Here is a 57,204-nt window from a genome sequence, read left to right as displayed (position 1 = left end):
GTCGCCGCGGCGCTGGGGCCGCAGACCACCGGGGTCGAGCCCGTGATGGGGGGCGGCGCCAGCAATGAGAAGCTTTCGGATGCGGTGGCGCGGCATTTGCAGCGCTATTTCGACCTGCACGGGGACATGCTGCCGCCGCCCGGGCTCTATGCCCGCTTGTTGAAGGAAGTCGAAACGCCTCTGATCGAGATTTCGCTGGCCGCAACCGGCGGAAATCAGGCCAAATGCGCCGATTTGCTGGGGATCAACCGCAATACGCTGCGCAAGAAAATCACGGATCTCGATATTGAGGTGACACGCCGTCGCAAACTGATGTAATCTCGCCACAGAAGCGTGTCCGTGGCGCCAGAAGGCGCATGGCGGACCGCGAAATCATGTGGTGGGCGAGAAACGCCCAACATCAGCTGGGGGCAGGCGGTGGCGCAGATGTCACATATCCGCTCGGTGTATCTTTGGTTTGCAGCCTTGGATCGCTGGCGAAAATCGCGCAGGGCGCGCAACTTCACCACGCTTGGGCTGGTGTTCCTTGGCCCGGCGATGGCGATGGTTACCTTTCTGGTGATCGGTCCGTTTGGGCAAGGGGCGAGCTCCCCAGCGCTGCGACTGATTCTGCTCGCTGATCTGGTCTATGTGCTGGCGATCGCCGCCATGGTGCTGAGTCAGATCGGGCGCCTGATCGCGGCGCGGCGCGAAAAATCGGCTGGCTCACGGCTGCACCTGCGGCTGATCGGTGCCTTTGCATTCTTGGCCCTTGTGCCAACCGTAACGGTCGCGGTCTTTGCAGTTTTGACGGTGAACGTGGGGCTGGAGGGTTGGTTTTCGGATCGCGTGCGCGACGCGATCGGCAATTCGGTCAAGGCCGCAGAGGCCTACGAGCGCCAGCAACGCCAGGATCTGGAGCAGGACGCGCTGGCGCTGGCGCGCTTTCTGGACCACAGCCGGTCCAAGAATTTCTTTATGAGTGACGGCGAGCTGCGTCAGTTTCTGTCGCAGGGGCAGTTGCAGATCCAGCGTGGCTTGCAAGAGGCCTATGTGATCAACGGAACCGGGGTGATTCAGACCCGGGGCGAACGCTCCTACGAATTTGATTTCGAGATGCCGACGTTGGAGCATATCGGCGCAGCAGAAGAAACCGGCCTGCATGTGATCCAGGACTGGGAGAACAGCGAATTTCGTGCGCTCGTGCGTCTGAATGCCTTTGTTGACCGCTATCTCTACGTCAGTCGCGATGTCGACGGGGAATTGCTCAAGCTGCTCGACGACACGCAGGAAACGGCGCATCTCTATCAGCAGCTGGAGAGCGAACGGGGCCGGGTGTTGTTCGAATTCGGCCTCTTGTATCTTGGATTTGCGGTGATCCTGATCCTCGCGGCGATGTGGCTTGGCATGTGGTTTGCCGAGCGCCTGTCGCGCCCGGTCGGGCGTTTGACCGTCGCTGCGCAGCGGGTCGGGGCCGGTAACCTCAGCGTGCAGGTCACCGAAGAGCAAGGCGATGACGAAATTGCGCAATTGAGCCGGTATTTCAACCAGATGACGCAGCAACTTCAGGCGCAGCGGGAAACGCTTTTGGAAAATACCCGGCAGATCGAACAGCGTCGCCGCCTGTTTGATTCCGTGTTGTCCTCCGTCACCTCGGGGGTGGTTGGGCTGGATGCAAAGGGGCGTGTGACCTTTGTCAACAAATCAGCCAAACGTCTGCTGGACTGGCAGGAAGACCAGCAATCCGTGGCGCTTGCGGTTGCGGTGCCGGAATTCGGGCCCCTGTTTGACGACCTGATCGAAAGCGGGTCCGGCGTGGCGCAGAGCGAGATCAAGGTGACGCGCCAGGGCCGCCTCGAGAACCTTTTGGTGCGCATGGCGCGCCGGCGTTCGGGCGAGCATGATCTAGAGGGCTATGTTGTGGCCTTTGACGATGTGACGGACCTGGTCAGCGCGCAGCGGATGGCGGCCTGGGGAGACGTGGCGCGCAGGATTGCCCATGAAATCAAGAACCCCCTGACGCCAATTCAACTCAGTGCAGAGCGTATCAAGCGCAAATTCGCCCCCAAACTGGGAGAGGATCACAGCGATCAGCTGCAATCCATGACGGATGTGATCGTGCGTCAGACCAATGACCTGCGTCGTATCGTGGATGAGTTTTCAAAGTTCGCGCGCATGCCCGAACCGGACCGTCGCGAAGAAGATCTGGGCAAATTGGTGCAGGAGGCGGTGTTGTTGCAGCAGGCCGGCCAACCCGATTTGCGCATCCATTCCGATCTGCCGGAGCAAGAGCTCAAGGTCGATGTTGATGCGACAATGATCGGGCAGGCGCTGACCAACCTCATCAAGAACGCCGGCGAAGCCACGGAAACGCTGAAACAAAAAGGCGCGCCAGAAGATTATGCACCGGAGATTCGGGTGCAGGTGCGCTCTGATGCGCTGGGTCATGTGATCACGATTGCCGACAACGGGGTCGGCCTGCCGGCAGATCGGGCACGGCTGTTCGAACCCTATGTGACCACCCGCGACGAAGGCACCGGGCTCGGCTTGCCGATCGTCAAGAAGATCATCGAAGAGCATGGCGGCACCTTGGCGCTGGAAGACGCGCCGCTCTTTGACGGAAATCGCCACACAGGTGCCATGGCGGTGATCCGCCTCCCGGCGTTCGCGCCGGACAGTACCGTCCACAAACAAACCGTAGTAGCAGGGCTGACATGAGTGACATTCTGATTGTTGACGATGAACGTGACATCCGGGAATTGGTTTCGGACATTCTGGAGGATGAGGGCTACGCCACGCGAAAGGCCGCGAATTCAGAAGAATGCATGGCGGCCTTTGAGGACGCGCGCCCCTCGCTGCTGATCCTCGACATCTGGCTGAAGGACAGTCAGATGGATGGCATCGATATTCTGAAGGTCGTCAAACGGGACTATCCCGAGGTGCCGGTGGTGATCATTTCCGGTCATGGCAATATCGAGATCGCGGTCGCCGCGATCAAACAGGGCGCTTATGACTTTATCGAAAAACCCTTTAACATCGACCAGTTGATGGTCGTTATTCGCCGCGCGATGGAAACCTCGCGGCTGCGGCGCGAAAACACTGACCTGCGGCGCAAGGATGTGGGCGCAGCGGATATGGTGGGCACATCGCCCGCGTTCCGCACGCTTGTCGGGCAGCTCGACAAGGTGACCAAATCCAATGGCCGCGTCATGCTGACGGGCCCTGCGGGCAGCGGCAAGGAGGTCGCGGCGCGTTACATCCATTCCAATTCGAACCGGGCCGGTGCGCCTTTTGTGACGGTGAACTGCGCCAGTATCGAGCCAGAGCGGATGGAGGACGTTCTGTTCGGCCGTGAAAGCGGCGAGCGCGGCATCGAACCGGGGCTGCTGGAACAGGCGGATGGCGGCGTTGTCTTCTTTGACGAGGTCGCCGATATGCCGTCGGGCACCCAGTCCAAGATCCTGCGGGTGCTGGTCGATCAGCAGTTTGTGCGGGTTGGCGGAACCGAGAAGATCAAGGTCGACCTGCGGGTGGTATCCGCGACCAGCCGTGATCTGGAACAGGAAATCACTGACGGGAACTTCCGTCAGGAACTCTACCACCGCCTCAACGTGGTGCCGATCTGCGTACCGGCCCTGTCCGAGCGGCGCGAGGATATTCCGTTGTTGGCCCAGTATTTCATCGAAGGTTTCAACAAATCCCAGGGTCTGCCTCTGCGGGCGCTCAGTGATGATGCGGTGGCGCTTTTGCAGACCATGACCTGGCCGGGCAATGTGCGCCAGCTCAAGAACCTGGTGGAACGTGTTCTGATCCTTGGAGAATCCTCCGAGCCGATCCAGGCCAAGGATCTGCCCAGCGAAGAGGAAAAGGTCGAAACAGAAGGCCGTGTCGTGCTGTCCGGGGCCCTGGCGACATTGCCGCTGCGCGAGGCGCGCGAAGCCTTTGAACGTGAATACCTCCTGACCCAGATCAACCGGTTTGGCGGCAATATCAGCCGCACGGCCTCTTTTGTCGGCATGGAACGTTCGGCGCTGCATCGCAAGTTGAAGTCGCTTGGCGTGGTGACCTCCAACAAGGCCGGCACACGGATCGCCCGAGTCGAGAATGAGGAAACAGCGGTCTGAGGACGGCCTCTGCGGCAAGGACAATTGAATTGACCCTGCCCAAGCCATCTGTCATGCAAATCAGGCATTTCAGCGCCCGGAGAGCGGATCGATGAAGGTAATAATCTGTGGCGCCGGGCAGGTCGGCTGGCAGATCGCGCGGCATTTGTCGGGTGAGCACAATGATGTCACCGTTGTGGACAACAATCCGGATCTGGTGCGTCGCGCGACGGATACGCTTGATGTTCAGGGGATTGCGGGCTTTGCCTCCTATCCGGATGTGCTGGATCGGGCCGGGGCGCGGGATGCGGATATGATCATCGCCGCCACCCACTCGGACGAGGTGAACATGGTCACCTGCCAGGTCGCGCATTCGGTGTTCTCCATCCAGCGCAAGATCGCGCGCCTGCGGTCCAAAAGCTATCTCAACGCCATTTATTCCGACCTCTATCGTCGCGATCACCTGCCGATCGACGTGGTCATCAGCCCGGAGCGCGAGGTGGCAGCTGCCGCCATGCAGCGGCTGCGCGCGCCGGCGGCCTTTGATACCGAAGTCTTTATGGAGGGACGGGCGCAATTGCTGGGCATCCACATCGATGAGGAATGCCCGGTGGTGAACACGCCGCTGCGCCAGCTGACCGAGCTGTTCTCGACCCTGCGGGCGATCGTGGTGGGCATCCGCCGCGATGGCAGCCTGTTTGCGCCGGAACCGGGGGACCAGCTGTTTGTCGGCGATGCCGCCTATGTCTTCTGTCACGCGGATGACGTGAACAGAACCATGGAAGTCTTTGGCAAGAAAGAGAAACGGCAAGAGCGCGTCGTTATCGTCGGCGGCGGCAATGTCGGGCTGGAAGTGGCCAAGGCGCTCGAAGGGCGCGCCGGTCGCACCCGTGCCAAGATGATCGAGATGAACCGGAAACACGCCGAGAAGGCCGCCGAAGAACTGGAGCGTACCATTGTTCTGAACGGGGACGGGCTGGATCGCGGGCTGATGATCGAGGCCGGGATCGACAAGGCCGATGCGATGCTGGCGGTGACCGATGATGACAAGACCAACATGCTGGCGGCGGTGCGGGCCAAGGCCGAGGGCTGTCCCTTTGCCATCGCCCTGATCAACGACCCGACGTTGCTGCCTTTGCTGCCGCATCTTGGCATCGACGCCCACATCAACCCGCGCGCCACCACCGTCAGCTCGATCCTGCGCCATATCCGTTATGGACGCATCCGGCAGGTCTATTCCATCGGCGATGCCGAGGCCGAGGTGATCGAGACCGAGGTGCTCTCGACGTCGCCCATGGCCGGTCAGGCCTTGCGGGACATTGATTTCCCCGAAGGCGTGCTGGTCGGTGCGGTGAGCAAGAACGGTGAGGTCATGCGCCCCACGGGTGGCCTGCGGATCGAGGCAGGGGACACGATCGCCCTCTTCGCCATGGCGGCGGACGTGCGGGAGGTCGAGCGCCTGATGCAGGTCTCGATCGACTATTTCTAGAATGCCCCGTCGCCCCCGCTCTCAGGTTCGTGGCATCCTGCGGCTGCCGTTGCTGCTGCTGATCTGGGGCGTGTTCTCGGTCGCCATGTGGATTCCCGCGATCCATGCCGTGCTGGTGGACGATCACAATACCTCGCAGAGCTTTTTCTATTCCGGGCTTGTCGGGGTGACCCTGGTGACCTTTATCGGGCTTTCGGTGTCCAACCGGGTGCCGCGATACGGGATGCCGGGGCAGCTGATGACCCTTCTGGCGACCTTTGTGTTCCTGCCGCTGTTTCTGGCGGTGCCGTTGCAGGATGCGCTGCGCAACACCAGCTATCTGAATGCCTATTTCGACATGGTCAGCGCGTTGACCACCACCGGAGCCGATATCTTTGATCAGCCCGGTCGCCTGCCGGCGTCGGTGCATCTGTGGCGGGTGCTGGTGGCCTGGCTCGGCGGTTTGTTCATGTGGATTGCGGCCTCCGCAGTGCTGGCGCCGCTGTCGCTTGGGGGGTTCGAGGTGACAACCCGGGCGGAGCCTGGGCGCAGCGATGCGATCCTGCGCGAAAGCCACCGGCCGGACCCAAGACGCAAACTCATCATGGTCACCGTGGCCCTTGCCCCGGTCTACGTCGGGCTGACCCTGGCGCTTGCGGTGCTGCTGCTGCTCTGTGGTGACAGTGGTCTGGTTGCGGTGTCCCATGCGATGTCGGTGATGGCGACCTCCGGCCTGTCTCCGATCGGGGGAATTGGCGCGGCCCAGTCCGGGCTGGCCGGCGAAATGGTCATGTTCCTGTTCCTGCTCTTTGCGCTGTCGCGCCTGACGTTCTCCAGCGATACCGTCGCCGTGGGCCATGGGCGGCTGGACAAGGATCCGGAGTTCCGCACCGGCATGCTGATCATCTTCGGGGTGCCGATCCTGCTGTTCCTGCGCCACTGGATTGCGGCGCTTGAGGTCAATACCTCGGACGATCTGTCGATGGCGCTGGCCTCCTTCTGGGGCGCGCTGTTCACCATCACCTCCTTTCTGACCACCAACGGGTTTGAAAGCGGCTATTGGTTCAGCGCCCAGGAATGGTCCGGGCTGGAGACGCCGGGCATGATCCTGCTGGGTCTTGCGGTCATGGGGGGCGGGGTGGCCACCACCGCCGGTGGTGTGAAACTGCTGCGGGTCTATGCGCTTTATCTCAACGGCCTGCGCGAGATGGAGCGGCTGGTCCTGCCATCGTCGGTCAGCGGCGAGGGGCGGGGCAACAGGCGGCTGCAAAGCAATGGCGCCTTCGTTGCCTGGATCTTTTTCATGCTGTTCGCCTTGTCGCTGGCCCTGATCTGCGTCGCGCTTTCGGCGTTTGGAATCCCGTTTGAGCAGGCAATGATTCTGGCCGTGGCCGGTCTGTCCACCACCGGGCCGCTGATCGAAGCGGCGGGGCAGGTGCCGATCGAACTTGCGCTGCTGGCAGCCCCGGCAAAGCTGATCCTGTGTTTTGCCATGGTGCTGGGCCGGCTGGAAACGCTGGCCATTATCGCACTTCTGTCGCCCAATCTCTGGCGGAGCTGACAGAATCTGGTTAACCCATGTAGAAAAATGACGTATTTCGGGTGGAAACCCGCTAAAACTGCGTCCATACTCCGCGTAAGGGACGCGTTGGGCCGCAGCGCGTGACAAGAACAAAGGCGAGATAATAAACAAATGGCTTCGGACAGACAGAATCTTCAGGACGCATTCCTGAACCACGTTCGCAAAACTAAGGTTCCAGTCACAATCTTTCTGATCAACGGTGTCAAACTTCAGGGCGTGATCACCTGGTTTGACAACTTCTGCGTGTTGCTGCGCCGCGATGGCCAGTCGCAACTTGTGTACAAGCATGCGATCTCGACCATCATGCCGGCTCAGCCGATCAGTCTCTATGAGGGTGAAGACTCCAATTGATGGAGCATGACAGGAAGCGGACTCGCGCCTGGGTCCTGCATCCGGATATCAAGTCAGACAGAGAGCGCCGCGACGCTGTTCCGGCGCTGGAAGAAGGTGTGGCGCTCGCCGCCGCCTTGCCCGACCTGGATGTGGTCGGCTCCAATGTCGTGGGGCTGCCCAAGGCGCATCCCGGCATGCTGTTTGGCTCCGGCAAGATCGAGGAACTGAAAGCGGTCTTCAAGTCGGAAGAGGTGGAGCTGGTCCTGATCGACGGTCCGGTCAGCCCGGTGCAGCAGCGCAATCTGGAAAAAGCCTGGAAGGTGAAGATCCTTGACCGGACGGGGCTGATCCTGGAGATCTTTTCCGACCGTGCGCGCACCCGCGAAGGCGTGTTGCAGGTGGAAATGGCGGCGCTGAGCTATCAGCGCACGCGTCTGGTGCGTGCCTGGACCCACCTGGAGCGACAGCGTGGTGGACTCGGGTTTGTCGGCGGCCCCGGCGAAACCCAGATCGAGGCCGACCGCCGCGCCATTGACGAACAACTGGTGCGCCTGCGCCGTCAGCTGGACAAGGTGGTGAAAACCCGCACCCTGCATCGCGCGGCGCGGGCCAAGGTTCCCTATCCGATCGTTGCGCTTGTTGGTTATACCAACGCGGGAAAATCTACTGTTTTCAACCGCCTGACCGGTGCGGAGGTGATGGCGAAGGACATGCTCTTTGCCACGCTGGACCCGACCATGCGGCGGGTGGAGCTGCCGGATGGCCCCGAGGTGATCCTGTCGGACACGGTGGGATTCATCTCTGATCTGCCGACGGAACTGGTCGCGGCATTCCGCGCCACGCTCGAAGAGGTGCTGGCCGCGGATGTCATCCTGCATGTCCGCGATATCAGCCATAGCGAAAGCGATCACCAGGCCGAAGATGTGGCGCAGATCCTGAATTCTCTTGGCGTTGACGAGGATCGCGCCCTGATCGAGGTCTGGAACAAGATCGATCAGCTGTCCCCCGAGGAGGCCGAGGCCTGTCGCCAGCGGGCAGAGCGGAGCGACGATCTGTTTGCGATTTCGGCGCTCACAGGCGAGGGGCTGCCGGAGCTTCTTGCTCAGATCGCGCTAAAACTGCAAGGCGTGCGCCACACGGACGTGCTTCACCTTGAATTTTCGCAAGGCAAACAGCGCGCCTGGCTGTTCAAGGAAGAGGTGGTGCAGTCGGAGGAACAGACCGATGAAGGGTTTGAACTGACCGTGCGCTGGACCGATCTGCAAAAGGCCAGATTCGAGAAACTCTGATTATACGGCGACGCATCCGGCCCCCGGTTGGGGGCCGGATGGGCGCGCTGTGGTAATGTCGGGTCGTCGCCCAGCCCATGGCGCAGATGGCCCATAGAGGGGCGTCTGGGCGGGCGGCGTCTGTCGCCCCTCCGCCTCCGCCTCAGCGTGGCAGGATCCGGGTCACACCAACGGCTGCCGCCCGCGCCAGGTCCTCATCCAGCGACATCGGGATATATTCCCCCCGGCGCCAGAACTGCGCCATGTCATCGTAATAGCGCGACAGGAAGTGGCCTGATTGCCCGGTTGCGATGATAAAGACGGAACTGTCCGGATCGGCAAAATCATAAACCCCGCGATAGCCGGCCGCATGCACATTGCGAAACGGCGCAGGCTCCTCTCCCGAGGTGAGGCCGCGCTGCAACGTGTTGTCGCCGCCGCTGGTGGATTGACGGATGTTCACGAAATAGCGCAGCAGGGGCACTGCGCCGAGGACCTCATGGTCATGCGTCGCCTGATGGGCGTCGCCCCAGCGCAGGGCCTCCAGCGCATTGCCATAATGCTCGCTGATGTAGACCAATGCATCGTCCAGCGCCAATCGCGCCATATCGGTGCAGGTTTCCGTTGGGGCGCTTTGCTGCACGTCACACCAGACGCCAGCCCCGTCGATGTCGCGGAACACCCGTTCCAGGAACACCGGGTCAACACGGGTAAACGCATCAGCAAGCGGGCCGAGTTCATCCTCGATCAGGCGTTTTTGCAAAGCGCGCACCCAGCTGGCGTAGATCAACGGCTCTGGCAGGTGTTCGTTCATCTCGCCGTTCCACTCTGCCAGCAGCGACAAGGCGATCTGGCGCTGTCGCGCCGGGGTGCCGTCGGGGGCGGCCTCGCCAGTGAACCAGAGATCAGCCCCGATCAGGGGCAGCAGGCTGCGGGCACTGTAGGAAACGGTGTCGAGTTGCGCTTCGATAAAGCTGTCACGGGTGTGCACCTCGCGCGTTTGCATCAGCCGCCGCCAGCGATTGATCCGCTGCGTATCGCCCCATTCAAACGACACGTGATTGGGAAAGGGCCGGTCCAGCAGCTTGTTGTTGGTGTTGCCAAGGATGCCGCCGCGCGGGCTGACAAACTCCGGGTTCGCCGCATAGGGCAGGCGACCCTGCCACTGGTTTTCCCGACGCCAGCCCTGATTGGGCAAGCGGCCCTGGCTTTGATTGCGCGGATCGCGGTCCGGCATGGCGCCCACGGTTTTCAGCGCAATGGTTTCCGCGTCGGCCAGGGTCAGGTTTTGCGACGGCGCTATGAAGTTCTCGCCAGCGATGATCGCCTGTTCCACCGTCTGTGCGCGCATCAGTTCCAAGGCCGCGGTCATCGAGGTGTCGCGGGGCGACAGCGCTGTCCAGCCGAGGCTGATGACATGGCCGGGCGGCGTCACGGAGGCCAGGTCGAACAGCGAGCCAGGCAGTACCGGCCCATTGTCGGTCCAGCGCAGCGTCAGGGTCAGCGGTTCGTTGCCCTTGATCTGGACGATGGAAGGGCGGCTCTCGAACTCCTTGTAGCCGGTCGGGCTGAGGTACTGCTGTGGGTTGTCGGGATTGATCTTTTCGACGAACAGATCCTGATCGTCGAGATAGGACGAGGTGACCCCCCATCCCATCTGCTGCGACCGCCCGGTCAGGACGGCGGGAATGCCCGGGATGGTGCCACCGATCACGCCGCCGGTGCCCAGTTCCAGCCGCGCCAGATACCAGATACCGGGAGCGCTCAGTCCAAGGTGGGGATCATTGGCCAGCAGGGTGCCCCCCGCGGCAGAGCGGTTGGGGGCAGCGGCCCAGGCGTTGGAGGCGCCCCCGAGGCCGCGCGGGGCGACAGGCATCAGCGCGGCATATTCCGAACCCTCTGAGGGGGCCGCGCCCGGTGTGGGGAACGGGCCGGGAAACAGCTCGGTGTATTCGGGAAGCGTCGCGGTTCCAGTGCCCGGCGCGTCGGGGAGAATATCCAGCAGCCGCGCGGGGTTATCAAGCGCAATGGAGGTTTGCGCCCGGAGGATTTCCTCTTGCAGATGCGAGGAGAGCTGCAGCGCCATCAGCTTCATGATCGCGATGCTGTCGGCAGGCTGCCAGGGGGCGATCGGCATGTTGAACAGGAACATTTCAGGCGCGCCACGCCCCAATGCGCGCTCGTTGACCTCCTGCAGGCGCGCATTGACGCCGCTGGCATAGGCTTCGAGCGCGCGCAGGCTTTCCGGGCTTTGCGCCGCGACGGAGCTGCGCGCGGTGCGATAGAGGTCAAGGCGGCGCAGGAAGCTGTCGGTTTTGACCGTGCGCGGGCCGAAGATTTCCGACAGACGCCCCTGGGCGGTGCGGCGCATCACTGCCATCTGCCAGAGACGATCCTGCGCATGGGCATAGCCGAGGCCAAAGAATACATCCTCGTCAGAGGCGCCGAAGCTGCCAAAGATATGTGGCACATTGGCGTGATCCCGCACGATTTCCACCGGCGCGGTCGGTCCGGGCAGTGCGATCTCCTTGTCATAATCGGGCAGCGATTGTGCGGCGAGAAAATAGACAAGTCCGGCGCCCGCAAGGCCAAGCAGAATCGAACCGGCCGTGAGGCGGAGAAGCCAGCGGAAAAGGCGTGCCATTCTTTGTCTATTCCCTTGGAAATTCGAGATTTGTTGCCAAGACACATTGCGCTTGATCGGCGCGGTGCTAGGGTTGGCGCCAACATATGCGAAGACAGATCAGGGGGAAAGGACATGACCAAAGTTGCGTTCCTTGGGCTTGGCGTGATGGGGTATCCCATGGCGGCACATCTGCAAAAGGCAGGCCATGAAGTAACAGTTTACAACCGTACAACCGCAAAGGCGGAGGCCTGGGCGGCAGAAACGGGCGGGCGCGCTGCGGCCACCCCGCGCGAGGCTGCGGCGGAGGCGCAGTTCGTGATGGCCTGCGTCGGCAATGATGACGATTTGCGCTCGGTCTGCCTGGGAGCCGATGGGGCTTTTGCGGGGATGGCGTCCGGCAGCACCTTTGTGGATCACACCACCGTTTCGGCTCAGGTCACCCGGGAGCTTTATACGGCTGCGCAAGAGGCAGGGCTGGGCTTTGTCGATGCGCCGATTTCCGGTGGCCAGGCGGGGGCCGAGAACGGCGCCTTGTCGATCATGTGCGGTGGTGATGCGGATCAATACACCAAGGCGGAGCCGATCATGGCCGCCTATGCGCGTATCTGTCGTCGCATCGGTGACAGCGGCGCTGGTCAGATGACAAAGATGTGCAATCAGATCGCCATTGCCGGGCTGGTGCAGGGCCTCAGCGAAGCGCTGCATTTTGCCGAAAAGGCCGGACTGGACGGGCGCGCCGTGGTTGAGGTTATCAGCCAGGGCGCTGCGGGCAGCTGGCAGATGGCCAATCGCTACGAAACCATGCTGGACGATCAGTTCGATCACGGGTTTGCGGTGGACTGGATGCGCAAGGATCTCGGGATCTGTCTCGACACTGCGGATGACATCAACGCCAGCCTGCCGGTGACTGCATTGGTGGATCAGTTCTACAAGGATGTGCAGAAGCTTGGTGGTGGCCGCTGGGACACTTCGGCGCTGATCAAGCGCTTGCGCGCACTCGATTGATCCGGGCGACACGCCCGTGGACGGGCCGCAAACAGCAAAGCCTCCCGGATTAAGGGAGGCTTTGAACGCATTGAAACTAGGCAGTAATTACCAGTGTCTTAGGGGATGATGCGGGTGTATTTGGACCCTTCGAGGGTTGCACCCAGACGCAAACCCGCCTGACCAAAGACCGCGGCAATCACCGGTGCGGTGAGGGTGTTGGTGTCGGCGCTCAGCGCATTGCCTTCGTCCTTGACCACATATTCGAGATCCGCACCGGCGGTCCAACCCGAAGAACGGCGGAACCGTGCAAGCGCCGCATCGGTCATGAAGAACAACACATGCGCATATTGCTGGGCACCGATTTGCAGACCAGCGTTGCCTTTGACATTGGCATAGTAGTCCACGGTGACACCATTGATGCGCAGCGCGCCGCGCCCATAGGCGCCACCAAAGATGAACCCTGCCTCGGTCACCAGCGGGATCACCAGCATGCCCGCGGATTTCTCCGCCAGGTCCCGGGTGCCGGGATAACGGCTGTACATCTGGTTCAACGTCGCGTCCACGCGGGCGTCGATCTTCACGTCATTGGTATTGCCGATGCCATTTCCGCAAGCGGCGGTCACGCCCAGCGTGGCGAGCCCGGCGGTGGTGAAGGCGCGGCGGGACAGAGAGGAATTTGTTCTGCTCATGGTGTTACCTGCATAGTGGGTCGGCGCTTTTGCGCCTTGTTTGGGCCGACTATAGGCAAGCTTCGCGCCTCTGTCATCTCGAACCCACGCCGGATGCGCGGGTTCCCGCTGTCACGTTCACGTGTTCCGGCCTATCCGTTCAGCAGCCGCGCGACCTGTGGCGCGAAATAGGTCAGCACACCGTCGCAGCCCGCACGGCGGAAGGCCATCAGGCTTTCCAGCATCACCCGTTCGCCATCGATCCAGCCATTCTGCGCCGCAGCCTGGATCATGGCGTATTCCCCGGAGACCTGATAGGCAAAGGTCGGCACGGCAAACTCGCGTTTGACGCGCTGGCAGATGTCCAGATAGGGCAGACCGGGTTTCACCATGACCATATCTGCGCCTTCGGTCAGGTCGCGGGCGATCATGCGCATCGCCTCGTCCGAGTTGCCCGCATCCATCTGATAGGTCTTCTTGTCGCCCTTCAAAGCGCCGGATGCCCCGACCGCATCGCGGAAGGGCCCGTAAAACCCCGAGGCATATTTTGCGGAGTAAGACAGGATCGTAACATTCTGAAATCCGGACTTTTCGAGGGCTGAACGCATGGCGCCCACACGACCATCCATCATATCCGAGGGGCCGATAATATCCGCGCCGGCCTCGGCTTGCGCCAGGGTCATGCGGACCAGCGCCTCGACGGTTTCATCATTGCGGATTTCGCCGTCCACGACATAGCCGTCATGACCGTTGATATTATAGGGGTCGAGCGCCACATCCGTCATCACTGCCAGATCCGGTGCCGCGGCCTTGATGGCGCGAATGGCGCGATTGCACAGGTTGTCCGGGTTCCAGGCTTCGGCACAGTCTGCCGTTTTCAAGGCGGGATCCGTGTAGGGGAAGAGGCAGATCGCCGGGATGCCGAGCGCATGCGCCTCGATTGCGGCCTCTGCCACTTTATCGACGGATCGGCGGACCACCCCCGGCATTGATGCAACCGGTTCCTCCACTCCCTCGCCATCGCGTACAAACACCGGCCAGATCAGGTCGTGCACCGAAAGTTCGTGTTCCCGCGTCAGGTTGCGAACGGCAGCTGAAGCGCGCAGGCGGCGCGGGCGGGCGGCTGGAAAGGGTGCAATGATAGGGGGCATCTTGATCTCGTGACAAATTCCGATGCCTATGGGTGCCACGGATCAGGCGTGGTTCACAAGTGCCGCGCCCGTGCATTTCTGACGCAGCAGCCCTTGTATCAGCGCGCGTGGCGATGGATACAGGGCGTCAAGTTGGCTCCGCGTTGCCTGTGCGACGGTGAAATCAGGGATTTGCACGACCTTGGACCTATTTGCAATTATCGTCGAGTTGATCGACCTGAGATCCTTTTCGAACCTGTGGTACTGGATTGCCCTTGCGGTGCTGTGGTCTTCTGCCAGCCATTGGGTGTTGGGCGTACCCTACGACATGGTTGGACGTGCGGCCCGGGTCGGGGGGCAATCGGCGCAGGATCTACGGGACCTGGTTCGCATACAGGTGAACAGGCTGCTGTATGTTGCTGATGTGTCAGGATTTATCCTGACTGGATTCATGTTCTTCGTGCTGACGTCGCTGCTGATGCTGGGCTTTGTCTATGACATCGAATTTGCACAGGCGCTGGTGCTGATGCTGCTGCCGATGAATGTCGTGGGACTGATCAACCTGAGAGCAGCGCGCGCCATTCGGGCTAGGGAGCACGATGATCACGCCCTGCGCCGCCGGCTCGTGCGCACGCGTCTCTATGTGCAGCTGGTTGGTGTCGTGTCGATTTTTGTCACCGGGATCTGGGGCATGATTCAGAACCTGACCAACGGAGTGCTCGGCTGAGCCTCGGATAACCGTGAAGAAGGGGAGCACATGTCCCAGAAATCCATCGTCATGGGCGGCGCACCCGAGGGGTTTGACGCGCAGTTGGTGCTGCGTGAACTGGACCGCGCTGGCGCGCCGGTGCTGCATATTGCCCGCGATGACAAGCGAATGGACGCGATGCGCTCGGCGTTGCGTTTCTTTGCCCCGGAGCTTCCGGTCATCGTGTTTCCGGGGTGGGATTGTCTGCCCTATGATCGCGTGTCGCCGAATGCGGATATTTCGGCCGCGCGAATGGCGACGCTGGCTGGATTGGTGCAGGGCATGCCCGGGCGCTTTGTGCTGCTGACGACCCTCAACGCCGCGATGCAGCGCGTGCCGGCGCGTGAGGTTCTGAAAGAAGCGGCCTTTACCGCGCAGGTCGACACGCGGATCGATGAAGAAGCGCTGCGCAAGTTCCTGGTACGTATGGGGTTTTCCCAAAGCCCCACGGTGATGGAGCCGGGCGATTACGCGGTGCGCGGCGGTATCATCGACATCTTTCCGCCTGGTGATAGCGGGCCGGTGCGGCTTGATCTCTTTGGTGATGTACTGGATGGCGCGCGGCGGTTTGATCCGGCGACGCAGCGGACGACCGAAAAGCTGGACCGGGTGGAACTGGCGCCGGTTTCGGAGGTGATCCTCGACGAGGCGGCGATCACCCGCTTTCGGCAGAATTACCGGATCGAGTTTGGCGCCGCAGGCAGCGACGATCCGCTGTATGAAGCGGTCTCCGCCGGGCGAAAGCATCAGGGGATGGAGCATTGGCTGCCGTTTTTTCACGAGCGGCTGGAAACCCTGTTTGACTACCTGCCGGACGCCACGGTCACCCTGGATGACCAGCTGACACCGGCCCGGATTGCCCGCTGGGAGAGTATCGCGGATCAGTATGAGACCCGCAAGCATGCGATGGATGCCAAGGGGCGGATGGATTCGGTGTACAAGCCGACCCCGCCGCAGCTCTTGTATCTGGATGAGGCCGCCTGGGATCAGCAGGTGGCGGCGTGCCGGTCTGTTCAGTTCCACCCGCTGCCGCAGGCCAGCGGTCCCGGCGTGGTGGATGCCGGCGGGCGGATCGGGCGTAACTTTGCACCGGAACGTCAGCAGGAAAACATCAGCCTGTTTGGGGCCCTGGCGGATCATATTAAAGCGCGGATGACGCAGGGACCGGTGGTTGTGGCCTCCTATTCGGAAGGCGCGCGCGAGCGCCTCAGTGGGCTGATCGAGGATGAAGGGCTGGCGGAAACGATCCCCGTTTCTGATGGCACCAGAATAGGAAAATCAGGGCTGCATCTGGCGGTCTGGGCGCTGGAGCATGGCTTTGAAGCGCCGGATATGACGGTCATTTCGGAACAGGATGTCCTCGGCGATCGACTGATCCGGAAACCCAAAAAACGTCGGAAAGCCGAGAACTTCCTGACCGAAGCTCAATCCCTTACCCCCGGGGATCTGGTGGTTCACGTCGACCACGGGATCGGGCGCTACATGGGCTTGGAAGTGGTCACGGCGGCGGGTGCTGCGCATGAATGCCTGCTGCTGGAATATGCCGAGCAGAGCAAACTGTATCTGCCGGTCGAGAACATCGAGCTGCTGTCCAAATACGGTCATGACGAGGGGCTGCTCGACAAGCTGGGCGGCGGCGCCTGGCAGGCCAAGAAGGCGCGGCTCAAGGAACGTATTCGCGAGATGGCCGACCGGTTGATCCGGATCGCCGCAGAGCGTGCCCTGCGCAAGGCGCCGGTGATGGATCCGCCACCGCATGCCTGGGAGGAGTTCTCGGCGCGCTTCCCCTATCAGGAAACCGACGATCAGCTTCGGGCGATCGAGGAGGTGATGGAGGACCTGCATTCCGGGCAGCCGATGGATCGCCTCATCTGTGGCGATGTCGGCTTTGGCAAGACCGAGGTGGCGATGCGGGCGGCCTTTGTTGCGGCGATGTCGGGTCTGCAAGTGGCCATTGTCGCGCCCACGACGCTGCTGGCGCGTCAGCACGCCGCCGGCTTCAAGGAGCGGTTTCGGGGATTCCCGTTGGAAGTCAGGCAGTTGTCGCGCTTTGTCAGTTCAAAGGAAGCGAGCCAGACCCGCGAAGGCCTGGCCAAGGGGACCGTCGATATTGTGGTCGGCACCCATGCGCTGTTGGCCAAGAACATTCGGTTTCAGAACCTTGGGCTGCTCATCATTGATGAAGAACAGCATTTTGGCGTGGCGCATAAGGAGCGCCTGAAACAGCTGCGGACGGATATTCACGTCCTGACCCTGACCGCGACGCCGATCCCGAGAACGCTTCAACTCAGCCTTACAGGTGTCCGGGATCTTTCGATAATTGGTACGCCGCCGGTGGACCGTCTGTCGATCCGCACCTATGTGGCCGAGTTTGATGCCATTACCATCCGCGAGGCTCTGCTGCGCGAGCATTATCGCGGTGGGCAGAGTTTCTATGTGGTGCCGCGCATTTCCGATCTTCCGGAGATCGAGGAATTCCTCAAGGAGCAGCTGCCGGAGCTGAGCTATGTGGTTGCGCATGGGCAGATGGCGGCCGGGGAGCTCGATGACCGTATGAATGCCTTCTATGACGGCAAGTATGACATCCTGCTGGCCACCACGATCGTTGAGTCCGGTCTCGATATTCCAACCGCAAACACCATGGTGGTGCATCGTGCGGATATGTTCGGCCTGGCGCAGCTCTATCAGATCCGCGGCCGTGTCGGGCGCTCGAAGACACGCGCCTATGCCTATCTGACCACACGCCCGCGTCAGCGCCTGACCGATACGGCGGAAAAGCGGCTGCGGGTGCTTGGCTCTCTCGACACGCTTGGCGCCGGCTTCACGCTTGCCTCGCAGGATCTTGATATTCGGGGCGCCGGCAATCTGCTGGGCGAAGAGCAATCGGGACAGATGCGCGATGTGGGCTATGAGCTGTACCAATCGATGCTGGAAGAGGCGATCGCCAAGATCAAATCCGGTGAGGTCGAGGGGCTGACCGAAGGCGACGAGCAATGGGCGCCGCAGATCAACCTCGGGGTGCCGGTGCTGATACCGGAGGATTATGTTCCCGACCTCGATGTGCGGCTGGGCCTCTACCGGCGTCTGTCGTCCCTGTCGACGAAGGTCGAACTGGAGGGGTTTGCCGCAGAGCTGATCGACAGATTTGGGAAATTGCCCAAGGAGGTCAACACGTTGATGCTCGTTGTTCGGATCAAGGCGATGTGCAAGAAAGCGGGTATCGCCAAGTTGGACGGCGGGCCCAAGGGTGCAACGCTACAGTTTCACAACGACAAGTTTGCCTCGCCACAGGGATTGGTGGAGTTCATTCAGTCGCAAGACGGCCTGGCCAAGGTCAAGGACAACAAGATCGTGGTGCGCCGGGACTGGAAGAAGGACAGCGACAAGATCAAGGGGGCCTTTGCGATCGCCCGGGATCTGGCCGAAAAGGTCGTGGCCGAGAAGAAGAAGGCGCGCAAACCTCAGTGAGGCGAACATACACCCTCTGTTTTGTTTAGGTGGTCCTTAACGGAGTGCGGCGCTGCTCGATACCTGAGCAGCGCCGCATAATCATTTGATAACCTAGTATTTTCAGGTCAGGGCGTTGTCAGGCCGGTGCGGTCATCGCTTCGACGCGACCCATCCACAGCATGGTCAGGAAGGCAAGAAACGCAGTCCCAAGCACGCCCATCACCAGTGGGACGATGGTGCCGTCAAACAACAAGCCGATCGGGGCGGCGATGATGGCGGCCACCACCGTGGAGATCGCCCCCATGACCGAGGCGGCAAGACCGGCGATATGGCCCATCGGCTCCATCGCGATCGCGTTCAGATTGCCGAGCGTCAATCCGACCATGAAGAACACGCTGGTTTGCCAGGCCACAAACATGTAGAAATTCATCGGTTCGGCGATGGTGAAGCCGGTGGCCAGGAACATCACGCTGCTGGCGCAGATCTGTGCCCCCAGGGCCCATGTCACCATGCGACGCATCCCCACACGTCCCACCAGAGAGGCGTTGAGGAAACTGGCGCTGCCCGCCATCAGGGCGACGATCATGAACCAGATCGGAAAGCTCTCGGCGCGCTCAAACACGATTTCATATACCGGCTGCACCATGACGATCATGGTGAACAGCATCGACATGCAGAAGGTCTGGGCCAGGATCGACAGCCTCACGGTGGGATGGTTGACCATTTCCCGCAGCGCGCTGAGCAATTGCGGCAGGCGGAAGGGGCGACGGTCTTCCTTGCGCAGCGGTTCCTGAAGACGGAACCCCATCCAGAGCACGATAATGACGGAAAACAGCGCAAAGGCCGCAAAAATCCCGCGCCAGTCTGTCAGCGCGATAATGCCGCTGCCCAGAAGTGGTGCAAATGCGGGCACCAGCGTGAAGATCATCATTGCAAGCGACATGATCCGCGCCATGTCCCGCCCCACATAGAGGTCGCGCACGATGGCGATGGCCACCACACGCGGCGCTGCGGCCCCGAGGCCCATCAGCACCCGCGAGATCAGGATGGTTTCGAGGGATTGGCTGAAATACGCGGCCAGCGCGCCCATGCAATAGAGCGCCGACCCCACGTAAATGACCGGCTTGCGGCCAAAGGCATCGGACAGCGGGCCGGTAAAGAAAGTGCCAAGCCCCATGCCCATGACAAAGGAGGTCACGATCAACTGGGCGCGGTTGGTGTCATCCGGGCTCAGAGTTGCGCCAATATCCGGAAGCGCTGGCAGCATGGCATCGATCGAAAAGGCGATGGTTGCAAACATCATTGCGATCAGGGCGATGAATTCGCCCTGCGACAAGGTGGATTTAGGGTGTTCTGTCATCTGTAAACCTCTGCCGGCGACATGAACGGGGGCGGACATCGCCCCGGGTTCGGAGGCCGGTGCCCCGGCGCTAACATGGATTGTGCATGCCGAAAAGCGCTTCAATTGTTAAATGTACGCACAGACATATGTGCATTGCGCGTAATCCGCGCAACCACCCTGATCCGTTGGGTTTTAAAAAGTATTTGGCATCAATGTTGTGTAGGGGTTTCCTCATCTTCAGCAGACGACGCGCTGGCAAGCTGCGATTTGATGTCGGCGATCACCTGGGCCCAAAGCTCCGGTTGCTGCGCACCGGGCACCACATGCTGGTTTGCAATAATGAAGGTCGGGACGGAGTTCACGCCCATCTCGCGCGAATGCGCGTCCCGGTCGCGAATGGCCTGGATGTCATTGTCACTGGCCAGGAGTTTTTCGATCACCGCGCGCTCCAGCCCGGCGTCGGCGGCCACATCGGCCAGAACCGCCGCATCGCCGATGTCTTTGCCGGCCACGAAATAGGCGTCAAACAGCGCGTCGACCACCTCGGACTGTTTGGCCTCCAGACCGGCCCAATGGATCAGACGGTGGGCGTCGATGGTGTTCGGGGTGCGCTGCATGGCTTCGAAGTTGATCTTCACGCCAGCGGCCTCGGCATGTTTTGCGATCTCGGCATAGACGTTGACGGCATTGTCCTTACCGCCGAATTTGGCTTCCAGATAGGCGCGACGATCCATGCCGTCGGCCGGCATCTCCGGGTTCAGCTGAAAGGGATGCCACTCCACCACGAAGGGGTGATCCGGTTCGGCGGCGAGCGCCCGGTCCAACAGGGTCTTGCCGATATAGCACCAGGGGCAGATCGGATCCGACAGGATGTCGAGTTTCACATGGGGCGGCAGGTTTGGCTCGGTCATTTTCTAATCCTTGAACAGATCGGGCAGGGCCCGGCGCAGGAGTTTGCCATTGGGGTTGCTCGGCAACTCGGTCAGGCGTTTATAGGCTTTGGGGCGCTTGTACGCTGCCAGCTGCGTGCTTGCAAAAGCCTGAAGCTCGGCATCGGTCACGTCTTCGCGACCGGAATAAAACCCCGCAATGATGCGCACCCCTGGTTTCACTTCCACTTCGGCAGCTGCGAATTGTGTTATCCTGTCGTGGGTTGCAAAGACTTTCTCAATCTCCAGAGGAGACACGCGATAGCCACCCGCATTCAGCATGTCATCATCGCGGCCGCAGTATTCGATTTCACCGGTCTCGTGCATGATGCCTCTGTCCCCGGTCAGGAACCACTCGCCGCGAAACCGTGCTTGCGTTGCCTCGGGCGCATGGAGGTAGCGCAGCATCAGCCCCGGATCGTCGCGATGGATGGCAATGATCCCTTCGGTTCCGATCGGGACGGGGCCCTCGTCCGACAGGATGGCCACCCGGCGTCCGGTCTGCGGCGTGCCCAGCATGGCACCATCCGAGGGGCGATGCGGAGCCGAGGACACGAAGGTGGAGCATTCCGACATGCCGAAGGCTTCGTAGATCGGGGTGCCGGTGCCTTGCTGCCAGTGTTCGCGCAGATCGGCGGGCAGTTTCTCCCCGGCGGCCAGCCCATGTCGCAGATGGGTCAGTTCGGGCAGAGGCTCCTGCTTCAATATCTTTCTGTATACGCCCGGTACAGCAGCAAAAACACTTGCCTGAGATCTGTCAAGGAGCGCAGGCAGAGCGGTCAGATCCACATCTGGTGCGGGAATGATTGCGGTGGCCCCAAGCGACAGCGGATCCATGATCCCGGTGCCAAGCGTAAAGGTCCAGTTGAACGCGCCTGCATGCAGCAGACGATCAGAGGCGGACAGTGCGGCCCAGTCCCGGATCATCATCTGCCGCGCCCACACCGCGCGGTGGGCATGCGCCACGGCCCGGGGCGTGCCGCCGGTGCCCGATGTATAGACCACATAGGCAAGGCGGTCCGGCGCGCCGAGGTCATATGGCGCGGCGGCCAGGCTCTGCATCCGTCGGATTTCTGCCAGCGGGATTTCTCTGGCGTGCGGAGCGCTGACCACATCCGGGGCACGCACCACGGCAGCGGGTGACAGATCGGCGATGATCTGCGCGACTTCGGGCGCGGTCAGCTGCGCCGAGGTGGGCACCGGGATCAGGCCGACAGAGATCGCGGCGAGGAACACTTGCGGGAATTCCACCGTGTTTCCCAACCGCATCAGCAGTAGGTCACCGGGTTTGAGCCCGGCCTCGATCAGGCCGGTGGCGATGCCGCGCACTGCGGTTTCAAAACGGGCATAGGTCCAGACCTCGTCGCCGTTTGCGCCTGCAATCACGACGGCCGGATGCGCTGCACGGTCACCGGCATGTTGCAGGACATGCGCTGCCAGGTTGAAAGGGGCCGGACAAGGCGGGTGCTGACCCTGATCGAAGATAGAAAGCATGAATCTGACTACCCCGGGGCGCGCATCGGAGCAAGTCGGCGTTGCAAGGCCGCGAAGGCGCCACTATAGGACTTTCATGGTAGACCGCGACCCGAAGACACTGATTTCCATCGCCCATGCCAATGGCGAGGAACGTGAACCGGAACCCCTTGATCTGGGGGCTCGGGTCAGGGAGTTGCGCAAACAGCGTGACTGGACGTTGGAGCACGCCGCCAATCAGGCGGGGCTGGCGCGTTCGACGCTCTCCAAGATCGAAAACGGTCAGATGTCACCGACCTATGAGGCGTTGAAGAAGCTGGCGGTCGGCCTGCAGATCTCGGTGCCGCAGTTGTTCACGCCGCCCCAGCGCGATCAGGTCAACGGGCGCATGACAGTGACAAAATTCGGCGAGGGTTCAGCCCATGCCACTGCCACCTACGAGCACGAACTGTTGGCGGACGGGCTGACCCGCAAACATATGTTGCCTTACCGCGCACGGGTGCGGGCGCGCAGGCTCGATGAGTTCGACGGCTGGGTGCGCCATGACGGCGAAGAGTTTCTATACGTGCTGACCGGGGTCGTGACGCTTTATACCGAGTTTTACGAGCCGGTGGAAATGCGCCGTGGCGACAGCGCCTATTACGATGGGGCGATGGGGCACAACGTGGTGTCCGTCAGCCCCGAGGATGCGACGATCCTCTGGGTCACATCATTGGCCTGACGGACGCATGACGCTAACCCCGATCCGAGTGGCGTCTCACCGTCGGGTCGGAACCAGCCGCAGGCGGCTTCAGGCGGTCAGCTCTTCGCGCAGACTCTCCAGATATAAAAAATCCCGCATCTCTTCGCGGGCTTCGGTGAGGGATATTCCCTGGGCAGAGGCAACGGCCTGGATCAGCTCGTCGGTCTGGGTCATCGCACTGACAACACTATCGACAACGAGATCGGGAAATCGTTGCTGCAAGCGTGGCAGGCTGCGCGCAAGGTTCACTTCGTTCAATTCAATCATCGCAACCCTCACACCCTGGGACACAATCCGAATTCGTGATGCTGAATGTAGCAAGAAACAGTCGCTCTGTCAGCGTTTCTTGAAGGTTTTGCAATATTTGGCAAAGCTTCGCCTGAATGAAATTTGATTTTAGTTATACTGACCCTCTGGAAAATCAGTAGGGCACTGGCAGTTGGCGCAAGGGTGCGTTGCTAAGGTCAGGGGATTGCTGGCAAAAACGGCCCACTCATTGCGAGGCGGGCCGTCTAGGGGCTGGATCTCAATCCTGCGCGTGCCACCAGACCTCGGGCATGTAGTGGTGTCCGTCGCCGTAGATCGGGATGCGCATCGGGTATCTCATGGTGGCGTCATGGGCGATACGGCTCTTTGCGTATTGCCAGATCGGAATCACATAGCGCCCCGCGGTCAGGATGCGGTCCAAGGCGCGGGTGGCGGCAATGAACTCCTCAGCGGAGCTGGTGGTCAGCATGTGCTGGATCATCGCCTCTGCCGCCGGGCTGTCCATGCCCATGAGATTGCGGGAACCGGGCGCGTCTATGCCGTTGCTGCCCCAATAAAGTATCTGCTCATTGCCGGGGCTGAGAGACAGGGCGCGACGGAAGAATGTCAGGTCAAAGTCGTATTCGTTCTGACGCTCGACGTATTGCGCGCTGTCGACCAGATCGGTCGTGAGCGAAATGCCCAGCCGTTCCAGGGCGCTGGCGTAGATCTCGACGGCCTTTTGCATCTCCTCTTCACCGAGGTTGCCGTGTTGCAGCAGGACCTTGAGCTGCATCTGTTCGCCATCGGCGTTGGTCAATGCGCCGTCGGTGATCGTCCAGCCGGCCTCTTCCAGCAGCGTGCGCGCACGGCGCAGGTTGGCACGATTGCGTGCGCTGCCGTCACTGACGGGCAGGCTGTAACCATCGAGCGTGCCGGGCAGGAGATCGTCGGCAAAGGGGGTGAGGAGCTCTGCGACGCGCCCGGTTGCGGGGCCATCCTGCATCGACAGGTAGGAGTTTGAAAAATAGGACGTAATCCGTGGCAGGCGGCCTCCGGTCAGCGTGTCGTTGATGAATTCATAGTTGAAAGCCTCGATCAGGGCCTGCCGCACGCGCCAGTCTGACAGCGCCTCGCGTCGTGTATTCATCACCAGCCCGGTCATGCCGGAGGGTTTCTGATTGGGAATTTCAGTCTTGATAACCGCGCCATCTTGCACGCGTGCAAAGTCGTAATCCCGATCCCACTTTGCGGCATTGAATTCCCGCACAGCCGAAAGGGTTCCGGCCTTGAAGGCCTCAAACAGAACCGTCTGATCACCAAAAAACTCCAACCGCATTTCGTCAAAGTTGTTGGTGCCTCGGCGAAACGGCACGTCCTTGCCCCAATAGTCGGGGTTGCGTTCAAACGTGACGGAGCGGCCAAGTTCGAAACTGCTGACCCGGTAAGGGGCGGAGCCGATGGGAACCTCGCTGGGATCGGCATCGGCAAAGGAGGTCCCCTCCCATTGCGCCTTTTTCAGCACCGGCCGGAGCCCGGCGATCAACGCCAGTTCGCGATCCTCGACATTAAAGCTGATCCGCAGGCTGCGCGGCCCGGTTTGTTCGATTGTCTCGATCTTGTCCCAGAAGCTGCGATAGCGCAGGTTGCCTTCGGTGCCGAGGGTTTCATAGGACCAGATCACATCCTCGACGGTGACCGGGCTGCCATCGGAAAACCGGGCTTCCTCGCGCAGGGTGAATTCCACCCAGGATCGGTCTTCCGGGGTCTCAATCGATTCGGCCAGAACCCCATAGAGGGAAAAGGGCTCATCATAGGAGCGACCCATCAGGCTCTCGTAGCCCCAGAACCGCATTTGCCAGGGGGGATTGCCCTTGTTGGTGAACGGATTGAGCGAGTCAAAACTGCCGAGATTGCCAAACACGACGGTGCCGCCTTTGGGCGCATCCGGGTTTACATAGGGCAGTGCCGTAAAATCAGACGCGAGCGCCGGATCGCCATACATGGCAATGCCATGGGCTGATTCTGCACTGGCGAGACTCGTGGTCGCAAGAAGTGCGATTCCGCCTGCTGCCGCACGAAGAAGAGAGAAAAATAATGGTCTCATTTTGAGAACAATCCTGCGCTGCCCTTATTTTCATATGTGCAGACGCTATCTGGGCTTCCGGGGTAATTCAAACTTTTAGCTTGGACCGAAGCCGGAAATTGCTTATAACGGAGTCACTGCTCGATAGGTTTCTTGCCTGTATGAAACCTGCCTCAATAACTGAACGCCGGCTTCGTGCCGGCGTTTTTTTCTTTGCAGATCCCTTGATCCAGGCGCAGCCTTTGTGCCCCCAGAACCGGGGCGTTTGACTATGGTCGTTAAGCTGAGGCGCGCAGGGGCTGGACCTTTCCTCTCGATTGGGCGTTTATTTCGCGGGTGCAGCATGCAAAGCTGCCGCCAACGCTACTCAGGATATTCAGGGGATAGAACATGTCCGTGACAGGTAAAACCGTGATCGTGACCGGCTCCAATTCCGGCATCGGGCTGGGCGTCGCGCAAGAGCTCGCCCGGGCGGGGGCCAATGTGGTGCTGAACTCCTTTACGAATCGCGACGAAGATCACGCCATTGCCGCCGAAATCGCCAAGGAGTTTGGCGTCGAGGCCCGCTATATCAAGGCGGATATGTCAAAGGCGGAGGAGTGCCGCGCCCTGATCGATCAGGCCGGCGGCTGTGACATCCTGGTGAACAATGCCGGCATTCAGCATGTGGCGCCCATCGACGCGTTTCCGACCGAGAAATGGGACGCGATCATCGCGATCAACCTCACCTCCGCGTTTCACACCACCGCAGCCGCCCTGCCGCATATGCGGGCAGCGGGCTGGGGCAGGGTGGTCAATATTGCCTCCGCCCATGGTCTGACCGCATCGCCGTTCAAATCCGCCTATGTGGCAGCCAAACATGGCATCGTCGGCCTGACCAAGACCGTGGCGCTGGAAACCGCCGAAGAGCCGATCACCTGCAACGCGGTGTGCCCGGGATATGTCCTGACACCGCTGGTGGAGGCGCAAATCCCCGACACCATGGAGAAATACAACATGGGGCGCGAGGAGGTCATCAAGAAGGTGATGCTGGAACGCCAGCCCTCGCGCGAGTTCGCCACCGTCGAACAGCTGGGCGGTACGGTGAATTTCCTGTGTTCGGATGCGGCGAAACAGATCACCGGCACCACCATCAGCGTCGATGGCGGCTGGACCGCGCTGTAAAGGTGAAACCGGTGTCGACAGCGGCCGCCCTTCTGTTTGGCGGTCGTCCCTCTCGCAAACGGGAAGACCAATGGTGAAACGCATAAATCTCGCCTTGCAGGGCGGCGGCGCGCATGGGGCGTTTACCTGGGGCGTGCTGGATCGGTTGCTCGAGGATGAGGCGCTGGAGATCGCCTCTATCACCGGCACCTCCGCGGGGGCGCTGAATGGTGCTGCGCTCAAGGCGGGCATGGCGCGGGACGGGCGGGCCGGGGCCAAGGCCTCGCTTGACCGGCTCTGGGCCCGGATGGGGGCCGTGGGCGATATGCGCATGGCCAACTGGATTGCCGGGGTCGACGCCAGCCCGTTGCTGAACACGCTGAAGGTAATGGCGCCCTTCTCGCCGATTGAGGCGATGAGCCAGGCGGTATCGCCGTATTCCTACGGACCGTTTTACCGCAACCCGCTGCGCCCGGTTGTGGAGCAGTTCGATTTTGGAGAGGTTTGCGCCGATGCCGGACCGGATCTGTATATTTGCGCGACGTCCGTGCAAACCGGCAAGGTGCGGGTGTTTTCAGGAACAGAGGTCTCAACCGATGCAATCCTGGCATCGGCCTGTTTGCCCAATCTGTTTCAGGCGATCGAACTCCCAAACCCCAAGACCGGCCAGACCGAGGCCTATTGGGATGGCGGCTTTACGGGAAATCCCGCCCTGTTTCCGCTGTTTCGCGATGATCTTCCGGATGATGTCGTGGTCGTGAACATCAATCCGCTGGTGCGCGCGGAGGTTCCAAAGACCGCCCATGACATTCAGAACCGGGTGAACGAGATCAGCTTCAATTCCTCATTGCTGCGCGAATTGCGGGCAATCTCCTTTGTGCAGCGCCTGATCGAAGACGGCACGATGGAGCAGGGGCGCATGAAACGGGTGCTGGTGCATATGATCGCGGACGATGACCTGATGACGCGGCTCTCTGTGACCACAAAGCTGATACCGATCCCGCAGATCCTGCATATGCTCAAAACCGCCGGACGCGAGGCGGCGGAGGGGTTTCTTGACCAGCATATGAATGACCTCGGTCACAGGCAGACCGTGGATCTCGGCGCGATGTTTGGCTGAAGCCGCTGTTATTTGGCGGCCTTCTGCTCCAACGCCTCGGCCGGGTCCTTGCCGTTGGGATAGACAAGACCGGCTGAAATCACCAGTTTGGCGGCGTCCTCGACGCTCATGTCCAGCTCGATCACGTCTTCCTCGGGGAAATACAGCAGAAAACCGGATGTCGGGTTCGGCGTGGTGGGAACAAAGACGCTGATCAGTCGCCCGCTCGTTTCGGCATGTTTGAGGATCTCGCCCTTTGCTGTCGTCGAAATGAACCCGATCGCCCAGATGCCGCGACGCGGATACTGGATCAGGCAGGCCTTCTCAAAGCTGCGCTCGGTCTGGGCAAAGACGGTTTCCGAGATCTGCTTGATCCCGGAATAGATCGAACGCACCACCGGCATCCGATCCACCAGGCTTTCGGCGTAGCCGATCAGGGAGCGGCCGATGATGCCCTTTGCAATCCAGCCCACCACGATGGTGAACAGCAAAAAGATGATCAGCCCCACGCCCCGCAGGTTGATCCCGATATATTGCTCCGGCTGAAAGGTGCTGGGCACCAGCGGCAGAACCACGCCATCGACCCAGCCTGTCACCGACCACAACAGCCAGATGGTCAGACCAACCGGCGCGATCACCACGATACCTGTCAGAAAGGAGGACCGCAGCCGGGCAAAGAGCCCGGGGCGGCGCGGCGGGGGAGGAGGATCGTCAAATGGCGTGTTCATATTCGATTGTCTGATTGGCTCGCATGCAAGTTAGGGACTGTCGTGGTCCGCGACAATGGATTCGCATGCCGCCGGTTGCGATTGTTTCACAGACTGGCCAGTTCTTTGGCAATTTCCGCCGCCAGCCGCGCGTTGTTGCGGACCAGGGCAATATTGGCCTCCAGCGAGCGCCCCTCTGTCAGTTCGAAAATCCGCTGCAACAGGAAGGGGGTCACATCCTTGCCGGTGACGCCCTGTGCATCTGCTTCGCTTTGCGCCTGTGCAATGATCGGGGCCAGTTCTTCTGCTGGGATTTGCTCGTCTGTCGGGATGGGATTGGCCACCAACTGGCCACCGGGCAGCTCCATGGCGCGGCGCAGGACGTGGGCGCGGGCAATCTCGGCGGCGCTGTCCATGCGCAGCGGCGCACTCAGGTCAGAGGTTGCCGACCAGAACGCAGGGAAGCTGTCTTGACCGTATGCAATGACCGGAACCCCTTGGGTTTCCAGCACTTCCAGTGTCTTGGGCACATCCAGGATCGCCTTGGCGCCGGCGGCGACAACCGTCACGGGGGTCTGTGCCAGCTCCAGCAGGTCCGCGGAGATGTCAAAGCTGGTCTCGGCCCCCTTGTGCACACCGCCGATACCGCCGGTTGCAAAGACGGAAATCCCGGCAAGCCGCGCGGCGATCATGGTGGCAGCCACGGTGGTGGCGCCGGTGCCCCCCGACGCCATGCAGGCGGCAAAATCGGCGCGCGAGATCTTCGCCACACCCTCGGCCTGACCGAGAGACTGCAACGTGTCGGCCTCAAGCCCCACATGCAGCGTGCCCTTGATGACCGCCATGGTGGCGGGAACGGCGCCAGCGGCGCGAATGTCGGCCTCGACCTGCGCCGCCACTTCGACGTTTTGCGGATAGGGCATGCCATGGGTGATGATGGTGCTTTCCAGCGCCACGATCGGTTTGCCCTCGGCGCGGGCGGCTTCGACTTCGGCGGAATAGGTGATGTCGATCACAGGGGTGGTTCTCCGGATACGTAGGTTGCAGCCGCGCGCAGGGCAGAGGCGAGGGCGCTGTCGCGATCCTCGCCCCGGGATTCGGCGGCGATATGGGCGGCCATGAACGTGTCGCCAGCGCCGGTTACCCGGGCGACGGTCACGCGTGGCGGAACTTGGGTGCGGGAGGCGCTGGCGTCGGCCTCGGTGGCGGATTGGCCGCCATCGGTGACCAGAACCCGGTCGGCCCCGCGGGACAGGAGCGCCTGCGCGGCGGTTTCACTGTCGGTGAATCTGTCCTGACACAAGAGGCCCGCTTCCTCCAGGTTCACATAGAGGGTGCCGCGCTTGTGTGTCAGAAACGGACGCAGACGCTCTGCCTTGCCCGGCGAGGCCGGCGCCACGCGCAGATCCGCGGCATTAAACGCCGGGTGGGTGGCAATATCATCAAGCAGCGCCAGTTTGAGATTGCCGTCGAGCGCTATGGGCCCGGAAAAGGGCGCATTTTCGGTTCCGAGCGGACCTCTGGTCAGCGGGCGCAGGATCTTGTCCCCCGCCGCTTCGAGCGAATGCGCATCGGCGATCGCCGCGATCAGCCCATTTGCGCCTTCGACCGCCATATAGCGATCCGTCGGCAGATCTTCAGAGCGGTAGAGATAGTCGGTGATCAGCCCGAGATGGCCACAGGCGGTGACCAGCTCGTCGCCCTCCGGGTCCTGTCCGACCGCGCTCAGCACGGCGGGTTTCATGCCAAACCGCGCCAGGGTCATTGCGATGTTCATCGCGACGCCACCGGGCAGGCGGGTGATACGGCCCGGCATATCAGAGCCACGCTGCATCTCCATGGTGCTGCGGCCAATGATGTCCCAGAGGACGGAGCCGACACAGAGAATGTCAGGTTCGGAAAAATCAGCGCTTTCAGTCATATGGATCTCATGCCGCCTTTCGCCGCCCCCCGCAAGCACAATCGCAGGTGCGCACGAACGACGTTATATCACATGAGGCCGACACGCTGCACAGCGACAGGGGCGCCGCAACCCTAACGGGGCAAACCAGACCGGGCGGCCGGGGCGACCACCGGGGCGCAGGCGCGTTCAGCCCATCGCGGACTGAAGCGTTTTCAGGGCGGTGACCGGATCCTCTTCGCGCCAGATTTCTTCGCCCACGGCAAAGAAATCGGTAAACGGAGAGATCTTGCGCACGATGTCCGTGTTCAGGCCACCTTCGGCGACCACGGGAACCTCGATCATTTCGGACCACCACTGAAACAGGTCAACCTCGGCGACGGCGCCATCGCCAAGGCCGGAGTGTCCGACCGGACCAAAACAGACGTAATCCGCGCCCGCTTCGCCCGCGGTCATGCCCTCATGTCGGGAAGCGCCGCAGAAACAGCCGACGATCGTATCGGTGCCCAGGGCCTTGCGCGCGCTGCGCACGGATTTCGACGAGTCCGACAGATGCACGCCATCGAGCCCCAGACGCTCGGCCAGGATCTGATGGTCCGAGATCACCAACGCGATGTCGCGTGCATGGGTGACTTCGCGCAGCGCATCCGCGGCGCGGCTCAGCGTGTCCTCATCCCGGCTCGCCAGATCCAGCCGCACGCAGGCGACCTCGATCTCGTCCAGCACCCGCGCCAGCTGCCCCGGGAATTGCCCCAGTTCAAAGCTCGGCGGCGTGACCAGATAGATCTGCGGCTGCTCCGGTGTCTGCTGCTCTGCGCTGTCCATTGTCAGGGCTCCTGTTGGCTTGATTGGCGGGTATTTACCCGAATTCACGCGCAACGCAAGGATCTGGGCACGGATCGCGCAGGTTTTCCGAGGGCCAAGGCTTGCCCCAACCCGGCGCAGACAGTAAGGCAGAGCCGATTTTTCCGGAGTTCGCAGATGCCCACAGACCGCCCTCAACCTCACTTTGTGCTTGTCCGCCCGCAGATGGGTGAAAACATCGGCGGGGCCGCGCGTGCCATGTGGAACTTCGGCCTCGACCGGATGCGGATTGTTGCGCCCCGGGACGGCTGGCCGAACCAGAAGGCGGTTGCCATGGCCTCCGGTGCCGGGCGGCTGCTGGACGAGGCGCAGCTGGCGCAGGATCTGCCCGAGGCCCTGGCAGACTGCACCTATGTCTTTGCCACCACGGCCCGGCCACGCGAATTGACCAAACCCGTCTTCAGCCCCGAAGGTGCGATGAAGAAAGCCGCAGAGCTGTTGGGGCAGGGCGAGAAGGTCGCCGTTCTCTTTGGTCCCGAGCGCGCAGGGCTGGAAAATGATGACATCGCCAAGGCCAACGCCATCATCACCGTGCCGGTCAACCCGGAGTTTGCCTCCTTGAACCTTGCGCAATGCGTGCTGCTTACGGCCTATGAGTGGCGTCGTCAGGAAGAGCAGGTCCCGGATGAGACCTTCGAGATCGGCAAATCCGACTGGGCCACGGGCCAGGAGGTCGAGGCGCTGGTGAAACATTACGAGGACCGCCTGACGGAGGCGGGTTACTTCTTCCCACCGGAAAAGGCGCCAGGCATGAAGACGGTTTTCCGCAACCTCTGGAGCCGAATGCGCCTCACGCGCGCGGATGTGCAGATGCTGCATGGCGTGATGCGACAGATGGTCCGTTGGAAGCAACACGGGCCGGACTAACTCTGTCTGGACCTTTTCCCCCTCAGACCCTAGCGTCCCGCCAGATGAAGATGTGAGGCCAAGATGAGCAATCGCACGATTTTTGAGGATGTGTCCTCCGACAGCAAACAGCAGCCCACACCGACGCCCGGTGGCATTGATCGCAAACGCCGCGGCGCGCGTGGTGCTATCCGCGTCTGGCTCGCGGTCCTGTTTGCGCTGGTGGTGGCGATGATCGCCGTTGGCGGGCTGACGCGGCTGACCGACTCCGGCCTGTCGATTACGGAGTGGCGGCCTGTGACCGGTGCCATCCCGCCGATGAGTGAGGCCGAGTGGCAGTCCGAGTTCGAGAAATACCAGCAGATCGACCAGTATCACTTGTTGAACTCCTGGATGGAGCTCTCTGATTTCAAAACGATTTACTGGTGGGAATGGGGGCATCGGCAGCTCGGCCGTGTGATTGGCCTGATCTGGGCGGTTGGTTTTCTGGGCTTTTTGGCCACCCGCAGCATTCCGACTGGCTGGACAGGGCGCTTGCTCCTGCCGGGGGTCCTCGGCGGTGTTCAGGGGGCCATTGGCTGGTGGATGGTGTCGTCCGGCGTCACGCTGGGTGAGGGCATGACTGCTGTGGCCTCTTATCGGTTGGCGACGCATCTTGGGCTCGCCTTTGTGATCCTAGGCTATCTGGCCTGGTTCATGTTCCTGCTGGGCCGTGAAGAGCGCGACCTGATGCAGGCCCGGCGCCTGAAGGAGGCCAAGATCTTTGGGATGAGCACGGGGTTGCTGCATTTTGCCTTCCTGCAAATCCTGATCGGGGCGCTGGTTGCCGGAATCGATGCGGGGCGATCCTATACCGACTGGCCCTTGATGGGCGGGCAGATCCTGCCGCCGCGTCCCTTCATGATCGAGCCGATCTGGAAAAACTTCTTTGAAAACCCGGGCTTGGTTCAGTTTATTCATCGGGTCACGGGATACGCCTTGTTTGTATTCGCCGTGGTCGTCTGGCTGCGCGGGCGTCGCAGTGCCCACGCGGCGACCCGTTTTGCCTTTAACGCCGTCTTTGCGGTCTTGAGCCTGCAGGTGGTCATCGGCGTTGTGACCGTTCTGACGGCGGCGCCGGTGGAGATCGCCATTGTCCACCAGGTGGTGGCGGTGTTGGTCTGGGTGCTGATCTTGCGTGCGCGTTTTCTGGCGGCCTACCCTGTAACGACTTCTATCAAAGGACATTGAATACATGAGTTCTTTCGACGAACTGATTGCTTTTGAACGTGAAACGCAGGCGCTTGGACAAATCGCGGGCCGTCTTGGCTGGGATCAGGAAACCATGATGCCACGCGGGGCCGCCCCCCAGCGCGGTGAGGAGATGGCGGCGATCGAGGCGGTGCTGCATGCGCGTCGGTCAGATCCGCGGGTTGCGGACTGGTTGGAGACCGCCAAGGCACCGGACGATATCGGCGCCGCGCAGCTGCGCGAGATCCGTCGTTCCTATGAACGTGCCGTCAAGGTGCCCGGTGAACTGGCAAGCAAGATCGCCCGCGTGACGTCCGAGGCGCAGGGCAAATGGGCGCAGGCGCGCGCGGATGAGGATGTTGCGGCATTCCTGCCTGTTCTGGAAGAGGTCGTGGCGCTTAAGCGGCAAGAAGGTCAGGCGCTGGCCGCCGGTGGCAACCTCTACGACGCGATGGTCGCAGATTACGAGCAGGGCACAACCTCCTCTGAAATCGCGGAAATCTTCGATGCCATGCGCCCCGGTCTGGTGGATCTGCGTGCGCGTGTGTTGGAGCAGCCCACCCCGGCCGGTCTGGCGGGCACCTTTGACGAGAACGCGCAGATGAAACTGGCGCGCAAGATCGCCAAGACCTTTGGCTACGATATGAGCCATGGTCGCGTTGACAAGGCGGTGCACCCGTTCAGCTCAGGCAGTGGTCTGGATGTGCGGATCACCACGCGGACCAATCCGCTCGATCCGTTCAACTGCATCTACTCCACCATTCACGAGGTCGGGCATGGGGCCTATGAACAGAACATCGACCGCGTGCATCTGCTGACGTCGCTGGGGCGTGGTGTGTCCATGGGCGTGCATGAAAGCCAGAGCCGGATCTATGAAAACCAGATCGGGCGCAGCCGTGCCTTCACCAGCTGGTTGTTCAAGGAGATGCAAGAAGCCTTTGGTGACATTGGTGTTTCTTCGGAGGATGCGTTCTACGCAGCGGTGAACCGGGTGCAGAATGGCTATATCCGTACAGAGGCTGATGAGCTTCAGTACAACCTGCACATCATGCTGCGTTTCGATCTGGAGCGTGCGCTGATGCTGGGAGATCTGGAGGTTCAGGATCTGGAAGCCGCGTGGAACGACCGTTTCCTCGCGGACTTTGGCTACGCGGTCGACAAGCCGTCGAATGGCTGTTTGCAGGACGTGCATTGGTCCGTTGGTCTGTTTGGGTATTTCCCGACCTATTCACTGGGCAATGTCTATGCAGGCTGCCTGCATGAGGCGCTGCGTCGTGATGTGGCTGATCTGGATGCGCAGCTTGCCGAAGGTGATACCTCTGCTGCGACCGGGTGGTTGCGCGATAACCTGCAACAGTTTGGCGGATTGCGCGAACCGCGTGACACCATCACCCATGCCGCGGGCTCCGCGCCGACGCATCAGCCGCTGATGACCTATCTTGAGGCCAAATTTTCTGAGATTTACAATCTGTAACAGGTGCTTGCAGGCCAAATATGAGAAAAGGCCCGGGCGTATGTCCCGGGCTTTTTCTGATCAGATGAGGGCCATTCGCTCGGCGCGTTCGGGATCGGGGAACGGTCGGTACAGTCCAAAATCGGACCGCGCAATCAGCGCGTTGACGTTGGCATAGAGGCGCGCAACCTCCTCGTCGTGTTCACCCAGAATTCGAAACGCCTGATCAAGCTGCGTCATATTCTCAAACTCGATCTCCAGCAGGAAATCCTTGCAGGTATCGTTTGCAAGGTTCAGCTTGCGTCGCAGCAGGCGCCAGCCGGTGATCGCGCCGCGACCTTTCAGGTATTCCATCCATTGCTCCACAGCGCTGGCAAAGGCCAAAGCTTTGGCTTCGTGTTGGAGGTCTATCTGACAATGGTAGAGATTCATGCGCCGCTTCTCCCGACTCAATACGCGGAAATCACGGTCAACTTTGCGCCCAAAACCTGTGCGAAGCGTAAACAAAAAACGCCGCGCCAAATCTGGAGCGGCGTTTTCGCGAGGTTTTAGCGGTAAGAGATTACTCTTCCACGGTTTCTTCCTCGTCACCGTTGTCCGCAATCCAGGCAACCGAGACAACCTCTTCACCCTTGCCAGTGTTGAAGATCCGCACGCCGCCCGCGGAGCGGGATCGGAACGAGATGCCATCGACCGGCACGCGGATCGACTGGCCCTTGGATGTTGCCAGCATGATCTGGTCATCCAGCTCCACCGGGAAGGAGGCCACCAAGGCGCCACCGCGCATTGCCTTGTCCATTGCGGTGACGCCCATACCGCCACGGCCGCGGACCGGATAATCGTGGCTGGACGAGAGCTTACCGGAGCCTTTTGCAGTGATCGTCAGGATCAGGTTTTCCGCCGCAGACATCTCTGCAAAGAGCTCGGTGGAGAAATTCGGATCTTCGACCGCATCCTCATCAGAGGCATCCTCATCGGTGAGACCGGCCATGGCGCGGCGCATCTTGAGGTAGGCCGTCCGCTGCTCGGGCGTGTATTTGGAGTGGCGGATCACCGACATGGAGACAACCTCGTCGCCATCGCCAAGCTTGATGCCGCGCACACCGACAGAGTTGCGGGAGTTGAACACCCGCACCTCGGTCGTCGGGAAGCGGATCGCGCGCCCGGTATTGGTCACCAGCATGATGTCGTCATCTTCGGAACAGATGCGCGCATTGATCAGCTTGGTGCCTTCGTTGTCGTCCTCGAACTTCATCGCGATCTTGCCGTTGCGCATGACATTCGTGAAGTCCGACAGGCGGTTACGACGCACAGTTCCAGCAGATGTGGCGAACATGATCTGCAGATCGTTCCACTCTTCCTCAGCGCGATCCACCGGCATGATGGCGGCGATGGAGACCCCCGTGGGGATCGGCAGGATATTGACGATCGCCTTGCCCTTGGAAGTCCGGCCACCCTGCGGCAGTCGCCAGGTCTTGAGCTTGTAGACCATCCCGTCGGTGGTGAAGAACAGAAGCTGCGTGTGGGTATTGGCGACGAAGAGCGTGGTGACCACGTCCTCTTCCTTGGTCTGCATCCCCGACAGCCCCTTGCCGCCGCGTTTCTGCGCTCGGAAATCGGCGAGCGGGGTGCGTTTGATATAACCGCCGGAGGTCACGGTCACCACCATGTCCTCGCGCTCGATCAGATCCTCGTCTTCCATGTCACCGGACCAGTCGACGATCTCGGTGCGACGGGGCACGGCAAAGCTGTCTCTGACCTCGGCCAGCTCATCGGCGATGATGCCCATGATGCGCTCGCGGGACGACAGAATTTCAAGGTATTCCTTGATCTTGGCGGCCAGTTCTTCAAGTTCGTCGGTGACCTCCTTGACCCCCAGTTGGGTGAGGCGCTGCAACCGCAGCTCAAGGATCGCGCGGGCCTGAACTTCGGATAGGTTATAGGTGCCGTCCTCGTTCATCGTGTGGGTCGGATCGTCGATCAGACGAATATAGCCAGCGATCTCCGATGCCGGCCAGCGGCGTGTCATCAGTTTCTGACGGGCCTCGGCGGCATCCGCAGAGGAACGGATGGTTGCGACCACCTCGTCGACGTTGGAAACGGCAACCGCCAGACCACAGAGGATGTGGCTGCGTTCACGCGCTTTGCGCAGGTTGTAGGCGGTGCGTCGCGCAACAACATCTTCGCGGAAGTCGATGAAAGATGTGAGGAATTTGCGCAGGGTCAGCTGTTCAGGACGGCCACCGTTCAGCGCCAGCATGTTGCAGCCAAAGGATGTCTGCATCGGCGTGAAACGATAGAGCTGGTTCAGAACCACCTCTGCTGTGGCATCGCGCTTCAGTTCGATGACCACGCGCACGCCGTTGCGGTCGGATTCGTCCTGAACGTGAGACACCCCTTCGATGCGTTTTTCGCGCACCTGTTCGGCGATCTTCTCGATCATGGACGCCTTGTTCACCTGATAGGGAATCTCATCGACAACAATGGCGTAGCGGTCTTTCCTGATCTCCTCGACGCGGGCCTTCGCGCGGATGATGACGCTGCCGCGGCCCTCAAGATAGGCCTTGCGCGCGCCGGACCGGCCCAGCATCACGCCCCCGGTCGGGAAATCCGGACCCGGCACATAGTCGATCAGCTGTTCTGAGGTCAGATCCGGATCTTCGATCAGCGCAAGGGTGGCATCGACCACTTCGCCCAGATTGTGCGGCGGGATATTGGTGGCCATGCCGACCGCAATACCGCCGGCGCCATTGACCAGCATATTCGGAAAACGTGCTGGCAGAACAGTGGGTTCCTTGTCCTTGCCGTCGTAGTTGTCCTGGAAATCAACCGTTTCTTTTTCAATGTCCGCGAGCATGAAGGCGGCGGGTTTGTCCATCCGCACCTCGGTATAGCGCATGGCCGCCGGGTTATCGCCGTCCATGGAGCCGAAGTTGCCCTGGCCATCCAGAAGCGGCAGCGACATCGAAAAGTCCTGCGCCATCCGCACAAGGGCGTCATAGATCGCGCTGTCGCCATGTGGGTGGTATTTACCCATCACGTCGCCGACAGGGCGGGCAGACTTGCGGTAGGCCTTGTCGTGACTGTTGCCGGTCTCATGCATCGCATAGAGGATCCGGCGGTGTACCGGCTTCAGCCCGTCCCGCAGGTCGGGAATGGCACGGCTGACGATGACCGACATCGCATAGTCGAGATACGAATTGCGCATCTCGGATTCGATGGAAACCGTCGGACCATCAAAGGATGGACGCATCGGCACGTTTTCATCAGGGTTTTCAGGAGTTTCCGGCGTATCGCTCACGTTGGCTGCCCGCTTCTCTTTGGGATCTATATGTTGTGGAGGCACCATATCAGACCGCGCATATACCGTGCAAGCAAGCAGCCTCGCAAACCTTGGCAGCACTCCCTGCTATCTGCTAACAAACTGATTTATTTGAAAATTTACTCTTGAGCGGTAGGCTGGATCTATCGATCAGTCAAAGGAGGACCGACATGGCCCCATCTGAAACCGAATTGATGCTCAAGGGCTATGGCCTGACCACAGCCGAATTTACCTATCACATGCCGGATTATGCGCATGTCCTGAACACCTTCGTGTGGCAGGACTACGATCTGGCGCCGGATCACCCGCGTCTGTTTTCCTTCATCGACTTCTGGAAGGAAGAAATCGAAGGGCCGCTTCATCATGTGCGGTTTTCTCATCGCAAGATGATGTCGAGCGGCGAATGGCGCAATGTCGTTGGCGAGTTCTACATCAATTGAGTGTCCTGCCCAGAGCGCCGTCGCAACGGGCGCTCTTGGCCTGCTTCGCATCCTGTGACACAGTTCTGCCAAGCGCAGAGACGTCCCCGAGGGGCTGTCTCAGGAATGAGGAGCAACTACATGAATTTCAAAGAATACCCGGACAGGGAAATGCTGTCGATCGCCGTCGCCAACCGGATTGCCGGCGATCTCAAGAACCATCTGTTGCGTCACGACCAGGCCGCGCTTGCCGTCGCCGGGGGCACGACGCCCGGTCCGATCTTTGATGATCTCTGCGCCGCGGAACTGGATTGGGAAAATGTCTGTGTGATGGCCACGGATGAGCGCTGGGTGCCCGCCGACAGCGAGCGATCCAACGCGCGCCTGATCCGCAATCGCCTGCTCACCAACCGGGCCGCTGTCGCGCAGTTTCTGCCCTTTTACGTCGAGGGCGAAGAACCTGACAACGCTGTAGTTTCCCTGTCCGAACAGGTGAAATCCCAGTGCAATCTGGCGGTGGTCCTGCTGGGCATGGGCGAGGACATGCACACCGCGTCCCTGTTTCCCGGTGTTGCGGGACTGTCAGAGGCGCTGTCGGCCGATGCCGGTGCCTTGGCGGTGATGCGTCCCGATAGCCAACCGGAGGCGCGGATCACTCTGACAGCGCCGATCCTCGACAGCGCCATGGCCAAGCATCTGGTGATTTTTGGGGACGCAAAGCGCGAAGCGCTGGATCGTGCCGTCAGCCTGCCGCCGGAAGAAGCGCCGATTCAGGCGGTTCTGTCGGAATGCCAGGTTCATTGGGCGCCGTAGCAGCGATCAGGACTGCGGCGACCGGGGTCATGTGTCCTCGGTCGCCCCGTCCAGATCAATGAACTGTTGCCGCAGGCTCTCGGGGATCGGACATCCGCTTGTGCCATCGGGCGTGCGGAACACCATGACGCCGACCATGCTGGCACGAAGATCGCCCGACCAGATCTGCTGCTCCATCGTGTAGGAGGTGCGCCGAAAGGACAACACGCGCGCGGTGGTCAGGTAGGTTTCCCCAAGCACCATTTCCTTTGCGTAATGGATATTTGCGTTGCGAACCACATGGCGTGGCTCTGCGCCAATCTCTGCAAAGTGGTGCCGGAAATGGGAATTGTAGTAGTGCACGCGCAGCGCTTCGAACCAATCCAGATAGGCTTTGTTGTTCACGTGCTGCAGGATGTCGATCTCGGAAAACCGCACCCGGTCCGCCATCGCCATGGGCACAGGGGCAGGCAGCCCGTGGGCCAGTTGTTCGTCGGGGCTGAGCGGGGTGAGAAAGCGTAAGTCCATGCCCAACGGCGTAGGGGCTGCGCCGGTGATGCGCAATATCTTTTTTGATCGATCCGGGAGGCGACGGGTGCACAGCTCCGTTCACCGGGCGCGCGCTGGACAGACGGAGGTCGCCGATGAACTCCACGTAAAAGGTGCCATGCAACCGGCTGATATCAAGGGAAGCCATCAAAATGGAGCGGGTAGCGGGAATCGAACCCGCGCGTTCAGCTTGGGAAGCTGTGACTTGTGTCGATTAGTGAATTGATATAATTCAATATAATCACAAGCTTCGGGAGAAATTTCGGGACTCAGCATTTTGAAACATGCTGAAATCGTCCATTGCATCAGCTAGGTCTGCGTCCAAGACGTGGGCATATCTCATCGTCGTTTCAATGCTTGTATGACCCAGTAGCCTGCTGACCAGCTTGAGATTTCCTGTGGAGCGAAGCATGCGGGTTGCAAAGGTGTGGCGGAGGTCGTGGAAGCGGAAATCCTCGATTTCTGCCTTTCTCAGAGCGTCCCTGAAGTCCACGAACAAGTGGCTGTTCTGCCTGATGCGCCTGCGCTCCGGATTCTCTTTGTCGTCGGTGAGATAGGTGAACACGTATTTTCTGTGCTCGATCTGGGAAGATTTCGGGAGTGCCGAAATCAGCGCGCGGATCTCTCCGTTCATAGGGAACTTGAGTTCGCCGCCACCCTTCAAGCGAAAGTCGATCCTGTTCTTCTCGTGCTTGATGTCGTTCCAGCATAGGCCGAGGATGGTGGCTTGTCTGGCCCCCGTCATAAGTGCAAATTTCACAAGGGGATGGAGGTCTTCTCTCAGGTAGCTGAATAGCCGATTTTGCTCATCGTATGTGAGTTCCCGGATGCGCTCTTTGGGCTCTTTCGAGGCTGCGGCCTTGAAGTTCAGCTCTGAAATTGTGGCGCCGTAAAAGTTTTCCATGTGCCGCAATGCCCTCGCAAGAAATTGCAGGTGCCGGTTCACGGTGGCATTGCTGACCTCTGCGCGGCGGGTGCGGACAAAGCGCATAACGTCCTGATTGCTGAGGCGATCTATGCGCGTGGAGCCTGGGATGACCTCTAGGATTTTCTTGGCCTGGCTCTCTGCAGTTCTTGCGCTGGACTGCTGTTCGCAGATGTCTGTCCAGTATGTCCCCAGCGCCTCTGAAAGTGTAAATTTTCCATGTGCTTGCGGGGCGGACTTCGCCTCTACTCTGGCCTGCGATTCAACCGCTTTGGCTTCTTCGAAGTCTTTCGTTCCGCACGATCCATAAAATCTACGACCCCTGATCTGGAAGTCGTAGTGGTAGTATTTGCTGTTCTTCGGTTTGAACGGCATGCCTCCACAGTCCTTTCCTCAATGTAGGATTCAAGGTCGTCGCGCCGGTATCTGATCGCCCCACGCGTAACCTGGACGTATCGTAGCCCGAGCAGTCGACACTCCCGCAAGGTTTTTTCACAAACACCAAGGGCTTCGGCGGCTTCTTTCGAGTTCAGTAGCGGTACATTCACGACTGTTTCTCCAACGGTTAGCGCGTGATTTCAGTGGTCGGGTTGATTTGGGCAACTGTTGTCGGCTCGGTGGGATATCCGTTCTGGTTGATTGGCTTGTAGATCGGGGAAGTGGCGATGGCGCGGCGCATGTCCGCCTCGTCGCCCCATTGGCGCGCGGCGGCGTTCATCATGCCTTCGAAGGAGCGACTGCGCAGGCGGGTGCGCTCGGGCCCCGGCGGCATGCGGTGCACGCGGTTCCAGCGCTTCCATTCGGCGGAGAGCCGTTCGGGCTCAGGCAGTCGATTTGTCTCGCGCAGCGGCGACAGCCCGTCCAGATACCAGCCCGTTGCCTTGTAGGCCGGATCACCAAACTGAAACGGTTGCACGATGCTGGGTGCGGGTAGATCTGCCGGCATGCGGTCGCGGGCGAGGTCATTCATTTCCGGGTTTTCAATAGCCCGGCACGGGATGGGCGCTTGCCAGCAAGCGGTGAAGATGCTGACGCCCAGCTCAAACTCGGCTTTGAGATCCGCCCAGCTCCGCCCCTTCGGTAGCAGCTTTGGTGGTGTCCATTTGCCGGGGCCTGACATCCAGCGGCGACCGGACCGGCAAAGGCGGGTGCATGGCGGGTGCATCACCGCCAGCAGATCCCAGCCCTCGGACAGGATGCCGTCGCGCACGTCACAAATAATGTGCCGGTTGGTCTTATCCTCTGCCGGAGCAAGGTCGCAGGACCAGACGTCATGCCCCAAGGCCAGCAAAGCGCGACGCATGATGCCGCTGGTTTCGCAGGCGACCAGTGCTTTAGCCATTGAGGCCACCGTGCACCAAAGTCGGCGCGGGAGGTTGACCGTTGTAGGGGCAATCCGGACGGCCATCGCTGGCGCGGCGGGGCACGCGCGCGGAGGCGGTCTTGATCCAGCGGCTCAGGGCGCTTTGGCGGGATGTGCCGGCGCATTGAATGCCCATCAGATCGACCTGCCAAAGCGCCTCGTCGTGGGTCCATGCATCCGACATGGGCGCAGTGATGCGCCCGCCGAGGTCTGAGAAATGTTCGGACCTCTGATGCATCGGCGTCGCCTTGAGCGCCTCCGTCGCGTCATAGAGCGCGAGGGTGTTGATCTCGGTGGATGATGCGCGGGCGGTGGGCAACTTGGAGGATTGATCCGCCCGCGCCTGATCCGCACCGCGGGAGCGGTGCGAAACCTCGGGACAGTCGACGGCGCGCAATCCTCCAACGCGCCGCGTGTGTTCATTGGTCTCAGAGGGGCGGGGCCCTCGGGATGCGTCCGCCATGGATGCGGAATCTGGAGAGATAGGGTGTGTCATTGCGGGTGCGCCTCGCCTTACGCCGCATGGGGGCCATTCGGGGTGATTTGGCGATTTGCCATGACACGGCGGACCTTCTGGCCGACGCGGTCGAGAACCTGCTCGGTCGGTTCCGGCGTCGGCGCCGGCCGCTCAATCAGATGCGCAGCCCGCAGGCGCGCCGGGTCAAAGCCCTGGCCGCGTGCGGCCTTCAGCGTTGCCCAGGCAGTTGTGAAAAGGTGCGGGCTGTCGAGGTGTTCCTCGGGCGAGCCTGCGATCTGCTGCGCGTTCCGCAGCACGGTTTCCAGTCTGTCTTGCATTCAATCCTCCATCGGTTGATGTAGGATAGAATATAGGGTAAAAATACTAAGTCAATACGGAGATAGTTTAATAATACTACTCCCGGAGGTACTTATGGGGGTGTCGATGGTTTGTAGCTTGGGGGCGGTAACTAAGTGTTGCACTTGGGTGGAGGGATTGAAGTGAGATGCTTGACCCTCAGCGCGTGTCTGGCTGCCACATTGTTCTTGGCCCTTTGGGCAATTGGAAGCAGCCAGCTCGGTGGATTGATCTTTATGTTTGGGCTTATTCAGGGGTTTGGATGGTCTCGGCTGGTGCGTCGGCGGAGGGGCCTTCGATCATGAGGGGGCTTTCTGCAGAGGCTAGCATGGCAGCGGCCGCGACCGGTCCTGCGATGCTCAAGACGCTAAGGGTATCGGCAGTCAGGCCGAGTGTGAAGGCGCTCGACTTCATGGATTTGGAAACCCAGTCCCTGAACTTCTCGATGAATTCCTTTTGTTCATCGTCAATTTCCTCGAATTCAGCTTGGATGTCCGCGAATATATTTTTTAAACGCCTGCGTATCTGATCGTCCGTAGCCCCTTCGCATTCATGCATGATGCGAATGATGGACTTTAGTTTCAGTTCAAGAACGGCTTTTTGCATAGGGTTAATTGGTGCCGCTCTAGTGTCTGAGAGCATTGATTGCGCTTCGTCAAGGAAGGTGTTTCTGTCAAAAACTTCGTGGCGCGCGACCTTACTGGCGGCAAGCGTATGCCCAACAAGGTTTAGTGTAGCGACGGAGGCGGAGTGCCTGGCGTGGGACTTGAACCCTTGCACAGTGTCTTGCGCGAGCGCCATTAGTATCTTGTATTGTATATTCCGAATCTCGGAAATTAGAGATGCAACATGCTGTTCCGGGAGGCTGGGAATGAGAGAAGCCTCGGCGATTGCATCATCAAATGTAGACAGAATTCTGAGACGCGCCTCTGAGTGACCTACTTCCGGATACTCTGCGTCAAGCGCTCTGGAAAGTTTGGTTGTGTCGGGGTGCTCTACTAGCTTCTCGATTGTTTGGGCTGACTGGTAGCATGCGTTTTCCCGTGTTTCCATGAATGGCGTGCGCTCCGTGGTGTATATTGATTGGGGGCATTAAGTGCGAGATCTCTTATCGAAACCATTCCTTGCGACCTTTCTGCTCTCCAACTGGTTGAGTTAATTTAAAGTTTGGGAGTGTGAATTTAGGACTGTTGAAATTGACCGATCAGGAAATCATTCATCATCTGCGCTGTCTTCTGGATGAGGGCGACGAGCAGCGGCAGCGAGACCTCGTCCGTAACCTAAAAGCTCTTTCAGGAGGTGATCGGGTAACTGATTTGCTAGGCGTACGATCTCTTTTTCTTCGGGGGTTCTTGCCTCGCTCATGAACTCCTCTAGCGTCGTCCCAAGGGCGGCGCAGACTTTCCTTGCGGATGCAATTGTGGGACTCTTATTGGTTCCTGATAGCCATTGTCGGATCGCAGCATTGTTCAAGCCTGCCTTAACGGCAAGTCCAGACACCGTTAGGTTCGGGTCGCTCTCGATCCGCTCGCTAAGGCGTTGGAGGAATGGCTCTATGATGTCAGGTTCGTTCATAGTGTAAAAATACCAAGCAAGGCAGGTTTTGCACTCGGGTTAAAGCTTGACATGATGTAGGGTTTTAATACTAGATCGCGTCATGGAACAGTTTATGAAAGATGTTAGGTTTTATGCCTCCTGCTTTGGCATCAAACCCGCAACGGTCATTCAGAAGGCCGGCGCCGGAGGTGGTGCTACCTGGAAACGTTGGGTTCGCGGCGAAAGCAGCCCGACACAGCGGACGCTTGACAAGGTTAGAGCCTATATCGCTGAAAACCCGCCACCTGAATCCGAGCGGAAAAGGGCTGCCGCATGAGCCGCCCGCGTCTAACCCTGATCGTGAACAATGATGTGCCATGCGACCAGCCTGGCACGTCAGCTGACCAAGCGTCTTGGTCAAATCAGTTGGACCCTCATGCGCTGAAGGTGAGCGCGCCTGACCTTTGGTCGGCCTATTTCCACGCGCGGTTTCACAGCCCGCGCGAAGTGGCGCTGTTTTGCGATGTGTCGTTTCAGACCGCGCTCAACTGGTGGGGCGCCGTGACCGCGCCCGCCAGCCATACCGCCTTGCTGATGATCCTCACCGATCCCGGCGCGGCGGCGTTCTTTCAGGATCAATTGGCGAGGGCCGCATGATGGCACAGAATTCCTCACCCCGGATCGAGCGGATCGCCTATCAGATCTGGTGGCTGATCCAGGACAGTGCCGGCGAATGCACCCTGCAAGATATGGCGGAGTTTACCGGCGCTTCGATGCGCACCTGCACCCAGATCTGCCGCCATCGCGGCTGGGCCGGGGCCTATCGCAAGATGGCGCAGAGATCCGCGGCAGAGAGTGGCCCGCGGATGATCGAGGCGCTGGATGGTGAGCTGTCCGCTCTGTTCGGGGAGGCCGCGTGATGTTGAATGCAGCAGGTTTGCAGCCGATCTCGACCGATGATCTGCCGGAATATCCGCTGGGGGCAGAGGACCGGCTCGACAGCCATTACTTCATGGCCTGGGAACGGCGGCGCTGGCTCAATTCGGACATGCGCCTCAAGGGCACGCCGGAGTGTCGAGCGCTCTATTTCGATCTGATCAATGTCTCTTACGACCAGACGCCGGTCGGCACGGTGCCGCAGGATCTGGAGACGCTGGCCAAGCTGTTGCTGGTCGATCCCGGGCACTTTCGGGCGTTGTGCAAGCTGGACTATGGGCCGCTGCACAAATGGACGCCGTGCATCTGCGAGAGCGGCGAGGTGCGGCTGATGCACCCGATGGTGTTGCGCACGCTGACGGAGGCGCTGTCACGCAAGGAGGACAACCGCGCCAAGCATGAGGCGGCCAATGCGGCCAAGCGCTTGCAGCGCTTGCGCTCCACCGTGGCGGGCTATCACGCGGAGCTCGCCAAGAATGACGCCGCCATCCGCTGGATGGATGAATGGCTTGTCCAGGAGGGCTGCGAATACCGCAACGCCACCTGGATCGAACGCGCGATGCAGTCCTGGTCGACACATATGTTTGACCTCGGGCAGGCGCGCTCCGGAACTCACCGAACATTGTCCTGACATTGTCCAAGACTGTCCGGCGGACAGTTCAAGACAGTCTCGGACAGTCTCAGACTGTCCTGCACGACAGGGATAGAGACAGAGACATAACAAAACAGAAGGACAGTCGCCGGACACATTGGCGTCGGTGGCTGTGGATAACTCGGATTAGCTGAGAAATGAGGTGCAGAGATGGATGCAAAGGAACAGGCCGCCGGTGAGGCGCGGGTGCAGGAGGCGTTGATCACGCCGCTGGAGGCGCTGGGGCTGGCGCGGCCCTCGACGCTGACCAAGGCTCAGTTTGCGGTGATGTTGGGCGAGCTGCGCCAGAAGCTGGCGTATATGACACCCGCGAGCCTCGCGGTGCTGCGGGATTGGGTTGAGGCGCACCCGGGCGGCAAGGACAAGGATCGGTTTCCGATTGGGCTGAAGATCCTGAACAAGGCGCGCGAGATCCAGCCGCCGGAGAGCGGGCCATCGCCGCTGATGCTCAAGGTATTCGGGCATGCGCTGGGGCAGGAGGCGCTGACCGGAGGCTGGGCGCCCGAGCTGCTGCGCTATCTGCGTGGGGCGCGGGAATGGCCGGGTCGCTACACCATCACCCAGATCCGCAATGAGGCCGATGAGGCGGTGCGCCGGATGGCGGATATCGAAATGCGGGCAGGGCGCGGGGATCGCCTGTCGGCCGAGGATGCACGCTTTCGGGTGCGGCGGGCGGAGGCTCTGCAGCAATGTCGTGAGATCGCAGGCCAGGCGCAGCGGGGTGCAGCAGCATGAGCGAGCATGTTGTGATCGTGGCGCCCGATGGCGTGGCGGATCTGACCCCGATGGCAAAGTTTATGGCGGCGCGCCAACTGCGATTGCAGGTGGAAGAGGAACGCATCCAGGCGGTGAAAGAGCAGGGCTATGTGCCAGAGGTCTGCGGCGATGCCATCCCCGAGGCGCCGGCCCGGGGAGCAATCCGCGTGTTCCAACCGATGAGCCTTTTTCCCGATGGTGAGAACGACTGGAAAGCCTGCCCCTCTGGCTACCGTGGTCGGTCGGCCATGCAGCGGGCGGATGTATTCGACGTGATGACGGCCAAGGCGATCAGCAATGGCAAGCCCGCGCCCTTCACCCGCGCGCAGGTGGCCGCAGGGCGGAATTATCGGGATCTGGTCGAACGCCACGCCTGCGCCGGAGTGCGCTGCTCCTCTGTTGAGGCCATCCGCAGCGGCGGCGGTGGTGGCAGTGGCAGCTTCATCGATGCGGTGCTGCGGGATCGCGAAGAAATCGAGCGCATCCAAAGGCGCATCGGCACGGGTACCGCAATCGCCGTACGCAAGATCCGCCCGTCCAAACGCGGTTCGCGCGTGAACATCACGGATCAGCGACTGGTGGATATGGTGTGCCTGGAGGACAAGCCGATCAGCGCGGTGCTGCGGGCGCATGGGTGGAGTGTCCGGGGGCAGACGTCAGGCGTGCTGCGGCAGGCTTTGGCAGAGGCGTTGGGGCGGATGGTTTGATGAGGGCTGAAATCAGCCCAACCACGACATTCATGCAAGGCGCAGCGAAGGGGCTGCTGCGAGCGCGAGAGCTTTCCCGAAAGCCGCCATTCAGCAGACGGTGGCGGCCCTAGCAGATGCTGCGCTCAGCTCAGATGTCAGCGAAGCGCAGGAAGCGGAGTTGCAAAGTCCTTGCTTCAAACAACACAACATGGTGGGCTTTCCACCTATGCGGCGATGAGCTCAACATTGTTTTCTAACCCTATGGGCTACTTTCATGCAAAAAAACACATTCTTATACGAGGTATCCCAGGAACTTGCGCGCTTCGACGCCAAACTCTTGGGTTTGTTTAGATGTCCGGTATGTCTTCGAGACCTGCCGGTTGGCAACTTTGGAAGCTCCGACGCAGACAATGCGATCAACGAAGAGCACATAATACCGGATTCAGTCGGCGGAAAACAAACGACCTTTCTGTGCAAAAGGTGCAACAGCACATTCGGGCACAAGCAGACAAAATGGCTCGTCGAGTGGATTGAGCTAAACGAGGGAGGCACGCCATTTCCGATAGACCCGAAAAAACAGAAGGCTAGGATTAGTGCCAACGGCCGCAAATTGAATGGCTCAATGCGTCTCGGTGAGAATGGAGCGTTTGAATTTTACTCGGACCGAGAACGTTCCAACCCAGTAGATTTCGATGCGCACTGGAGCGAACCAAAACCCTCGGAAATCAAGATTGAATTTTCGATGCCAGTCTTTTCTAACGAGGAATCTTTGCGGGTGGGCTATCTCACTGCCGCGTATGGTCTTTGGTTCAAGAATTTCGGGTATTCCTTTATCCTTCAGTCAAGCTTGAACACTGTCAGAAGGCAGATTCTGGACCCAGGCAAAAACATTATGGATTGGAACTTTCTCATTGAAATCCCAGCTCGAGAAATCAGAGAGCCGAGCATCGGGCTTATGAGATTTGATGAAGATTATTTTCCGATTGCTGTAATCTACGATCACATTGTGCTGCTGCCCTCAGCGCAGAAACTACACCCTCCAAGCATGTCTGCCGAAAAAATATCCAAGAAGCTGATGTCTTTGGGTGACGAAATTGCCCCACGTTTTCAGCATCGGTGCGTGGGACCAGCCGTTATGATTTGTGACGGTCAAGTTATCATTCAGCCAGATATGATTGCCAATGCGACCATCCCCCCTCAGCACATTTGGGTCGATGGCTGGCCATAGGCGCAGCCCAAATTGGACATTCACTTAAGGCGAGGCGAGCAATATTCTGCAGGAGCAAAAGGTCGCGCTTGGTTTCCCGGCAGCGGACATTCAGGTTGGTCCCGTTACATCCGGCGATGCTGCGCCCCGCTTCGGGGCAGCAATGCGCAGAAAGCCGACATTTTAGAATTGCAAAGCTGAATTTTCAGGAAACAGATCGATAATTTAACCAGATTTGCGAGAAGTGTGAACTACGGCGGTCCAAGCGTGTCTTGACTGGCTTGTCCGGACAGAACCCGAGTGCATAGGTTTCCGTACAGAAATCATTTGAAATCACTTTAGTGTAATTGATCACGGCATAACAAGACATCCCTTCGGTAGAACAACTGCTGAACAGGCTACAAAAATGTTCCCCACAGATGGGCCGACCAATGAAGTTGCGCCCCAAGTGAAGAACGATCACGTACTGACGGAAATTCAATTGAGCTTCATTAGTAAGCATCTACGGCAGTTGTGCGGCCTGACAATCATCTGAGTAAGGAACTGAAACCGCTCGTTCGGCGCGAGCGTCTATCCAGATTTGTTGTGATTTAAATCTGAATCCAGGAATCGTAAGTCCCGAAATCGCAAAACTACTCAAGTCTGGGGCGGTAGCATCAACCTCGAAACAAATAATAGTTTGGTTGATCGGCGCTCGACCTTTGTAGGAGAATGGACCGTTAGTTAATGAAGCAGCTTCGATGCGACTATCGTAGTCTAAAGGGTTGTTACCTAGGCTGTCTGCAAGCTTCATTCTACAACCGAACCGCACGCCTGGGTACAGGACCGTGGGGCAAGACAGCTTGGCCCATGCCGTAAGATTAGTTCCCGAGTTGACACGTGGAATTATATGCGTAAAGGCAGACGCAGACTTGATGATTTTTGCGGATTGGCCACCTGAACTTACATTTCTTTCTTGTTTGACCAAAACATTGATAGCAGCGTCATCAAAGTACGGTGGGAAATCTTTGTTGGGTGCTTTCAATTCGTCGTAATCGAAAAAGCAGTCCATTGATGCTATTGGCTTGAGGCTTAAGCTAGTCCCGGCGATGACATCTACACTCAAACCCTTACAAGGTAAAATTTCAAACGATGCGTTGATAGGGCGTACAATGAAATGTCCTGCGATTTCCATTGCTGCGTAAGCAAGCTCCTTTGGGTTTGAAGCAGCTTCAGCAACAACACGAATATCTATCTGTAGAGACAAGTTGGGATTTACATAAGAGTTGCCGGTTGAATGGTTCGGCCCAGTTGATGCCAGTTTATAATACTGCTGGCGGTTGATGGTTGATAGTCTTTCGCCAACTATAATCACCGTTTCTCCAATTGAACGACCTTGAATGCAAATGTATGCAGTTGGTTGTGACAACAGAACGACATTTTCAATTATCAAGTTTTGAGCCTTCTCACCATGTCTTGTTTCACAGCCAATTTGCGGGGTAGCAGGGCGAGAAAAATATGGTGCAAGCTTAGAATCCGTCTTGAACAACAAAGAGAGTTGGTTCGACCGGTGAGTTGGCCGAAAGCTGTCGACCATAACACTTGAGACGATTCCAGGTGACTTGTTTTCAAGTCGCCAGTCGATCCCGATCTGTGCACCTTCTGGTGTTTCGTTCCACACTGGGATATAAAGCACTTCGTCAACACCAATTGTGTATGAGGTTTGCTTGCTGCGAATCGCAGTAAAGTCACGAGACTGGCGCCAGATCGGTCGAAGGAGGTTTTGCTCCAACACAGCTACTGATCCGGAGGTGACAAAGTCGTCCCAACGAATTGGGGATTCGTCCGCAATAGATGCAGAAGCAAATGAGAGTATAAAAATAGCTTGTGCTATGTAACTATGTAGACCCATTCGTTGTTCCTCTAAAAATTTGCTGCTATGGTAAAAACCACACACACTCAGCGTCAAGTTGTTTCGATCTCAGAGTACCTTACATGCTTTGTTTGCGAGAGTAGTGCTTAGCCAGAAGTGCCTCTGTATTGCCTGACATTAACGCTCGTCTCGAAGCCACAGACCAGGCGCAGCAAGCGCAGTGGGAAGCCCGGACGCAGCGTTCTATTTCGCGTCTGGTTTCCCAGACAGGACCGGATAAGTCATTTTTTGGTTTAGCCCGAGCCTTCCTGTCGATAGCCCAAAAAGAAGTCGCGGACATGCAAGCATTGGATCCCGACTTCCAGAATGAAGGCTTCGCAGGGTTCTGTCGCGATTTGCATAAGCGGTGCCTGAAAGTCGTCTGGTTTCAGCTCGACGCTTCTAAGCGTCAGACGTCCGCTTTGCGGGAGCTGCACAGCAGCAATTGGCTCCAACTTGAGTGGCAGGCATTGGCCGCCTGCTGGGCTTTGCAAAGTCCGCTTCCTGCGCATTCCAGCCCCCCCATGCCCCCTTGACGCCAAAGTCACCGGCATGCCAGTAAATATGCATCATCACTGATTGCGCCCACGGGAAACCGGCGGGCGCTTTTGCGTTCCGGGGGTATGGTATGACGGCGCGGAGCGCGTATCACCATTTGTACAACCTGTCGGCGTGGCGGCGTCGGCTGCGGCCTGAGCATCTGGCGCGGGAGCCGCTGTGCCGGGCGTGTCTACGGCGAGGGATCGTCAATGACGGCACCCTGACCGCGTCGGGATCTCGACAGGGGAACCCAAAGCGCTGCCGCCTGGTGGTGGATCATGTGATCCCGCATCGGGGCGATCCGGCGCTGTTTCTGGATCCGGGCAATCTGCAGACGCTGTGCCCGGATGATCACGATCAGAACAAACAACGGCTGGAGGCGCGCGGGTACTCACAAGAGCGCGGCGCGGATGGCTGGCCGGTGGATCCGCAGCATCCCGCCAACCGCTGATGCAGTGGCCCGTCCACCCCGGGGGGAGGGGCCGAAGGAATTCCGGAAGCACTGGCAACCGGAGGGGGAGCCTTTTTCTGCGCGAAGTGGAAATTGAATAGAAAAAGCCACATGAACAAGGAGGTGATCGGGATATGCGAGGGCGCAGACCGGCAGAGGAAAAAGTTGTGGCCCTCGCGGAAGAGGGGGCGCCGCTTCACAATCTGGAAGAGCGGGCGCGGCTGCGCCTGGAGGAGATCCGGCCCGAGGGGCTGACCGGTGAGCTGCGCTGGACCTTTGACCGGCTGGCGCTGCCGCTGTGTCACCCGACCGTGGATCGGTTGAAGCCCAGCAATGTGATGATGTTCAAACAGCTCTGCAAAGCGGTGCTGCGGTTTGAACGTCTGGAGCTGGAACTGGAAGAGACCGGCGAGACCTATGAGAGCGAGACGCGCAACGGGGTGCAGATCAAGGCGCGGCCCGAGGTGGCGCAGCTCAATGAGACCTTCCGCCAGATCCGCGGGTTGGCCAATGACTTTGGCATGACGCCGGCGGCGGAGCGGGGGCTGTCGGGGGCAGGGCAGATGGGGTTCAGCTTTGCCGATCCCGATGGGCCCGAGAGCTATCTGACGTGAGCGCATCCTCTGACCGGGTCTCGGCCAGCGAGGATCCGGTGACAGCCTGGGCGCAAGCGGTCGAGGCCGGCGAGGTTGTGGCCGGGCCCTATGTGCGGGCAGCAGCGGCGCGGCATCTGCGCGATCTGGTGGAGGGGCCCAAACGCGGGCTCAAATGGGATCTGGCGGCGGCGCTGCGGGCGATCCGGTTTTTTCCGCAGGTGCTGCGGCTCAATGGGGGGCAGTTCGAGGGGCGGCCCTTTGAGCTGCACCCAAGCCAGGCGTTCCGGATCGGCTCGCTCTTTGGCTGGAAACAGTACAGCGCCCAGCACGGGGCGTGGCTCCGGCGGTTCACGCGGTTTTACGATGAGGAAGGCAAGGGCAACGGCAAATCGCCGATGCTGGGCGGCATTGGCCTTTACATGATGGTGGCCGATGGCGAGCCACGGGCGGAGATCTATGCGGCGGCGGCCAAGAAGGACCAGGCCGGGATCCTGTTCCAGGATGCGGTGGCGATGGTGGATCAGTCGCCGGTGCTGAAGCGGAAAGTGCAGCAGCAAGGGGAAAACCCGGTCTGGCAGATGACCTATCGCGGGCGCGGGGGTGACAAGCGCAAGTTCAAACCGCTCTCGGCCGAGAAAGCCCAATCCGGCCCGCGTCCACATTGCGCGCTCACCGATGAGGTGCATGAGCATCCCAACCGGGATGTGATCGATATGCTGGAACGGGGCTTCAAGTTCCGCAAACAGCCGCTCCTGTGCATGGCGACCAACTCCGGCACCGACAAAAAATCGATCTGCTGGGAAGAGCACCAGCATGGCGTCAATGTGGTCACCGGCGCGGTCGAGGATGACAGCACATTTGCCTTCATCTGTTCGCTGGATGAGGGCGATGATTGGGAGAATGATCCCAGCTGCTGGATCAAGGTGAACCCGCTTTTGGGGGTCACCATCGATGAGGAATATCTCACCAAGGTGGTGAACCAGGCCAGGATGATGCCAGGCAAGCGCAACGGCATTGCGCGGCTGCATTTTTGCCAGTGGACGCAATCGGTGACGGCGGCGATCCGGCGCGAGGCCTGGGTGGCCTGCCATGGCGCGGTGGATCCCGAAGAGCTGACCGCGCAGGGCTATCCCTGTTTTGGCGGGCTGGATCTGAGCCAGGTGCGCGACTTCTCGGCGCTGACCCTCACATGGGTGCTGGATGCCACCAAGGATGCGGAGCGTCTGGTCTCAAAGACCTGGTTCTGGACGCCGGAGGGCACGCTGATGGAGCGGGCGGCGCGCGATCAGGCGCCCTATGATCTCTGGGTACGGCAGGGGTTTATCGAGGCAGTGCCGGGAGATCGGCTCAAATACCCCTGGCTTGCCGACGCGCTGGCGGATCTGACCTCCCGCTATCAGCCGGAGGTGATCGCCTGCGATCAGTATGGCTTGGAGCGGCTCAAGGACAGTCTGACGGAAAAAGGCCTGGTGCTGCCCACCGAGGTGCATCCGCAAGGCTTCCAGAAGCGGGTGCTGGAGAAGGTGCCGGATCCGACCAATCCGGGGCAGGAGGTGGAGATCTATCTGTGGATGCCGGATTCCATCAACAAGCTGGAAAACGCCATCTACGACGGCCGCCAGACCGTGGCGCAGAACCCGCTCCTGGACAGTATGGCGGCCTCGGTCACTTACGCGGAGAACCGCACCGGCCATCGGATGTTTGACAAGGAAAAGGCCCATGGCCGCATCGACGGCATGGTCTCGCTGGCGATGTCGGCGGGGATTGCGCTGTGCCGCGAGCGGGCGGGCAAGGAACACTCGCCCTGGGGCGATGAGGACTACTCTCTGGAGGATATGCTGTGGGATTGATGGGGTGGCGCCGGCGCGCGGCGGCCGAAGGCGCAGGCCTGCCGGAACAGCGCGCCGAGCTGGTGGACAGTGGCGAGGCGGCGATTGCCCAGGTGCTCTCGGGCGAGGTCGGCGAAGGCGTGACCATGCGCGAGGCGCTGTCGCTGCCCGGGGTCTGGGCGGCGATCAACTTCCTGTCGGCGGCCATGGCCGGTCTGCCCATCGAGGTCTTTGAGACCACGAGTGATGAGGGCGGCGACAGGAAGCTCAAGGGCGGCGTGGTGGATGTGCTGGGCGCGGCGGTGAATGACAGCACCACGTCGTTTAGCTGGCGCGAGACCTTCTTTGCCGAGGTCTTTGGCCCCGGGCGCGCCTATACCTACATCGAGCGCAACGCGCAGGGCCGGGTGATCAACCTCTTTCCGATGGAGTATCACCGCACCACAGTGCGCAAGGATCAGGGGCGGCTGTTTTATGACTACCGCGAGCCCTCCGGGCGGGTGAAGACCTACCCGGGCCGCGATGTGATCGACATCGCCTTTTTGCTGAAGCCCGATCATGTGGGCAGCCACAATCCGGTGATGACCTGCGCCAGCGCCATCCGCCAGGGGCTCAATGCCAATCGCTATGCGCTGACGGTCTTTGGCAAAAACGGCGTGCCGCCCTATGTGCTGACGGGGCCGTTCCAGGCCGCCAGGGAAATGATGCGCTCGGCGGCGGATCTGATGCGGGTGACGCGGCGGGCGGCGGATGAGGGCAAGCCGGTGCTGCCGCTGCCGGCGGGGCATGAGCTGAAGCGGCTCGGCGATGATCCGGAGAAGATGCAGCTCACCCCGGTGCAGGTCTTTGCGGTAGGCCAAGTGGCGCGGATCTATCAGCTGCCACCGGTGTTCCTGCAGGAGCTGAGCAAAGGCAATTACAACAATATCGAGCATCAGGATCTTCACCTGGTCAAACACACGCTGCGGCGCTGGGTGAAGAAGTTCGAGCAGGAGCTGACGCTGAAGATCTTCGGGCGCGGCTCCAAACGCTATGTCAAACTGAACCTCGACGGCATCATGCGCGGCGACTTCAAGACCCGGATCGAGGCGATTGTCAAAGCGATCCAGAACGGGCTGATGACCCCCAATGAGGGCCGCGCGCTGGAAAACCGCGCGCCACTGCCCGGGGGCGATGTGCTGCTGGTGCAGGGCGCCACCGTGCCCATTGAGCTGGCGGGCAAGGCCTTTGCCAAAGGCGCGGCTGCGCCAGAGCCAGATGACGATGCCGCGCCCGAGGCGGACGCCGGCGACACGGACACCAACACAAACTGACGGAGGCTTGGATGAGCGATCCAACACGCGAGGTGCGCTATTGCGCCGTCGCGCCCATAGAGCTGCGTGAGGACAGCGGCCAGCCACTGCGGGTGCTTGGCTATGCGGCGGTCTTTGGCGAGCGCACCGCCATCGGCCCGCTCGATAAATGGGGCTGGGAAGAGGTGGTGGAGGCCGGAGCCTTCAGCGCCGCGCTGGACCGGCGCGATGATGTGACTTTCCTGATCGACCACGAGGGGCTGCCGCTGGCGCGCACCAGCTCCGGCACGCTGAGGCTGTCGCAGGATCAGCGGGGTCTGCGGGTGGAGACGGAGCTGGATCCGCAGGACCCGGATGTGCAGCGGATCCTGCCCAAGATGCGGCGCGGCGATCTCTCCAAGATGAGCTTTGCCTTTATCGCCGAGAAAGAGACCTGGGATGAGAGCGGCGCGCATCCGCTGCGCAGCATCGGGTCGGTGCGGCTCTTTGATGTCTCGATTGTCACCGACCCTGCTTACCAGGGCACAGAGATTGGCCTTCGCTCCAAAGCGGCGGCCCTTGGCGGCGGCGCGCAGCGCTATCGCCGCAAGATGCAGATGCGCGGGCGTCTGTCGGGGCTGCGCTGACCGGCGCTTTGTCCTGCCCTTTTCCATGCCGCGCCCTGGGCAAGCGCACCCCCCCACATTCAATGAGGATATCATGAGCAAGATCAAAGAGCTGCGCGAGAAGGCGCAAACCGTTCTGACCGAGGCCACCAGCCTGCGCGACGGGATCACCGACAAGACGCCGGAGGAAGAGGCGCGCGCCGCCAATGACAAGTTCGACGCGATGATGGATCAATATGACGCCCTGGTGAACGAGGCGGATCGCGAAGAGCGGGCCCTGAAGGCGCAGCGCGAGGCCGAGGCGCGCAAGGAACAGCAGGAGCGCGAAGAACGCGAGAGCCGCCGTCCGGGCCAGGAAGAGACCCGCCATCAGCCCGATGGGGATGTGAGCGAGGAATACCGCGAGGCCTTCCGGCTTTACCTCGCCACCGGGGCGGATCTGTCGGAGCTGGACCGGGACGTGCGCGCGGCGCTGCGCCGGGGCTACCGCGAGGACCGGGCGCAGAACGCCGGCACCGGGGCGCAGGGCGGCTTTCTGGTGCCCACCACGCTGGCGGGCTTTATCAATGTGGCCGCGGCCGCCCATGGCCCGATGATGGACGGGCAGATCGCCACGGAGATCAACCTCGCCAATGGCGCGCCGTTTGACCTGCCGACGGTGGATGACACCGACCAGGAGGCCAATCCGCACAGCGAGGGCGACGAGGGCGTGGATGATGACAGCGGCGACATTGCACTCGGCAAGACCACATTGCTGGCCTATGCGCTCGCCACGCCCTGGATCAAATGGTCCTTTGAGCTGGCGCAGGATTCCGCCTTTGGCTTTGAGCCGCTTCTGGGCAAGCTGATCGGCGAGCGGATCGGGCGCAAGGGCAATACCTGGCTCACCACCGGCAGCGGCAATAATGAGCCCCTGGGGTTTGTGACCGGCGCCCCGGTGGGCCATGTGGCCACCGCCACAGATGCCATCACCTTTGATGAGATCTTTGACCTGGAGCATTCGGTGGACCCGGCCTATCGCGGCGGGCCCAAGGTGCGCTACCAGATGCATGATCAGTCGGTGAAGGCGCTGCGCAAGCTCAAGGATGGCAATGGCCGCTATCTGTGGTCCGATGGCGATGTCACCAAGGGCGTGCCGGCGACGCTCAACGGGCGGCCTGTGTCGTTTAACCAGGCGATGGCGCAGATCGGCGCCGGCACCAAACCCATCGCTTACGGTGACTTCTCGGAATATTACGTGCGCAAGGTGGGCAATCCGCTCCTCGGCGTGGCGCGCGAGAAGTTCTTTCCCAACCTCGCCATCATGGGGGTGCATCGCATCGATGGGGCCCCGGCGCAGAGCAAGGCCATCAAGGTCCTGCAGATGAAAGCGGCCTGAGCCATGGCGATGGAGCGTCTTACCCCACCGGCGGAGGCGCCGGTGGATCTCGCCCAACTGCGCGCGCATCTGCGGCTGGAAGAGGGCGAAGAGGATGGCCACCTGCAGCATTGTCTGGAGGTGGCGGTGGCGCAGTTTGACGGCGACGATGGCGAACTGGGCCTCGCACTGGTGCATCAGGTCTGGCAGCAGAGCTTTCCTCATGTGCCCGGGGCGGGTGGATCGGTGGAGCTGATGCTGGGGCCGGTGGCCTCGGTGGA

54 protein-coding genes and 1 pseudogene (1 of these 55 only partly in view) are annotated in these 57,204 nt (G+C 60.5%); 32 read left to right on the top strand and 23 right to left on the bottom strand.

From position 1 onward, the window contains the following. From MHM97_RS07700 to hflX, 7 genes are all read left to right on the top strand, one after another. Positions 1-318 carry the 3' end of a response regulator gene (locus MHM97_RS07700; RefSeq protein WP_239321527.1) on the top strand. Its footprint begins 1,062 nt before the window's first position, so the window shows 318 of its 1,380 coding nt (coding positions 1,063-1,380); its start codon lies off the left edge, out of view; its stop codon occupies positions 316-318. A 99-nt stretch (positions 319-417) separates the two neighbouring features. Then, the gene (locus tag MHM97_RS07695; protein ID WP_239321525.1) at positions 418-2,697 is read left to right on the top strand and encodes a sensor histidine kinase NtrY-like; all 2,280 of its coding nucleotides are present in this window, start codon (positions 418-420) and stop codon (positions 2,695-2,697) included. Continuing rightward, complete coding sequence (gene ntrX / locus MHM97_RS07690) at positions 2,694-4,103, top strand: nitrogen assimilation response regulator NtrX (protein WP_239321523.1); 1,410 nt, start codon at positions 2,694-2,696, stop codon at positions 4,101-4,103. Before MHM97_RS07695 ends, ntrX begins: the two co-directional genes overlap by 4 nt. A 91-nt stretch (positions 4,104-4,194) precedes the next feature. After that, a complete protein-coding gene (trkA, locus tag MHM97_RS07685; protein ID WP_239321521.1) occupies positions 4,195-5,571 on the top strand; it encodes a Trk system potassium transporter TrkA in 1,377 nt (458 codons plus the stop codon). 1 nt (position 5,572) lies between these two features. After that, positions 5,573-7,111 carry a TrkH family potassium uptake protein gene (locus MHM97_RS07680; RefSeq protein WP_239321519.1) on the top strand — a complete coding sequence of 513 codons (1,539 nt, stop codon included), beginning with the start codon at positions 5,573-5,575 and terminating at the stop codon, positions 7,109-7,111. A gap of 132 nt (positions 7,112-7,243) precedes the next feature. After that, a complete protein-coding gene (hfq, locus tag MHM97_RS07675) occupies positions 7,244-7,483 on the top strand; it encodes an RNA chaperone Hfq (protein WP_005611588.1) in 240 nt (79 codons plus the stop codon). Beyond that, positions 7,483-8,754, top strand: coding sequence for a GTPase HflX (hflX, locus tag MHM97_RS07670; RefSeq protein WP_239321517.1), 1,272 nt, complete (start codon positions 7,483-7,485; stop codon positions 8,752-8,754). Before hfq ends, hflX begins: the two co-directional genes overlap by 1 nt. Positions 8,755-8,896: 142 nt before the next feature. Here the strand turns inward: hflX and MHM97_RS07665 are convergent, their stop codons facing one another. Then, positions 8,897-11,377 (bottom strand): penicillin acylase family protein, encoded by a 2,481-nt coding sequence (locus MHM97_RS07665; protein ID WP_239321515.1) that lies wholly within the window; start codon positions 11,375-11,377, stop codon positions 8,897-8,899. A gap of 114 nt (positions 11,378-11,491) precedes the next feature. On the opposite strand from MHM97_RS07665, the gene MHM97_RS07660 reads away from it, so the two are divergent. Continuing rightward, complete coding sequence (locus MHM97_RS07660; protein ID WP_239321513.1) at positions 11,492-12,364, top strand: NAD(P)-dependent oxidoreductase; 873 nt, start codon at positions 11,492-11,494, stop codon at positions 12,362-12,364. A 98-nt stretch (positions 12,365-12,462) separates the two neighbouring features. On the opposite strand, the gene MHM97_RS07655 is transcribed toward MHM97_RS07660, so the two are convergent. Both MHM97_RS07655 and hemB read right to left on the bottom strand, forming a co-directional pair. Further along, the gene (locus MHM97_RS07655) at positions 12,463-13,035 is read right to left on the bottom strand and encodes a YSC84-related protein (RefSeq protein ID WP_239321511.1); all 573 of its coding nucleotides are present in this window, start codon (positions 13,033-13,035) and stop codon (positions 12,463-12,465) included. A gap of 131 nt (positions 13,036-13,166) precedes the next feature. After that, complete coding sequence (gene hemB / locus MHM97_RS07650) at positions 13,167-14,165, bottom strand: porphobilinogen synthase (protein ID WP_239321509.1); 999 nt, start codon at positions 14,163-14,165, stop codon at positions 13,167-13,169. Positions 14,166-14,346: 181 nt separating this feature from the next. Between hemB and MHM97_RS07645 the strand changes: the two genes are divergently transcribed. Beyond that, a complete protein-coding gene (locus MHM97_RS07645) occupies positions 14,347-14,871 on the top strand; it encodes a component of SufBCD complex (RefSeq protein ID WP_239321507.1) in 525 nt (174 codons plus the stop codon). 30 nt (positions 14,872-14,901) lie between these two features. Then, positions 14,902-18,360 (top strand): transcription-repair coupling factor, encoded by a 3,459-nt coding sequence (gene mfd, locus MHM97_RS07640; protein WP_239321505.1) that lies wholly within the window; start codon positions 14,902-14,904, stop codon positions 18,358-18,360. A 118-nt stretch (positions 18,361-18,478) separates the two neighbouring features. On the opposite strand, the gene MHM97_RS07635 is transcribed toward mfd, so the two are convergent. The 3 genes from MHM97_RS07635 to MHM97_RS07625 all read right to left on the bottom strand — a co-directional run bounded on the left by MHM97_RS07635 (position 18,479) and on the right by MHM97_RS07625 (position 22,107). After that, the gene (locus MHM97_RS07635; protein ID WP_239321503.1) at positions 18,479-19,702 is read right to left on the bottom strand and encodes a multidrug effflux MFS transporter; all 1,224 of its coding nucleotides are present in this window, start codon (positions 19,700-19,702) and stop codon (positions 18,479-18,481) included. Positions 19,703-19,893: 191 nt separating this feature from the next. Next, positions 19,894-20,595, bottom strand: coding sequence for a DsbA family oxidoreductase (locus tag MHM97_RS07630; protein WP_239321501.1), 702 nt, complete (start codon positions 20,593-20,595; stop codon positions 19,894-19,896). Positions 20,596-20,598: 3 nt separating this feature from the next. Continuing rightward, positions 20,599-22,107, bottom strand: a complete 1,509-nt coding sequence (locus MHM97_RS07625; RefSeq protein WP_239321499.1) for a class I adenylate-forming enzyme family protein — start codon at positions 22,105-22,107, stop codon at positions 20,599-20,601. Positions 22,108-22,183: 76 nt separating this feature from the next. On the opposite strand from MHM97_RS07625, the gene MHM97_RS07620 reads away from it, so the two are divergent. After that, positions 22,184-22,807 carry a helix-turn-helix domain-containing protein gene (locus MHM97_RS07620; RefSeq protein ID WP_239321497.1) on the top strand — a complete coding sequence of 208 codons (624 nt, stop codon included), beginning with the start codon at positions 22,184-22,186 and terminating at the stop codon, positions 22,805-22,807. Between the two features lie 69 nt (positions 22,808-22,876). On the opposite strand, the gene MHM97_RS07615 is transcribed toward MHM97_RS07620, so the two are convergent. Further along, positions 22,877-23,095 carry a hypothetical protein gene (locus tag MHM97_RS07615; RefSeq protein ID WP_239321495.1) on the bottom strand — a complete coding sequence of 73 codons (219 nt, stop codon included), beginning with the start codon at positions 23,093-23,095 and terminating at the stop codon, positions 22,877-22,879. Between the two features lie 259 nt (positions 23,096-23,354). Next, positions 23,355-25,181: an extracellular solute-binding protein gene (locus MHM97_RS07610; protein ID WP_239321493.1), complete on the bottom strand. Its 1,827-nt coding sequence runs from the start codon at positions 25,179-25,181 to the stop codon at positions 23,355-23,357. 369 nt (positions 25,182-25,550) lie between these two features. Here MHM97_RS07610 and MHM97_RS07605 point away from each other — a divergent pair, with 369 nt between their 5' ends. Further along, entirely contained in the window at positions 25,551-26,324 is a 774-nt protein-coding gene (locus MHM97_RS07605; protein WP_239321491.1) for a 3-hydroxybutyrate dehydrogenase, read from the top strand. 70 nt (positions 26,325-26,394) lie between these two features. Continuing rightward, the gene (locus tag MHM97_RS07600) at positions 26,395-27,423 is read left to right on the top strand and encodes a patatin-like phospholipase family protein (protein WP_239321489.1); all 1,029 of its coding nucleotides are present in this window, start codon (positions 26,395-26,397) and stop codon (positions 27,421-27,423) included. A gap of 8 nt (positions 27,424-27,431) precedes the next feature. On the opposite strand, the gene MHM97_RS07595 is transcribed toward MHM97_RS07600, so the two are convergent. The 4 genes from MHM97_RS07595 to MHM97_RS07580 form a co-directional block, all read right to left on the bottom strand. Next, positions 27,432-28,130 carry a DUF502 domain-containing protein gene (locus tag MHM97_RS07595; RefSeq protein WP_239321487.1) on the bottom strand — a complete coding sequence of 233 codons (699 nt, stop codon included), beginning with the start codon at positions 28,128-28,130 and terminating at the stop codon, positions 27,432-27,434. Positions 28,131-28,216: 86 nt separating this feature from the next. Beyond that, positions 28,217-29,125, bottom strand: a complete 909-nt coding sequence (locus MHM97_RS07590) for a pseudouridine-5'-phosphate glycosidase (protein WP_239321485.1) — start codon at positions 29,123-29,125, stop codon at positions 28,217-28,219. Next, a complete protein-coding gene (locus MHM97_RS07585; protein WP_239321483.1) occupies positions 29,122-30,030 on the bottom strand; it encodes a PfkB family carbohydrate kinase in 909 nt (302 codons plus the stop codon). Before MHM97_RS07585 ends, MHM97_RS07590 begins: the two co-directional genes overlap by 4 nt. 168 nt (positions 30,031-30,198) lie before the next feature. After that, positions 30,199-30,834 (bottom strand): thiamine phosphate synthase, encoded by a 636-nt coding sequence (locus tag MHM97_RS07580; RefSeq protein ID WP_239321481.1) that lies wholly within the window; start codon positions 30,832-30,834, stop codon positions 30,199-30,201. Between the two features lie 156 nt (positions 30,835-30,990). On the opposite strand from MHM97_RS07580, the gene MHM97_RS07575 reads away from it, so the two are divergent. The 3 genes from MHM97_RS07575 to MHM97_RS07565 all read left to right on the top strand — a co-directional run bounded on the left by MHM97_RS07575 (position 30,991) and on the right by MHM97_RS07565 (position 34,423). Next, positions 30,991-31,740: an RNA methyltransferase gene (locus tag MHM97_RS07575; protein WP_239321479.1), complete on the top strand. Its 750-nt coding sequence runs from the start codon at positions 30,991-30,993 to the stop codon at positions 31,738-31,740. A 63-nt stretch (positions 31,741-31,803) separates the two neighbouring features. Next, complete coding sequence (gene ctaA / locus MHM97_RS07570; RefSeq protein ID WP_239321477.1) at positions 31,804-32,949, top strand: heme A synthase; 1,146 nt, start codon at positions 31,804-31,806, stop codon at positions 32,947-32,949. A gap of 4 nt (positions 32,950-32,953) precedes the next feature. After that, positions 32,954-34,423 (top strand): carboxypeptidase M32, encoded by a 1,470-nt coding sequence (locus MHM97_RS07565; RefSeq protein ID WP_239321476.1) that lies wholly within the window; start codon positions 32,954-32,956, stop codon positions 34,421-34,423. 60 nt (positions 34,424-34,483) lie between these two features. Here the strand turns inward: MHM97_RS07565 and MHM97_RS07560 are convergent, their stop codons facing one another. After that, positions 34,484-34,834 carry a DUF6614 family protein gene (locus tag MHM97_RS07560; RefSeq protein WP_005615674.1) on the bottom strand — a complete coding sequence of 117 codons (351 nt, stop codon included), beginning with the start codon at positions 34,832-34,834 and terminating at the stop codon, positions 34,484-34,486. A gap of 130 nt (positions 34,835-34,964) precedes the next feature. Continuing rightward, a complete protein-coding gene (gyrA, locus tag MHM97_RS07555) occupies positions 34,965-37,751 on the bottom strand; it encodes a DNA gyrase subunit A (protein ID WP_239321474.1) in 2,787 nt (928 codons plus the stop codon). A gap of 143 nt (positions 37,752-37,894) precedes the next feature. On the opposite strand from gyrA, the gene MHM97_RS07550 reads away from it, so the two are divergent. Continuing rightward, on the top strand, positions 37,895-38,164 hold the full coding sequence (locus MHM97_RS07550) for an usg protein (protein WP_239321472.1): 270 nt from the start codon (positions 37,895-37,897) through the stop codon (positions 38,162-38,164). Positions 38,165-38,284: 120 nt separating this feature from the next. Then, positions 38,285-38,956 carry a 6-phosphogluconolactonase gene (gene pgl / locus MHM97_RS07545; protein WP_239321470.1) on the top strand — a complete coding sequence of 224 codons (672 nt, stop codon included), beginning with the start codon at positions 38,285-38,287 and terminating at the stop codon, positions 38,954-38,956. A 27-nt stretch (positions 38,957-38,983) separates the two neighbouring features. Here pgl and MHM97_RS07540 read toward each other — a convergent pair whose 3' ends face one another. The 8 genes from MHM97_RS07540 to MHM97_RS07510 form a co-directional block, all read right to left on the bottom strand. Next, entirely contained in the window at positions 38,984-39,463 is a 480-nt protein-coding gene (locus MHM97_RS07540; protein ID WP_239321468.1) for an acyl-CoA thioesterase, read from the bottom strand. A gap of 262 nt (positions 39,464-39,725) precedes the next feature. Further along, on the bottom strand, positions 39,726-40,736 hold the full coding sequence (locus MHM97_RS07535; protein ID WP_370645704.1) for a tyrosine-type recombinase/integrase: 1,011 nt from the start codon (positions 40,734-40,736) through the stop codon (positions 39,726-39,728). Then, the gene (locus MHM97_RS22865) at positions 40,655-40,957 is read right to left on the bottom strand and encodes a helix-turn-helix domain-containing protein (protein WP_370645692.1); all 303 of its coding nucleotides are present in this window, start codon (positions 40,955-40,957) and stop codon (positions 40,655-40,657) included. Before MHM97_RS22865 ends, MHM97_RS07535 begins: the two co-directional genes overlap by 82 nt. Positions 40,958-40,974: 17 nt before the next feature. Further along, positions 40,975-41,760: a hypothetical protein gene (locus tag MHM97_RS07530; protein WP_370645691.1), complete on the bottom strand. Its 786-nt coding sequence runs from the start codon at positions 41,758-41,760 to the stop codon at positions 40,975-40,977. After that, positions 41,744-42,235 carry a hypothetical protein gene (locus MHM97_RS07525; RefSeq protein WP_239321463.1) on the bottom strand — a complete coding sequence of 164 codons (492 nt, stop codon included), beginning with the start codon at positions 42,233-42,235 and terminating at the stop codon, positions 41,744-41,746. The genes MHM97_RS07530 and MHM97_RS07525 overlap by 17 nt, the downstream gene beginning before the upstream one ends. 50 nt (positions 42,236-42,285) lie before the next feature. After that, entirely contained in the window at positions 42,286-42,567 is a 282-nt protein-coding gene (locus MHM97_RS07520) for a hypothetical protein (RefSeq protein WP_239321461.1), read from the bottom strand. 265 nt (positions 42,568-42,832) lie between these two features. After that, positions 42,833-43,639: a hypothetical protein gene (locus MHM97_RS07515; RefSeq protein WP_239321459.1), complete on the bottom strand. Its 807-nt coding sequence runs from the start codon at positions 43,637-43,639 to the stop codon at positions 42,833-42,835. A 159-nt stretch (positions 43,640-43,798) separates the two neighbouring features. After that, a complete protein-coding gene (locus tag MHM97_RS07510; RefSeq protein ID WP_239321457.1) occupies positions 43,799-44,161 on the bottom strand; it encodes a helix-turn-helix domain-containing protein in 363 nt (120 codons plus the stop codon). Between the two features lie 294 nt (positions 44,162-44,455). Between MHM97_RS07510 and MHM97_RS07505 the strand changes: the two genes are divergently transcribed. From MHM97_RS07505 to MHM97_RS22860, 6 genes and pseudogenes are all read left to right on the top strand, one after another. Next, a complete protein-coding gene (locus MHM97_RS07505) occupies positions 44,456-44,779 on the top strand; it encodes a hypothetical protein (protein ID WP_239321455.1) in 324 nt (107 codons plus the stop codon). Beyond that, a complete protein-coding gene (locus tag MHM97_RS07500; protein WP_065332184.1) occupies positions 44,776-45,042 on the top strand; it encodes a hypothetical protein in 267 nt (88 codons plus the stop codon). Before MHM97_RS07505 ends, MHM97_RS07500 begins: the two co-directional genes overlap by 4 nt. Further along, positions 45,042-45,689 carry a hypothetical protein gene (locus MHM97_RS07495; protein ID WP_239321453.1) on the top strand — a complete coding sequence of 216 codons (648 nt, stop codon included), beginning with the start codon at positions 45,042-45,044 and terminating at the stop codon, positions 45,687-45,689. The genes MHM97_RS07500 and MHM97_RS07495 overlap by 1 nt, the downstream gene beginning before the upstream one ends. Positions 45,690-45,860: 171 nt before the next feature. Beyond that, the gene (locus tag MHM97_RS07490) at positions 45,861-46,445 is read left to right on the top strand and encodes a hypothetical protein (protein WP_239321451.1); all 585 of its coding nucleotides are present in this window, start codon (positions 45,861-45,863) and stop codon (positions 46,443-46,445) included. Next, a complete protein-coding gene (locus MHM97_RS07485) occupies positions 46,442-47,173 on the top strand; it encodes a hypothetical protein (protein WP_239321449.1) in 732 nt (243 codons plus the stop codon). The genes MHM97_RS07490 and MHM97_RS07485 overlap by 4 nt, the downstream gene beginning before the upstream one ends. Positions 47,174-47,429: 256 nt before the next feature. Then, positions 47,430-47,663 (top strand): annotated as a pseudogene (locus tag MHM97_RS22860) (HNH endonuclease); the annotation flags it as partial. Between the two features lie 1,201 nt (positions 47,664-48,864). Here the strand turns inward: MHM97_RS22860 and MHM97_RS07475 are convergent. After that, positions 48,865-50,253 (bottom strand): hypothetical protein, encoded by a 1,389-nt coding sequence (locus MHM97_RS07475; protein WP_239321445.1) that lies wholly within the window; start codon positions 50,251-50,253, stop codon positions 48,865-48,867. Between the two features lie 128 nt (positions 50,254-50,381). Here MHM97_RS07475 and MHM97_RS07470 point away from each other — a divergent pair, with 128 nt between their 5' ends. The 8 genes from MHM97_RS07470 to MHM97_RS07435 form a co-directional block, all read left to right on the top strand. After that, a complete protein-coding gene (locus tag MHM97_RS07470; protein WP_239321443.1) occupies positions 50,382-50,789 on the top strand; it encodes a hypothetical protein in 408 nt (135 codons plus the stop codon). 92 nt (positions 50,790-50,881) lie between these two features. Further along, positions 50,882-51,244 (top strand): HNH endonuclease signature motif containing protein, encoded by a 363-nt coding sequence (locus MHM97_RS07465; protein ID WP_239321441.1) that lies wholly within the window; start codon positions 50,882-50,884, stop codon positions 51,242-51,244. A 134-nt stretch (positions 51,245-51,378) separates the two neighbouring features. Beyond that, positions 51,379-51,858: a P27 family phage terminase small subunit gene (locus MHM97_RS07460; RefSeq protein WP_239321439.1), complete on the top strand. Its 480-nt coding sequence runs from the start codon at positions 51,379-51,381 to the stop codon at positions 51,856-51,858. Next, positions 51,855-53,690 (top strand): terminase large subunit, encoded by a 1,836-nt coding sequence (locus MHM97_RS07455; protein WP_239321437.1) that lies wholly within the window; start codon positions 51,855-51,857, stop codon positions 53,688-53,690. The genes MHM97_RS07460 and MHM97_RS07455 overlap by 4 nt, the downstream gene beginning before the upstream one ends. After that, on the top strand, positions 53,690-54,982 hold the full coding sequence (locus tag MHM97_RS07450) for a phage portal protein (protein ID WP_239321435.1): 1,293 nt from the start codon (positions 53,690-53,692) through the stop codon (positions 54,980-54,982). Before MHM97_RS07455 ends, MHM97_RS07450 begins: the two co-directional genes overlap by 1 nt. A gap of 11 nt (positions 54,983-54,993) precedes the next feature. Then, positions 54,994-55,587, top strand: coding sequence for an HK97 family phage prohead protease (locus MHM97_RS07445; protein WP_239321433.1), 594 nt, complete (start codon positions 54,994-54,996; stop codon positions 55,585-55,587). 73 nt (positions 55,588-55,660) lie between these two features. Continuing rightward, a complete protein-coding gene (locus MHM97_RS07440; RefSeq protein WP_239321431.1) occupies positions 55,661-56,944 on the top strand; it encodes a phage major capsid protein in 1,284 nt (427 codons plus the stop codon). 9 nt (positions 56,945-56,953) lie between these two features. Beyond that, positions 56,954-57,204: head-tail connector protein (locus tag MHM97_RS07435; protein ID WP_441316270.1), on the top strand; the 251-nt coding region annotated here is incomplete at its 3' end.

Origin of the sequence: Epibacterium sp. Ofav1-8 (assembly GCF_022348185.1) — a bacterium.
GTDB lineage: Bacteria > Pseudomonadota > Alphaproteobacteria > Rhodobacterales > Rhodobacteraceae > Epibacterium.
The sequence above is the reverse complement of the archived record's forward strand: the minus strand, read 5'-3'. Positions and strand labels throughout refer to the sequence as shown.

Coding starts and splice junctions, on each gene's coding strand:
- ntrX (WP_239321523.1), top strand. CDS start 2,694: ATGAGTGACATTCTGATTGTTGACGATGAACGTGACATCCGGGAATTG.
- trkA (WP_239321521.1), top strand. CDS start 4,195: ATGAAGGTAATAATCTGTGGCGCCGGGCAGGTCGGCTGGCAGATCGCG.
- MHM97_RS07680 (WP_239321519.1), top strand. CDS start 5,573: ATGCCCCGTCGCCCCCGCTCTCAGGTTCGTGGCATCCTGCGGCTGCCG.
- hfq (WP_005611588.1), top strand. CDS start 7,244: ATGGCTTCGGACAGACAGAATCTTCAGGACGCATTCCTGAACCACGTT.
- hflX (WP_239321517.1), top strand. CDS start 7,483: ATGGAGCATGACAGGAAGCGGACTCGCGCCTGGGTCCTGCATCCGGAT.
- MHM97_RS07665 (WP_239321515.1), bottom strand. CDS start 11,377: ATGGCACGCCTTTTCCGCTGGCTTCTCCGCCTCACGGCCGGTTCGATT.
- MHM97_RS07660 (WP_239321513.1), top strand. CDS start 11,492: ATGACCAAAGTTGCGTTCCTTGGGCTTGGCGTGATGGGGTATCCCATG.
- MHM97_RS07655 (WP_239321511.1), bottom strand. CDS start 13,035: ATGAGCAGAACAAATTCCTCTCTGTCCCGCCGCGCCTTCACCACCGCC.
- hemB (WP_239321509.1), bottom strand. CDS start 14,165: ATGCCCCCTATCATTGCACCCTTTCCAGCCGCCCGCCCGCGCCGCCTG.
- mfd (WP_239321505.1), top strand. CDS start 14,902: ATGTCCCAGAAATCCATCGTCATGGGCGGCGCACCCGAGGGGTTTGAC.
- MHM97_RS07635 (WP_239321503.1), bottom strand. CDS start 19,702: ATGACAGAACACCCTAAATCCACCTTGTCGCAGGGCGAATTCATCGCC.
- MHM97_RS07630 (WP_239321501.1), bottom strand. CDS start 20,595: ATGACCGAGCCAAACCTGCCGCCCCATGTGAAACTCGACATCCTGTCG.
- MHM97_RS07625 (WP_239321499.1), bottom strand. CDS start 22,107: ATGCTTTCTATCTTCGATCAGGGTCAGCACCCGCCTTGTCCGGCCCCT.
- MHM97_RS07620 (WP_239321497.1), top strand. CDS start 22,184: ATGGTAGACCGCGACCCGAAGACACTGATTTCCATCGCCCATGCCAAT.
- MHM97_RS07615 (WP_239321495.1), bottom strand. CDS start 23,095: ATGATTGAATTGAACGAAGTGAACCTTGCGCGCAGCCTGCCACGCTTG.
- MHM97_RS07610 (WP_239321493.1), bottom strand. CDS start 25,181: ATGAGACCATTATTTTTCTCTCTTCTTCGTGCGGCAGCAGGCGGAATC.
- MHM97_RS07605 (WP_239321491.1), top strand. CDS start 25,551: ATGTCCGTGACAGGTAAAACCGTGATCGTGACCGGCTCCAATTCCGGC.
- MHM97_RS07600 (WP_239321489.1), top strand. CDS start 26,395: ATGGTGAAACGCATAAATCTCGCCTTGCAGGGCGGCGGCGCGCATGGG.
- MHM97_RS07595 (WP_239321487.1), bottom strand. CDS start 28,130: ATGAACACGCCATTTGACGATCCTCCTCCCCCGCCGCGCCGCCCCGGG.
- MHM97_RS07585 (WP_239321483.1), bottom strand. CDS start 30,030: ATGACTGAAAGCGCTGATTTTTCCGAACCTGACATTCTCTGTGTCGGC.
- MHM97_RS07580 (WP_239321481.1), bottom strand. CDS start 30,834: ATGGACAGCGCAGAGCAGCAGACACCGGAGCAGCCGCAGATCTATCTG.
- MHM97_RS07575 (WP_239321479.1), top strand. CDS start 30,991: ATGCCCACAGACCGCCCTCAACCTCACTTTGTGCTTGTCCGCCCGCAG.
- ctaA (WP_239321477.1), top strand. CDS start 31,804: ATGAGCAATCGCACGATTTTTGAGGATGTGTCCTCCGACAGCAAACAG.
- MHM97_RS07565 (WP_239321476.1), top strand. CDS start 32,954: ATGAGTTCTTTCGACGAACTGATTGCTTTTGAACGTGAAACGCAGGCG.
- MHM97_RS07560 (WP_005615674.1), bottom strand. CDS start 34,834: ATGAATCTCTACCATTGTCAGATAGACCTCCAACACGAAGCCAAAGCT.
- gyrA (WP_239321474.1), bottom strand. CDS start 37,751: ATGGTGCCTCCACAACATATAGATCCCAAAGAGAAGCGGGCAGCCAAC.
- MHM97_RS07550 (WP_239321472.1), top strand. CDS start 37,895: ATGGCCCCATCTGAAACCGAATTGATGCTCAAGGGCTATGGCCTGACC.
- pgl (WP_239321470.1), top strand. CDS start 38,285: ATGAATTTCAAAGAATACCCGGACAGGGAAATGCTGTCGATCGCCGTC.
- MHM97_RS07540 (WP_239321468.1), bottom strand. CDS start 39,463: ATGGACTTACGCTTTCTCACCCCGCTCAGCCCCGACGAACAACTGGCC.
- MHM97_RS07525 (WP_239321463.1), bottom strand. CDS start 42,235: ATGGCGGACGCATCCCGAGGGCCCCGCCCCTCTGAGACCAATGAACAC.
- MHM97_RS07520 (WP_239321461.1), bottom strand. CDS start 42,567: ATGCAAGACAGACTGGAAACCGTGCTGCGGAACGCGCAGCAGATCGCA.
- MHM97_RS07515 (WP_239321459.1), bottom strand. CDS start 43,639: ATGGAAACACGGGAAAACGCATGCTACCAGTCAGCCCAAACAATCGAG.
- MHM97_RS07510 (WP_239321457.1), bottom strand. CDS start 44,161: ATGAACGAACCTGACATCATAGAGCCATTCCTCCAACGCCTTAGCGAG.
- MHM97_RS07505 (WP_239321455.1), top strand. CDS start 44,456: ATGAGCCGCCCGCGTCTAACCCTGATCGTGAACAATGATGTGCCATGC.
- MHM97_RS07500 (WP_065332184.1), top strand. CDS start 44,776: ATGATGGCACAGAATTCCTCACCCCGGATCGAGCGGATCGCCTATCAG.
- MHM97_RS07495 (WP_239321453.1), top strand. CDS start 45,042: ATGTTGAATGCAGCAGGTTTGCAGCCGATCTCGACCGATGATCTGCCG.
- MHM97_RS07490 (WP_239321451.1), top strand. CDS start 45,861: ATGGATGCAAAGGAACAGGCCGCCGGTGAGGCGCGGGTGCAGGAGGCG.
- MHM97_RS07485 (WP_239321449.1), top strand. CDS start 46,442: ATGAGCGAGCATGTTGTGATCGTGGCGCCCGATGGCGTGGCGGATCTG.
- MHM97_RS07475 (WP_239321445.1), bottom strand. CDS start 50,253: ATGGGTCTACATAGTTACATAGCACAAGCTATTTTTATACTCTCATTT.
- MHM97_RS07465 (WP_239321441.1), top strand. CDS start 50,882: ATGACGGCGCGGAGCGCGTATCACCATTTGTACAACCTGTCGGCGTGG.
- MHM97_RS07460 (WP_239321439.1), top strand. CDS start 51,379: ATGCGAGGGCGCAGACCGGCAGAGGAAAAAGTTGTGGCCCTCGCGGAA.
- MHM97_RS07450 (WP_239321435.1), top strand. CDS start 53,690: ATGGGGTGGCGCCGGCGCGCGGCGGCCGAAGGCGCAGGCCTGCCGGAA.
- MHM97_RS07445 (WP_239321433.1), top strand. CDS start 54,994: ATGAGCGATCCAACACGCGAGGTGCGCTATTGCGCCGTCGCGCCCATA.
- MHM97_RS07440 (WP_239321431.1), top strand. CDS start 55,661: ATGAGCAAGATCAAAGAGCTGCGCGAGAAGGCGCAAACCGTTCTGACC.